General features: G+C 60.2%; 54 protein-coding genes and 2 pseudogenes (1 of these 56 running past the window's edge). 49 read left to right on the forward strand and 7 right to left on the reverse strand.

Going from position 1 to position 57,245, the window contains the following annotated elements; all coding sequences use genetic code 11:
- A pseudogene (locus E0F99_RS11355) lies at positions 1–1,003 on the forward strand (RQC domain-containing protein); the annotation flags it as partial.
- A gap of 121 nt (positions 1,004–1,124) precedes the next feature.
- Positions 1,125–1,559: a MarR family transcriptional regulator gene (locus tag E0F99_RS11360; RefSeq protein ID WP_083357468.1), complete on the forward strand. Its 435-nt coding sequence runs from the start codon at positions 1,125–1,127 to the stop codon at positions 1,557–1,559.
- A gap of 66 nt (positions 1,560–1,625) precedes the next feature.
- On the opposite strand, the gene E0F99_RS11365 is transcribed toward E0F99_RS11360, so the two are convergent.
- Positions 1,626–3,815: a patatin-like phospholipase family protein gene (locus E0F99_RS11365; RefSeq protein ID WP_083357469.1), complete on the reverse strand. Its 2,190-nt coding sequence runs from the start codon at positions 3,813–3,815 to the stop codon at positions 1,626–1,628.
- 84 nt (positions 3,816–3,899) lie between these two features.
- Between E0F99_RS11365 and E0F99_RS11370 the strand changes: the two genes are divergently transcribed.
- Positions 3,900–4,187: an Rdx family protein gene (locus tag E0F99_RS11370; RefSeq protein WP_083357470.1), complete on the forward strand. Its 288-nt coding sequence runs from the start codon at positions 3,900–3,902 to the stop codon at positions 4,185–4,187.
- Positions 4,188–4,190: 3 nt separating this feature from the next.
- Here the strand turns inward: E0F99_RS11370 and E0F99_RS11375 are convergent, their stop codons facing one another.
- Complete coding sequence (locus E0F99_RS11375) at positions 4,191–5,075, reverse strand: DMT family transporter (protein WP_083357471.1); 885 nt, start codon at positions 5,073–5,075, stop codon at positions 4,191–4,193.
- A gap of 108 nt (positions 5,076–5,183) precedes the next feature.
- Positions 5,184–5,933 (reverse strand): helix-turn-helix transcriptional regulator, encoded by a 750-nt coding sequence (locus E0F99_RS11380; RefSeq protein ID WP_130908768.1) that lies wholly within the window; start codon positions 5,931–5,933, stop codon positions 5,184–5,186.
- Between the two features lie 152 nt (positions 5,934–6,085).
- Here E0F99_RS11380 and E0F99_RS11385 point away from each other — a divergent pair, with 152 nt between their 5' ends.
- On the forward strand, positions 6,086–6,895 hold the full coding sequence (locus E0F99_RS11385; RefSeq protein WP_083357473.1) for a UDP-2,3-diacylglucosamine diphosphatase: 810 nt from the start codon (positions 6,086–6,088) through the stop codon (positions 6,893–6,895).
- A 62-nt stretch (positions 6,896–6,957) separates the two neighbouring features.
- Here E0F99_RS11385 and E0F99_RS11390 read toward each other — a convergent pair whose 3' ends face one another.
- The 3 genes from E0F99_RS11390 to phhA form a co-directional block, all read right to left on the reverse strand.
- Positions 6,958–8,151 carry an amino acid aminotransferase gene (locus E0F99_RS11390; RefSeq protein WP_083357474.1) on the reverse strand — a complete coding sequence of 398 codons (1,194 nt, stop codon included), beginning with the start codon at positions 8,149–8,151 and terminating at the stop codon, positions 6,958–6,960.
- Positions 8,151–8,507 (reverse strand): 4a-hydroxytetrahydrobiopterin dehydratase, encoded by a 357-nt coding sequence (locus E0F99_RS11395; RefSeq protein ID WP_017134918.1) that lies wholly within the window; start codon positions 8,505–8,507, stop codon positions 8,151–8,153. The genes E0F99_RS11390 and E0F99_RS11395 overlap by 1 nt, the downstream gene beginning before the upstream one ends.
- Before the next feature lie 99 nt (positions 8,508–8,606).
- A complete protein-coding gene (gene phhA, locus E0F99_RS11400) occupies positions 8,607–9,398 on the reverse strand; it encodes a phenylalanine 4-monooxygenase (protein WP_083357475.1) in 792 nt (263 codons plus the stop codon).
- A gap of 257 nt (positions 9,399–9,655) precedes the next feature.
- Between phhA and E0F99_RS11405 the strand changes: the two genes are divergently transcribed.
- The 37 genes from E0F99_RS11405 (at position 9,656) to E0F99_RS11590 (ending at position 47,313) form a co-directional block, all read left to right on the forward strand.
- Positions 9,656–11,218 carry a sigma-54-dependent transcriptional regulator gene (locus tag E0F99_RS11405; protein ID WP_130908769.1) on the forward strand — a complete coding sequence of 521 codons (1,563 nt, stop codon included), beginning with the start codon at positions 9,656–9,658 and terminating at the stop codon, positions 11,216–11,218.
- Positions 11,219–11,462: 244 nt separating this feature from the next.
- Positions 11,463–12,203 (forward strand): flagellar basal body rod protein FlgF, encoded by a 741-nt coding sequence (locus E0F99_RS11410; protein WP_083357477.1) that lies wholly within the window; start codon positions 11,463–11,465, stop codon positions 12,201–12,203.
- Between the two features lie 60 nt (positions 12,204–12,263).
- Positions 12,264–13,049 (forward strand): flagellar basal-body rod protein FlgG, encoded by a 786-nt coding sequence (gene flgG, locus E0F99_RS11415; RefSeq protein WP_005790105.1) that lies wholly within the window; start codon positions 12,264–12,266, stop codon positions 13,047–13,049.
- Between the two features lie 53 nt (positions 13,050–13,102).
- On the forward strand, positions 13,103–13,798 hold the full coding sequence (gene flgH, locus E0F99_RS11420; RefSeq protein WP_083357478.1) for a flagellar basal body L-ring protein FlgH: 696 nt from the start codon (positions 13,103–13,105) through the stop codon (positions 13,796–13,798).
- Positions 13,799–13,825: 27 nt separating this feature from the next.
- Positions 13,826–14,914, forward strand: a complete 1,089-nt coding sequence (locus E0F99_RS11425; RefSeq protein WP_083360384.1) for a flagellar basal body P-ring protein FlgI — start codon at positions 13,826–13,828, stop codon at positions 14,912–14,914.
- 4 nt (positions 14,915–14,918) lie between these two features.
- Positions 14,919–16,187 carry a flagellar assembly peptidoglycan hydrolase FlgJ gene (gene flgJ, locus E0F99_RS11430; protein ID WP_083357479.1) on the forward strand — a complete coding sequence of 423 codons (1,269 nt, stop codon included), beginning with the start codon at positions 14,919–14,921 and terminating at the stop codon, positions 16,185–16,187.
- A 10-nt stretch (positions 16,188–16,197) separates the two neighbouring features.
- Positions 16,198–18,243, forward strand: coding sequence for a flagellar hook-associated protein FlgK (gene flgK, locus E0F99_RS11435; protein WP_083357480.1), 2,046 nt, complete (start codon positions 16,198–16,200; stop codon positions 18,241–18,243).
- A 14-nt stretch (positions 18,244–18,257) separates the two neighbouring features.
- Positions 18,258–19,859: a flagellar hook-associated protein 3 gene (locus tag E0F99_RS11440; RefSeq protein WP_083357481.1), complete on the forward strand. Its 1,602-nt coding sequence runs from the start codon at positions 18,258–18,260 to the stop codon at positions 19,857–19,859.
- Between the two features lie 280 nt (positions 19,860–20,139).
- Positions 20,140–21,069: a ketoacyl-ACP synthase III gene (locus tag E0F99_RS11445; protein ID WP_083357482.1), complete on the forward strand. Its 930-nt coding sequence runs from the start codon at positions 20,140–20,142 to the stop codon at positions 21,067–21,069.
- A 284-nt stretch (positions 21,070–21,353) separates the two neighbouring features.
- The gene (locus E0F99_RS11450; protein ID WP_083357483.1) at positions 21,354–22,769 is read left to right on the forward strand and encodes a flagellin N-terminal helical domain-containing protein; all 1,416 of its coding nucleotides are present in this window, start codon (positions 21,354–21,356) and stop codon (positions 22,767–22,769) included.
- Positions 22,770–22,843: 74 nt separating this feature from the next.
- Entirely contained in the window at positions 22,844–23,194 is a 351-nt protein-coding gene (locus E0F99_RS11455; protein ID WP_083357484.1) for a flagellar protein FlaG, read from the forward strand.
- Between the two features lie 81 nt (positions 23,195–23,275).
- Positions 23,276–24,685 carry a flagellar filament capping protein FliD gene (fliD, locus tag E0F99_RS11460; RefSeq protein WP_083357485.1) on the forward strand — a complete coding sequence of 470 codons (1,410 nt, stop codon included), beginning with the start codon at positions 23,276–23,278 and terminating at the stop codon, positions 24,683–24,685.
- Between the two features lie 137 nt (positions 24,686–24,822).
- Positions 24,823–25,227 (forward strand): flagellar export chaperone FliS, encoded by a 405-nt coding sequence (gene fliS / locus E0F99_RS11465; RefSeq protein WP_083357486.1) that lies wholly within the window; start codon positions 24,823–24,825, stop codon positions 25,225–25,227.
- Between the two features lie 24 nt (positions 25,228–25,251).
- Positions 25,252–25,548 (forward strand): flagellar protein FliT, encoded by a 297-nt coding sequence (gene fliT / locus E0F99_RS11470; RefSeq protein ID WP_083357487.1) that lies wholly within the window; start codon positions 25,252–25,254, stop codon positions 25,546–25,548.
- 170 nt (positions 25,549–25,718) lie between these two features.
- Positions 25,719–27,194 carry a sigma-54 dependent transcriptional regulator gene (locus tag E0F99_RS11475; RefSeq protein ID WP_083357488.1) on the forward strand — a complete coding sequence of 492 codons (1,476 nt, stop codon included), beginning with the start codon at positions 25,719–25,721 and terminating at the stop codon, positions 27,192–27,194.
- Between the two features lie 110 nt (positions 27,195–27,304).
- Positions 27,305–28,516: a sensor histidine kinase gene (locus tag E0F99_RS11480; RefSeq protein WP_083360385.1), complete on the forward strand. Its 1,212-nt coding sequence runs from the start codon at positions 27,305–27,307 to the stop codon at positions 28,514–28,516.
- Between the two features lie 7 nt (positions 28,517–28,523).
- Complete coding sequence (locus E0F99_RS11485) at positions 28,524–29,915, forward strand: sigma-54-dependent transcriptional regulator (protein ID WP_083357489.1); 1,392 nt, start codon at positions 28,524–28,526, stop codon at positions 29,913–29,915.
- A gap of 131 nt (positions 29,916–30,046) precedes the next feature.
- On the forward strand, positions 30,047–30,376 hold the full coding sequence (gene fliE, locus E0F99_RS11490) for a flagellar hook-basal body complex protein FliE (RefSeq protein WP_016972029.1): 330 nt from the start codon (positions 30,047–30,049) through the stop codon (positions 30,374–30,376).
- A 16-nt stretch (positions 30,377–30,392) separates the two neighbouring features.
- Entirely contained in the window at positions 30,393–32,168 is a 1,776-nt protein-coding gene (fliF, locus tag E0F99_RS11495; RefSeq protein WP_083357490.1) for a flagellar basal-body MS-ring/collar protein FliF, read from the forward strand.
- Positions 32,161–33,177, forward strand: a complete 1,017-nt coding sequence (fliG, locus tag E0F99_RS11500) for a flagellar motor switch protein FliG (protein WP_083357491.1) — start codon at positions 32,161–32,163, stop codon at positions 33,175–33,177. Before fliF ends, fliG begins: the two co-directional genes overlap by 8 nt.
- 10 nt (positions 33,178–33,187) lie before the next feature.
- Positions 33,188–33,952 carry a flagellar assembly protein FliH gene (gene fliH, locus E0F99_RS11505; RefSeq protein WP_083357492.1) on the forward strand — a complete coding sequence of 255 codons (765 nt, stop codon included), beginning with the start codon at positions 33,188–33,190 and terminating at the stop codon, positions 33,950–33,952.
- A complete protein-coding gene (gene fliI, locus E0F99_RS11510; RefSeq protein ID WP_053257306.1) occupies positions 33,942–35,300 on the forward strand; it encodes a flagellar protein export ATPase FliI in 1,359 nt (452 codons plus the stop codon). The genes fliH and fliI overlap by 11 nt, the downstream gene beginning before the upstream one ends.
- 3 nt (positions 35,301–35,303) lie before the next feature.
- Positions 35,304–35,753, forward strand: coding sequence for a flagellar export protein FliJ (gene fliJ, locus E0F99_RS11515; protein WP_083357493.1), 450 nt, complete (start codon positions 35,304–35,306; stop codon positions 35,751–35,753).
- 84 nt (positions 35,754–35,837) lie between these two features.
- A complete protein-coding gene (locus E0F99_RS11520; RefSeq protein WP_083357494.1) occupies positions 35,838–36,143 on the forward strand; it encodes an STAS domain-containing protein in 306 nt (101 codons plus the stop codon).
- Positions 36,140–37,858, forward strand: coding sequence for an ATP-binding SpoIIE family protein phosphatase (locus E0F99_RS11525; protein ID WP_130908771.1), 1,719 nt, complete (start codon positions 36,140–36,142; stop codon positions 37,856–37,858). The genes E0F99_RS11520 and E0F99_RS11525 overlap by 4 nt, the downstream gene beginning before the upstream one ends.
- Before the next feature lie 30 nt (positions 37,859–37,888).
- Positions 37,889–38,233: an Hpt domain-containing protein gene (locus tag E0F99_RS11530; protein ID WP_083357496.1), complete on the forward strand. Its 345-nt coding sequence runs from the start codon at positions 37,889–37,891 to the stop codon at positions 38,231–38,233.
- A gap of 134 nt (positions 38,234–38,367) precedes the next feature.
- The gene (locus E0F99_RS11535; protein WP_083357497.1) at positions 38,368–39,681 is read left to right on the forward strand and encodes a flagellar hook-length control protein FliK; all 1,314 of its coding nucleotides are present in this window, start codon (positions 38,368–38,370) and stop codon (positions 39,679–39,681) included.
- 1,238 nt (positions 39,682–40,919) lie between these two features.
- On the forward strand, positions 40,920–41,420 hold the full coding sequence (gene fliL, locus E0F99_RS11540) for a flagellar basal body-associated protein FliL (RefSeq protein WP_083357498.1): 501 nt from the start codon (positions 40,920–40,922) through the stop codon (positions 41,418–41,420).
- Positions 41,421–41,429: 9 nt separating this feature from the next.
- Complete coding sequence (gene fliM, locus E0F99_RS11545; protein WP_130908772.1) at positions 41,430–42,398, forward strand: flagellar motor switch protein FliM; 969 nt, start codon at positions 41,430–41,432, stop codon at positions 42,396–42,398.
- Positions 42,399–42,432: 34 nt separating this feature from the next.
- Positions 42,433–42,900: a flagellar motor switch protein FliN gene (gene fliN / locus E0F99_RS11550; RefSeq protein WP_083357500.1), complete on the forward strand. Its 468-nt coding sequence runs from the start codon at positions 42,433–42,435 to the stop codon at positions 42,898–42,900.
- A gap of 1 nt (position 42,901) precedes the next feature.
- On the forward strand, positions 42,902–43,342 hold the full coding sequence (gene fliO / locus E0F99_RS11555; protein ID WP_083357501.1) for a flagellar biosynthetic protein FliO: 441 nt from the start codon (positions 42,902–42,904) through the stop codon (positions 43,340–43,342).
- Entirely contained in the window at positions 43,342–44,085 is a 744-nt protein-coding gene (gene fliP / locus E0F99_RS11560) for a flagellar type III secretion system pore protein FliP (protein WP_017134948.1), read from the forward strand. The genes fliO and fliP overlap by 1 nt, the downstream gene beginning before the upstream one ends.
- A 4-nt stretch (positions 44,086–44,089) precedes the next feature.
- Positions 44,090–44,359 (forward strand): flagellar biosynthesis protein FliQ, encoded by a 270-nt coding sequence (gene fliQ / locus E0F99_RS11565; protein WP_003214552.1) that lies wholly within the window; start codon positions 44,090–44,092, stop codon positions 44,357–44,359.
- 4 nt (positions 44,360–44,363) lie between these two features.
- On the forward strand, positions 44,364–45,149 hold the full coding sequence (gene fliR, locus E0F99_RS11570; RefSeq protein WP_083357502.1) for a flagellar biosynthetic protein FliR: 786 nt from the start codon (positions 44,364–44,366) through the stop codon (positions 45,147–45,149).
- Positions 45,150–45,152: 3 nt separating this feature from the next.
- Complete coding sequence (gene flhB, locus E0F99_RS11575; RefSeq protein WP_083357503.1) at positions 45,153–46,289, forward strand: flagellar biosynthesis protein FlhB; 1,137 nt, start codon at positions 45,153–45,155, stop codon at positions 46,287–46,289.
- A gap of 198 nt (positions 46,290–46,487) precedes the next feature.
- Complete coding sequence (locus tag E0F99_RS11580; RefSeq protein WP_083357504.1) at positions 46,488–46,670, forward strand: cold-shock protein; 183 nt, start codon at positions 46,488–46,490, stop codon at positions 46,668–46,670.
- A gap of 439 nt (positions 46,671–47,109) precedes the next feature.
- Entirely contained in the window at positions 47,110–47,313 is a 204-nt protein-coding gene (locus tag E0F99_RS11590) for a cold-shock protein (RefSeq protein WP_083357505.1), read from the forward strand.
- Between the two features lie 49 nt (positions 47,314–47,362).
- Here the strand turns inward: E0F99_RS11590 and E0F99_RS30950 are convergent, their stop codons facing one another.
- Positions 47,363–47,524, reverse strand: coding sequence for a DUF6124 family protein (locus tag E0F99_RS30950; RefSeq protein ID WP_407021259.1), 162 nt, complete (start codon positions 47,522–47,524; stop codon positions 47,363–47,365).
- Positions 47,525–47,895: 371 nt separating this feature from the next.
- Between E0F99_RS30950 and flhA the strand changes: the two genes are divergently transcribed.
- From flhA to E0F99_RS11635, 8 genes and pseudogenes are all read left to right on the forward strand, one after another.
- Positions 47,896–50,010, forward strand: coding sequence for a flagellar biosynthesis protein FlhA (gene flhA / locus E0F99_RS11600; RefSeq protein ID WP_083357506.1), 2,115 nt, complete (start codon positions 47,896–47,898; stop codon positions 50,008–50,010).
- An 11-nt stretch (positions 50,011–50,021) separates the two neighbouring features.
- Positions 50,022–51,338 (forward strand): annotated as a pseudogene (gene flhF / locus E0F99_RS11605) (flagellar biosynthesis GTPase FlhF).
- A gap of 105 nt (positions 51,339–51,443) precedes the next feature.
- On the forward strand, positions 51,444–52,277 hold the full coding sequence (fleN, locus tag E0F99_RS11610; protein WP_003192912.1) for a flagellar synthesis regulator FleN: 834 nt from the start codon (positions 51,444–51,446) through the stop codon (positions 52,275–52,277).
- On the forward strand, positions 52,274–53,014 hold the full coding sequence (gene fliA / locus E0F99_RS11615; RefSeq protein ID WP_083357508.1) for an RNA polymerase sigma factor FliA: 741 nt from the start codon (positions 52,274–52,276) through the stop codon (positions 53,012–53,014). The genes fleN and fliA overlap by 4 nt, the downstream gene beginning before the upstream one ends.
- A gap of 168 nt (positions 53,015–53,182) precedes the next feature.
- Positions 53,183–53,557 carry a chemotaxis response regulator CheY gene (locus tag E0F99_RS11620; protein ID WP_005790040.1) on the forward strand — a complete coding sequence of 125 codons (375 nt, stop codon included), beginning with the start codon at positions 53,183–53,185 and terminating at the stop codon, positions 53,555–53,557.
- An 18-nt stretch (positions 53,558–53,575) separates the two neighbouring features.
- Positions 53,576–54,364 carry a protein phosphatase CheZ gene (locus E0F99_RS11625; protein WP_083357509.1) on the forward strand — a complete coding sequence of 263 codons (789 nt, stop codon included), beginning with the start codon at positions 53,576–53,578 and terminating at the stop codon, positions 54,362–54,364.
- A gap of 11 nt (positions 54,365–54,375) precedes the next feature.
- Complete coding sequence (locus tag E0F99_RS11630) at positions 54,376–56,604, forward strand: chemotaxis protein CheA (protein WP_083357510.1); 2,229 nt, start codon at positions 54,376–54,378, stop codon at positions 56,602–56,604.
- A 48-nt stretch (positions 56,605–56,652) separates the two neighbouring features.
- Positions 56,653–57,245, forward strand: the 5' portion of a protein-coding gene (locus tag E0F99_RS11635; RefSeq protein ID WP_083357511.1) for a protein-glutamate methylesterase/protein-glutamine glutaminase. It continues 529 nt past the right edge of the window; the window shows 593 of its 1,122 coding nt (coding positions 1–593); it begins with the start codon at positions 56,653–56,655; its stop codon lies off the right edge, out of view.

Consider the following 57,245-nt stretch of genomic DNA (forward strand, 5'->3'; position numbering starts at 1 on the left):
CCCAACGTTGCTGGGTCTTGTCGACTGGGACCGGCCCGCGGCCCGGGGCCAGTCGGACAACTGCGTCGACGGTGGGCAGAACTGGGAGACCACGGAGCCGGGGCGGCAGGCGTTATAGGCCATCTACCGTACTGGCCAGCGTTACGGCGTGGGCCACTTGGTGGATGTGTTGCTGGGTAAGGACAACGAAAAGGTGCGCAGCTTCGGCCACGAAAAACTCTCGGTCTACGGCGTCGGCAAGGCCCGCGCCGAGGGCGAGTGGCGTTCATTGTTCCGGCAGATGGTCGCGCGCGGCTTGGTGGACATCGACCTTGAAGGGTATGGCGGCCTGCGCCTGAACGACAGTTGCCGGCCATTGCTCAAGGGTGAAGTAAGCCTGCAGCTGCGTCGCGATCTCAAGCCGCAGACCACCGCCAAAAGCAGCACCAGCCAGGCCAGCCAGTTGGTGCGCGGCGAAGAACGCGAGCAGTGGGAAGCTTTGCGCACCCTGCGCCGCAAACTGGCGCAGGAACACAGTGTGCCGCCTTACGTTATTTTCCCTGACTCCACGTTGCTGGAGATGCTGCGTGAGCAGCCGACCACCATGGCCGAAATGGGCCGGGTCAGCGGTGTCGGCGCGCGCAAGCTGGAACGCTACGGGCAGGCCTTCCTCGAAGTGCTCGGCGGGCAGGCCGAAGCGCCGAAGGAAGTCGCCGATATTCGCCACGAATTGATCAGCCTGGCACGCGCCGGCATGACCCCGATCCAGATCGCCGGCCAACTGCAATGCTCGGAAAAAAACGTCTACACCTTGCTGGCCGAGTCCATTGGCAAGCAGCAGTTGTCGTTGGAGCAGGCCCTTGATTTGCCGGAAGATTTGCTCGGTGAAATCCAGGACGCGTTCCTTGACGGAGAAGGCGAATTGCCACCCGTTTCGGAGATCGCGTCGCTGTTTACCGGGCGTGTGCCAGAGGGGGTTTTGTACTGTGTGCGGGCCGCTTTGCAGTCTGAATTCGAAATTTAGTGTGCCAATTGCGTCAATGTAACGAATCAGTACATAGCGGTGCTTGCCTCCTGGCATGGCTCATGCTTAGCTGACTAATAATTAGCCACACTTTATTTTCAGTCTAAACCACGAGTTTTTTATGCCTTTAACCGATCAACACCGCTTTGGCATGCAGTTGGCGCAAATGTCCCGAGGTTGGCGCGCCGAGCTGGACCGCCGTTTGGCGGGGCTGGGTTTGTCCCAGGCGCGTTGGCTGGTGCTGTTGCACTTGGCCCGTTTCACAGAAGCGCCCACCCAGCGTGAGCTGGCGCAAAGCGTCGGAGTAGAAGGGCCGACGCTGGCGCGTTTGCTCGACAGCCTCGAAGGCCAAGGCCTGGTGCAACGCCAGGCCGTGCTGGAAGACCGCCGCGCCAAGCGCATTTTGCTCTGCGACACCGCCCGCCCTTTAATCGAGCAGATCGAAACCATCGCTACGGCGTTGCGCCATGAGCTATTTGTGGGCGTGGATGAAGAAGATTTGCGCGTGTGCATGCGTGTGCACGGGCATATCTTGGCGAATCTTGAAAAATCCTGATCCTAAGTACACCAGAGATCAAAATGTGGGAGAGGCTTGCTCCCACGTTGGGTTTTATGCCGAGCTTTAGAAGGTTTGGCCCAGGTTCAGGTACACCGCCTGCTGCTTATCATCATTGAACCCATAGCTGAAATTCAGCGGCCCCAGCGGCGTATCAAACCCGAGGAAAACACTCGCGGCGTTGATATATCCACTGTCGAATTGATTGTCGTTGTTCCACGCTCGGCCGCGTTCCACCGAGGCGCCCAGGTACAGCGGGAAATCCAGCGGCAGGTACGAGCGCGGCGTCAGGCGGCGGTAGTACACCGCGCGCATCAAGGCAATGTTCTGCCCCGAAATCGAATCTTCGCGAAAGCCCGACAGTTGCCGCGCACCGCCCAGCAGGAAGCTGGAAATCACCACGTCGGATTTATCCAGGGTGCGTCCGTAACGCCCGCCCAGTATCAGCGTGTCCGGGCCGTGGCTCATGGCCTTGTCCAGCTTGAACTCCCACTGGCGGTAGCGTTGGTCCGAGCCGAGGCCGGGTTCGAATTCGCGAAAGGCCAGGCCGATGTCTTCGCCGGTGTGGGGGAAGTACACGTTGTCCAGGGAGTCGAAGGAGTACTTGAGCTCATAGAAGCCCTCACTGAAGCTCACGCTCGGCAGGTCACGCTCGCCAATGCGCACGTCCGCCTTGCCCCAGGCTTCGCCGACGCCGAAGCGGATCTCGCCGCTGGTGCCGATCTGGCGCCCCACATTCAAGCCAAAACCGTAGCGCTCCAGGCGATACTCGGCGATAGGGTCGTTGTCCAGAACCAGGTCAACGTTCTGCGCTTGGGCACTGATATAGGGCGCTACGAAGTAGCGAGAGCCGACATCCAGCGGCTGGTAGAACTCGCTGTACAGCTCCTGTCTATCACCGATCTGCACCCGCGTCAGCCATTCGGCACCGAGGCGGTTGATGCCGTTCATGCGGTAACTGGCGCCAAGGTTGAAGGCGCTGTCGCCGCGCATGTCATCCGACAGGTTCAAGCCCAGGCGTAAGTAATCGGTGCCGCTGCGCTTGCCGCGTGCGCTGATCACCAAGGTGTTGTCCTTGCCCTTTTTCACCACGCGGTATTGCACCTGCTCGAAGTAGTCCAGGCCGTACAGGGTGCCCATGTCAGTTTGCAGGCGGCCCAAGTTCAGCGGTTCGCCCAGGGTTTGGCGGATGTAGTAGCGGATCACGTCATCGCTGACTTTCGAATCGTTCTCCACCTTGATCGAGGTGATCACCGGGGTGCGTTCGCCCGGTGTGCGCGCTTCGACCAGTTGCGGGTCTATCGGCTCGGCGGGGCGTAGATGCGCCAGGCGGACGTCGAGGGCACGGGTGGCGCGGTAGCCGGCGTCGATCATGTCTTTGGCGCGACCGAAGTCTGTCACGCCATAGGCGGCCAAGGGCGGTTGGATCAGCACATCCTTTGGGTGCAGGGCCTTGAGTTGTTCTTCAGAGTTGCGCCGGGTCATCAGGGTGATGGACTGGTTGAGTACGTCCACCACTGTGGCCAGTTGCTTGCGCGTGCGCAGCGGGGTGCCGATGTCGACCACGATGGCAATGTCGACGCCCATCTCGCGGGCCACATCCAGCGGGATGTTGTCGGTCATGCCGCCGTCTACCAGCAGTCGGCCGTCTATTTCCACTGGGGCGAACACCGCCGGGATCGACATGCTGGCGCGGATCACCTGGGGCAGGTGGCCTTTGTTGAACACTACTTTTTCGCCGGTGGTGATATCGGTGGCCACTGCGCGGAACGGGATCGGCAGCTTGTCGAAGTTACGCGTGTTACTGCTGTGGGCGAACATGCTTTCCAGCAGCAATGCCAGGTTCTGGCCCTGGATCACGCCGAGCGGCAGGCCGAGGCTGCCATCGTCGCGAAAGCTGAGCTTCTGTTTGACCAGGAAGTCGCGGTCATCCTGTTTGCGTCGGAACGGTACATCTTCCCGTGGCGGCGCGTCGGACAGCGCCTGTTTCCAATCAATATTCAGGGCGAGTTTTTCCAGCTCATCGATCTTGTAGCCCGACGCGTACAGCCCGCCAATCACCGCGCCCATGCTGGTGCCGGCAATGGCATCGATCTGAATGCCTTGTTCCTCCAGCGCCTTGAGCACACCAATATGCGCCAGGCCACGCGCGGCACCCCCTGACAGCACCAGGCCGATTTTAGGGCGCGGTGTTTCAACGGCGTCGGCGAGCAGAGGGAGCAGGCACAGGAACAGACAGGACAGCAGGCGGCGCATCACGAATCTCGGGGCTGGGCGATAAAGGCCGGTATTATAGCCACTCAAACCGCCGAGCCCGTCATATCAGGAACCTGTCAAATTATGTCGCTGAGCAAACCCGAGATCGTCATCACCTATTGCACCCAGTGCCAATGGCTGTTGCGCGCCGCGTGGCTGGCCCAGGAGTTATTGAGTACGTTTGCCGACGACTTGGGCCGGGTGGCGCTGGAACCGGCCACCGGCGGCGCGTTTCGGATTACCTGCGATGGCGTGCAGATCTGGGAGCGCAAGGCCGACGGCGGCTTTCCGCAAGCCAAAGTGCTTAAACAGCGCGTGCGTGATCAGATCGACCCACAGCGGGATTTGGGCCATAACGACCTTAAAGCCTGAACATCACGCCGTCGCCGCAGGCGCTTTGGCCTGGCTGGCGCTACCCATCAAGCCGGAGAGCACGATGGCGACGATGATCAGCGCGCCACCCAGCAACATGCGCAAGGTTGGGGTTTCGGCGAACAACAGCCAGGCCACGGTGATGCCGTAGACCGGCTCCATGGCAAACACCACCGAGGCGGTGCGCGCCTTGATTACCGCGAGGCTGGCGACAAACAGGCTGTGGGCCAGGCCGGTGCAGAACACCCCCAAGAGGCCGATCCATAACCAGTCGATGGCGCGCACCTCTGCCAGCCCCGGCGCCGCCACTGGCAGCAGGCAGGCCGCCACTACCACGTTCTGGCACAGCGCAGCCTGCACCGCCGGGATCCGCCCGGAACTGGCGCGATTGTTGAGCGACAACAGCGAGAACAGTAGGCCTGAGGCAATGCCCCAGAGCAGGCCGCCCGTCGCTGCGCTGGCGAGGTCGAAGTCTGGCGTCACCAGTATCAGGCCGATGCTGACCAGCACCACCAGCAGCACTTCATTGGCGCGAATGCGCTCGCGGAAGATCAGCCCTTCAAGGATCACGGTAAATGCCGGGAACGCAGTAAACCCCAGGGTGGCGACGGCGACACCGGCGACTTTCACCGCAATAAAAAAGGTCACCCAATGCGCTGCCAGCAGTACGCCGCTGATCAACAGCCGGCGCCAGTCGCGCACCTCGAGTGTTTTCCAAGTGGTGTTGCTGGCGAATCGCGCGAATACCGCCAGGGCCACCACGGCAAAAGCGGCGCGGCCAAATACGATGATGGCGGGCGAGGCGGCCGCCAGCTTGCCGAATACGCCGGTGAGGCCAAACATCAATGCGCCGATGTGCAGGGCGCCGAGGGCTGAGCGGGGAGTCATTGCGATCCTTGAACCAACGGGGTGACAGAATCGCAGTCTAGAGGGTTGCAGGCGTAGGCGTCTGTCGCGCGGCTCGCGATTTTTATCGCGAGGCTCTTCTTACGCTGCTTACGATGAGCGCCGCAATGCGCCGGGTGATGCGCCAAATTCGCGCAACATCGCAGCGGCAAACGCACTTTGTGAGCTGTAGCCTACGCGTTCGGCGATTTCACCGATGGGCAGCGAGGTTTCGCGCAGCATGCTCAAGGCCGTCTGCAGGCGACGGCTGCGGATGTAGTCCATCGGCGTATGCCCGCACTCGGTTATAAAGCGCGCATGCAAGCGCGCCACCGACAGGTCGGCGATGCGCGCAAGGTCTGCGACCTGCAATGGGTGCGCAACGTGCCGTTCGATGTGCGCATTAAACGCCGCATACGGCAGGCGCCGGCCCGGCACCGGTCGGGCGTGCGGGTGATTAAGGCTAGCCAGCAACAGCACCGCACCTTGCTGCACGATCAGCGGGTCATCCACCGGGCCTTGGGCCAGCCATTGCACCAGTTGGCTTTGCCGGGAATCCAGGGTCAGGCGCGCCGGTTGGTCGAGCAAGCGGCGGCTGGCGTCGGCGTGTTCGCCCAGCGATTGCAGTCCCCAGTGTTCGGTGGGCACATCCAGCACCAGGCACCGACTGCCATCGCGACTGCCGCAGGCATGGTGGGCAGAGAAGGGCAGCACCATCACGCTGCTTTCGCGTACCTGGCTGCCAAGGCCATCGACTTCCAAGTCCAGGTGCCCGGACAAACCGAACACCAGTTGTGCATGATCATGGCTGTGGGCGAGGGGTTCTTCGAGATAGTGGCGCAGCGTGAGGGTCGGGCTCATCGCGGTCTCCTGGGCGAGCAGGCTCCTGGCATCGTCGCGCCAGTCTACAACGCTTCAACGGCGCCAGGCGCTGTCATCGGATTGACGCACAGTTGTCATGGGCTATTAACCGCCCAGGCGCAAGCTCGCGAAAACACCGATGAGGGATGCCCATGACCCGTGCCGAGTTCGCCAAGCCCAGCCGTAAACAATGGGTTCGTACCTTGTGGATTTCCGACGTGCACTTGGGCACGCGCGATTGCCAGGCCGAACACTTGTCGCAGTTCCTCAAGGGCTATCACGCCGATAAGGTGTATCTGGTCGGTGACATTATCGACGGCTGGAAAATGCGCGGCGGCATGTATTGGCCCCAGGCCCACACCAACGTGATCCGCCGCCTGCTGACCATGGCCAAGCGCGGCACCGAGGTGATCTACGTCACCGGCAATCACGACGAATTTCTACGGCGCTATTCCAAGCTGATCCTGGGCAATATCCAACTGGTTGACGAAGCCGTGCACGTCACCGCTGATGGTCGTCACCTGCTGGTGATCCACGGCGACCAGTTTGATGTGATCACCCGTTACCACCGCTGGCTGGCGTTCCTCGGCGACTCGGCCTACGAGTTCACCCTTACGCTGAACCGCTGGCTCAACCACTGGCGTGCACGCTATGGCTATGGCTACTGGTCGTTGTCGGCGTACCTGAAGCACAAGGTAAAGACAGCGGTGAGTTTTATCAGCGATTTTGAAGAGGCAATCGCCCACGAAGTGACCAAGCGCCAGTTGCACGGTGTGGTCTGCGGGCATATTCACCACGCGGAGATTCGCAAAGTGGGCGAGGTGGATTACCTCAACTGCGGGGATTGGGTGGAGTCGTGCACGGCATTGATCGAGCACTGGGATGGGCATATCGAGTTGTATCGGTTGGCAGATGCGCAAGCCAAAGAGGCGCAGTTGAAAGCCGAGATGGTCGCAGGCTAGCCGCCAACACACTCCAAATGTGGGAGCTGGCAAACCAGCTCCCACAGTTTGATTCGGTTTCTTCAGTTGCAGACGTCAGCGATGGCTTGGGCCAACAGCGTCAAGCGCGTGGCATCAATGCCAGCCACGTTAGCCCGCCCCGAACTGACCATGTAGACGCTGTGCTTCTCGCGCAGTTGCTTGACCTGCTCGGCACTCAGGCCGGTATAGGAAAACATCCCGCGCTGCGCACCGATATGTGCAAAGCGTTCGGCTAACCCGTGTGGCGCCAACGCCTCCACCAGCCCCGAGCGCAGCTGCGCAATCCGCGAGCGCATGGCCTCCACTTCGCCGCTCCAGCGTTGTTTCAGCTCGGCGTCACCGAGGATAGTCGCGACCACCGCTGCACCATGATCCGGCGGCGTCGACCACAGGTTGCGCGCCGTATTGGCAAGTTGGCTGCGCACATCGATGAGCTTCTCGGCATCCGCCGCGCACACGATCAACGCACCGACACGATCGCTGTAAAGGCCGAAATTTTTTGAGCAGGAGCTGGTGATCAGTACTTCCGGCAGTTCGGCTGCGAACAGCCGCACTGCCCAGGCGTCCTGCTCCAGGCCGTCGCCAAAGCCTTGGTAGGCGAAGTCGATCAGCGGCAGCAGTTGGCGCTCGCGCACGATCTGCAGCACGTGGCGCCAGTCGTCCTGGGACAGGTCAAAACCGGTCGGGTTGTGGCAGCACGCATGCAGCAACACCACGTCGCCCTTGGGCACGCTGGCGAGTGTTGCCAGCATCGCGGCCACATCCAGGCGGTTATCAGCACCCACGTAGGGGTAGTGACTGACCGTGAGCCCTGCCTTGGCGAAGAGGGTTTCGTGGATCGGCCAGGTTGGGTTGCTCAGCCACACGCCACGGCCGGGCAGGTTGTGGGCGATAAAGTCGGCGCTCAGGCGCAGGGCGCCGGTGCCGCCTGGGGTTTGGGTGGCGCCGGCACGGCGGTCGCGGATCAACGCTGAATCGGCGCCGAGTACCAGCTCGCTGATCAGCGTACCGAAGGCCGCATTGCCGTGGCCGCCGATGTAGGTCTTGGTGGTCTGTGTGTCCACCAGGCGTTGCTCGGCCAGCTTCACCGAATGCGGAATCGGCGTCAGGCCTTGGTTGTCCTTATAGACGCCCACCCCCAGGTCGAACTTGTTCGGGTTGCTGTCCTGGGCGTACAGGTCCATCAGCCCGAGGATCGGGTCGCCGGGCACGCGGCCAATCGCGTCGAAATGCATTACTTGCGGCCCTCGGCGTCCTTGGCCACTTCGTCGGTGCGCGCGGCCATGATGAAGTCGTTGCGGTGCAGGCCTTTGATCGAGTGGCTCCACCAAGTCACGGTGACTTTGCCCCATTCGGTGAGCAGGCCTGGGTGATGGCCTTCGGCTTCGGAGATTTCACCCATGGCGTTGGTAAAGGCCAAGGCGAATTTGAAATTCTTGAACAGGAAAACCTTTTCCAGCTGCATCACGCCGTCGCGTACTTCGATGTTCCAGTCCGGAATCTGCTTGATCAGTACCGGTAGCTCTTCGTCGCTGACTTGCGGGGCGTCGGCGCGGCAGGCTTCGCAATGGGCTTGGTTCAAGGTGGTCATGTGGGGTGTCCTGAATTCGAATGATTGAAGATCAGTGGGCGTTACCCTAAAGCAACGCGCGGCCAGGGAACAGACTCACCTGGCCTCAAATCGTAAGTGTCACGCGGCTTTGGGTTTGGGTGGGAACTTCGGCGCGTGCAGGCCCAGCTGCATACCGCGCTCGACCATGCCCATGATGTCTTCCTGCGCCACGTCGAACAGGCGCTTGAGCTCGGGCAAGACGAAATACAGCGGCTGCAGGATGTCGATGCGATACGGCGTGCGCATTGCTTCCAGCGGGTCGAAGGTTTGGTGCTCGGGCTCGTCCGACAGGCAGTACACGCTCTCCTTGGGCGACGACAGAATGCCGCCACCGTAGATGCGTCGACCTTGCGGCGTGTCCACCAAGCCAAACTCGATGGTCATCCAGTACAGGCGCGCCAAGTACACGCGCTGTTCCTTGGTCGCGGCCAGGCCGAGCTTGCCATAGGTGTGGGTGAATTCGGCGAACCACGGGTTGGTCAGCAGCGGGCAATGGCCGAAGATCTCGTGGAAAATATCCGGCTCTTGCAGGTAGTCCAATTCTTCGCGGGTACGAATAAAAGTCGCCACCGGAAACTGTTTGCTGGCGAGCAATTCGAAGAAGGTCTGGAAGGGGATCAGTGCGGGTACACGGGCGACTTGCCAGCCGGTGGTCTCGGCCAACACCTGGTTGATTTCGCCCAGTTGTGGAATGCGGTCCAGGGGCAGACCAAGCTTGTCGATGCCGTCCAGGTATTCCTGGCAGGCGCGACCTTCGATCACTTTCAACTGGCGCGTGATCAGGGTGTTCCATACCGCGTGTTCTTGCGGCGGGTAGTGGATAAAACCTTGCGCATCGGGCTCGCGGGCCACGTAGTGCGTCTGCTTCATACGGCTCTCCTGCTAGGCATTCGTTCTTGTTATGTCCTGCGATGAACCTATTGATAACCCGGAAGGCGGCGGATTCCATCGGGCGTTGGCTTAGATTTGTAGGAAAACTTACTGAGATTTGTAAAGTATTCGTTACGTTCGTGCGCCTCATCGGCGTCTTGGGCTGTGAAAAGCTCTCGCACTGTCACATAATCTTGACGACTATCTGCGCCCAGCGGCAAAAAGACGCGGCGCCTCCCCACTTATTGGGCCTTTTCATGCGTATTAAAGTGCACTGCCAGAACCGCATCGGCATCCTGCGGGACATTCTCAACCTGTTGGTGGAGTACGGCGTCAACGTCGCCAAGGGCGAGGTCGGCGGCGAGCATGGCAACGCGATTTACCTGTTTTGCCCGAACCTGGTGAACATGCAGTTTCAAGCGCTGCGTCCGCAATTCGAAGCGATTGCCGGGGTGTTTGGCGTTAAAAGGGTAGGGCTAATGCCCAGTGAGCGGCGGCATATGGAACTCAATGCGCTGCTTGGAGCCCTGGAGTTTCCGGTGCTGTCCATCGACATGGGCGGCTCCATCGTCGCCGCCAACCGTGCGGCGGCGCAGTTGCTCGGGGTGCGCGTGGACGAGGTGCCGGGCATTCCGTTGTCACGTTATGCCGAGGACTTTGATTTGCCGGAGCTGGTGCGCGCGAGCAAGTCGCGGATCAACGGCTTGCGGGTCAAGGTCAAGGGCGACGTATTCCTGGCGGATATCGCGCCGCTGCAATCCTCCGAGCACGATGACAGCGAAGCCATGGCCGGCGCCGTGTTGACCCTGCACCGCGCCGACCGCGTGGGGGAGCGCATCTACAATGTGCGCAAGCAGGAACTGCGCGGCTTCGACAGTATCTTCCAGAGTTCCAAGGTGATGGCGGCGGTGGTACGCGAGGCGCGACGCATGGCGCCGTTGGATGCGCCTTTATTAATAGAAGGCGAAACCGGCACTGGCAAGGAGCTGTTGGCGCGTGCTTGTCACCTGGCCAGCCCGCGTGGGCAGTCGCCGCTGATGGCGCTCAATTGTGCAGGTTTACCCGAGTCGATGGCCGAGACTGAGTTGTTTGGCTATGGCCCCGGCGCATTTGAGGGCGCGCGGGCGGAAGGCAAATTGGGGCTGCTGGAGCTGACGGCGGGCGGTACGTTGTTTCTCGACGGTGTCGGGGAAATGAGCGCGCGCTTGCAGGTGAAATTGCTGCGCTTTCTGCAGGACGGGTGCTTTCGTCGGGTCGGCAGCGACGAAGAGGTGTATCTGGATGTGCGGGTGATCTGCGCAACGCAGGTGGATTTGTCGGAGCTGTGCGCCCGTGGTGAGTTTCGCCAGGACCTTTATCACCGGCTCAATGTGCTGTCGCTGCATATACCACCGCTGCGCGAATGCCTGGATGGGTTGGGGCCGTTGGTTGAGCACTTTCTGGATCAGGCCAGTCGGCAGATTGGCTGCCCGCTGCCCACGTTGGCACCGGCGGCGATGGAGCGGCTCAGCCACTATCACGGGCCGGGTAATGTGCGGCAGTTGGAAAACGTGCTGTTCCAGGCGGTGTCGTTGTGCGAGGGCGGCACGGTCAAGGCTGAGCATATTCGGTTGCCGGATTATGGCGTGCGTCAGCCGCTTGGCGATTTTTCCCTGGAAGGTGGCTTGGAAGCGATCGTCGGTCGGTTCGAAAAGGCGGTGTTGGAGAGTCTGTATGCCGGGCACCCGAGCAGTCGGCAGTTAGGCAAGCGCCTAGGTGTGTCGCATACCACCATCGCGAATAAGCTGCGTGATTACGAAATTCTCAAGACCGATAAATAATCACAGACACACGGTTAAAACGCTCCCACCTTTGATCTTTGTCGCCCCTCAGACCACGGCTTGCCGCAGGCGGCAGTAGTCCGCCGTTTTTTCGACTCTCTTCTAAATTTGAAATCCCCCTGTCTGACCGCAAACCCCCGCCGCGCTTGGACTTTGTCCTCATTTAAAAAGTTGGTTCGCAAATTGCTTAAGCCTCATCAGTACAGCGGTGGGCGGCAAGCGTCCGTCAGAAAGAGGATAGAGCGTGGACAAGTACCTTTATGTGGCAATGACCGGCGCCAGCCAGAATGCACTGGCGCAGAAGGCCCATGCCAACAATCTGGCGAACATTTCCACCAACGGCTTCCAGCGTGACCTGGAGCAGGCGCGGTCGATGCCGGTGTTTGGTGACAGCTTTCCGGCGCGGGCATTTGCCATGACCGAACGGCCGGCCACCGACTTCTCCCCGGGCGCCATGATCGAAACCGGTCGTGACCTCGATGTGGCCGTCAACGGCAACGGCTGGATCGCCGTGCAAACCCCTGATGGCAGCGAAGCCTACGTGCGCAGCGCCAGCATGAATGTCGACGCGCTGGGTGTGTTGCGCGCGGGCAACGGCATGCCCGTGATGGGCAACGGTGGCCCGATTGCCGTGCCGCCCCAGCAAAAAATCGAAGTGGGCTCCGACGGCACCATCAGCATTCGCGCCATGGGCGAAGGCCCAAGGGTGATGGCTGAAGTGGACCGCATCAAGATGGTCCAGCCAGACCTCAAGAACATGAATAAAGGCCTCGACGGCACCATCCACACCAAGGATGGCAAACCGGCGCAGGCGGACGCGAGCGTCACGCTGACGTCGGGCTTCCTGCAGGCGAGCAACGTCAACGCCGTGGAAGAAATGACCGCGGTGCTGTCGCTCTCCAAACAGTTCGAGCTGCACATCAAGATGATGAACAGCGCCAAAGAAGACGATCAGGCCATGACTCGCGTCATGCAGATGAGCTGATTGACCAAAGACTAATTTTGCAGCACAGCGCCAACAAACAGGCGCACGAAGGAGAACACTATGCTTCCGGCTCTATGGGTTGCCAAAACAGGTTTGTCCGCCCAGGACACCAACCTGACCACCATTTCCAACAACTTGGCGAACGTATCGACCACGGGTTTCAAACGTGACCGTGCCGAGTTCCAGGACTTGCTCTATCAGATCAAGAAGCAGCCGGGCGCCCAGTCGACCCAGGACAGCGAACTGCCGTCGGGCCTGCAATTGGGTACCGGTGTGCAGATCGTCGGCACCCAGAAGAACTTCAGCGCCGGTAACCTTCAGCAAACCGGCCAGCCGTTGGACATGGCCATCAACGGCCGTGGTTTCTTCCAGATCCTGCAGCCGGATGGGACCACGTCCTACACCCGCGACGGTACGTTTCACCTCGACTCCAACGGCCAGATCGTCACAGCCAACGGTTTCGCCCTGGAGCCAGCTGTCGTCGTGCCTGCGGATGCCAAGACCTTCACCGTCGGTAACGACGGCACCGTGTCGATCACCGTGGCCGGCAACCCGGCGTCGCAAGTGATCGGCAACCTGCAAACCGCCGACTTCATCAACCCGGCCGGCTTGCAGGCCATGGGTAACAACCTGTTCCTGGAAACCGCCTCCAGCGGCGCGCCGCAAATCGGCACCCCTGGCCTGAACGGTTTCGGCACTACCCTGCAAAGCACCCTGGAAACCTCCAACGTGAGCACCGTGGAGGAGATGGTCAACATGATCACCACCCAGCGCGCCTACGAGATGAACTCCAAGGTGATTTCCACCGCCGACCAGATGCTTTCGTTCGTAACGCAGAATCTGTAATCAAGTCTATGGGGCGCCGTTGACGGCGCCTGCAACACCGTGAGGTAAGGGTCATGAATCGCTATGTTTCTGTTCTGGCATTGAGTGGGATCGCCGTGCTCGCGGGCTGTGTCGCCCCGACGCCAAAACCCAATGACCCGTACTACGCGCCGGTGTTGCCACGCACGCCGCTGCCGGCGGCAGCCAACAATGGCTCGATCTACCAGGCTGGTTTCGAACAGAACCTGTACAGCGACCGCAAGGCGTTCCGCGTGGGTGACATCATCACCATCACCCTGAACGAGAAGACCCAGGCCAGCAAAAACGCCAACTCGCAGGTGGGCAAAACCAGCACCAACAGCATTGGTCTGACCTCGTTGTTTGGTGCCGTGCCGAACACCAATAACCCGCTGGGCAATGGCGATCTGAGCCTTAACGCCGGGTACAGCGGTAACCGCGCCACCAACGGCAAAAGCGCCGCGGGGCAGGGCAACAGCCTCACCGGTTCGATCACCGTGACCGTCGCAGATGTGTTGCCAAACGGCATCATCGCCATCCGTGGCGAAAAGTGGATGACCCTCAACACCGGTGACGAGTTGGTGCGAATTGCCGGGATGGTGCGTGCCGATGACATTGCCACAGACAACACGGTGTCTTCGACGCGGATTGCCGATGCACGCATTACCTACTCGGGTACGGGTTCGTTTGCTGATGCGAGTCAGCCGGGCTGGTTCGACCGTTTCTTCCTTAGCCCGCTGTTCCCTTTCTAGGTGACCACTTTGAAACTCAAACAGCTGATGGCTGCCGCGTTATTGCTGGCCTTGAGTGCAGGGGCTCACGCCGAGCGGTTGAAAGACATCGCCAGTATTTCCGGCGTGCGCTCCAACCAGTTGATCGGCTACGGCTTGGTGGTGGGGCTCAACGGTACGGGTGACCAGACCACCCAGACCCCGTTCACCCTGCAGACCTTCAACAACATGCTCTCTCAGTTTGGCATCAAGGTGCCGGCGGGTTCGGGCAACGTGCAGCTGAAAAACGTTGCCGCCGTGTCGATCAGTGCCGACCTGCCAGCGTTCGCCAAGCCGGGGCAGGTGGTTGATATCACCGTCTCGTCCATTGGCAACTCGAAAAGCCTGCGCGGCGGTACCTTGCTGATGACGCCGCTCAAAGGTATCGACGGTAACGTCTACGCCATTGCCCAGGGCAACCTGGTGGTGGGTGGTTTTGATGCTGAGGGCCGTGATGGTTCGAAGATCACCGTCAACGTGCCATCGGCCGGCCGGATTCCCGGTGGTGCCTCGGTGGAGCGCACGGTGCCCAGCGGCTTCAACCAGGGCAACAGCCTGACCCTGAACCTCAACCGTTCGGACTTCACCACCGCCAAGCGCGTGGTCGACAAGATCAATGAGCTGCTCGGCCCGGGCGTGGCCCAGGCCATTGATGGCGGTTCGGTTCGCGTCACAGCACCGCTGGACCCAAGCCAGCGTGTCGACTACCTGTCGTTGCTCGAAAACCTTGAGGTCGACCCGGGCCAGGCGGTGGCCAAGGTCATTATCAATTCGCGTACCGGCACCATCGTGATCGGTCAGAACGTCAAGGTGTCGCCGGCGGCAGTGACCCACGGCAGCCTGACCGTGACCATCACCGAAGACCCGATCGTCAGCCAGCCTGGGCCGTTGTCCAATGGCCAGACCGCCGTGGTGCCGCGTTCGCGGGTGAATGCCCAGCAAGAAGCCAAGCCGATGTTCAAGTTCGGCCCCGGCACCACCCTGGACGAGATTGTCCGCGCGGTGAACCAGGTGGGCGCAGCGCCCGGCGACTTGATGGCGATCCTTGAAGCTCTGAAACAGGCCGGCGCCTTGCAAGCCGACCTGATCGTGATCTGAGGTCATGGCCATGGATATGCGCAAGAGCGGGATCAGCAGCACAGCGGACTCGGGCTCTTACTCCGACCTGAACCGGCTTAACCAGCTCAAGGTCGGCGCCGACAAGAACAGTGACGGCAACATGCGCAAAGTGGCGCAGGAGTTCGAGTCGCTGTTTTTGAGCGAGATGCTCAAGTCCATGCGCTCGGCCACCGAAGCGCTGGGCAAGGACAACCCGCTGAATACCCCGGCCGCCAAGCAGTACCAGGAAATGTATGACCAGCAGCTCGCGGTCTCGATGTCCCGCGAGGGCGGCGGTATCGGCCTGGCTGACGTGCTGATGCGCCAGATGCAAAAGAACAAACCGGTGGACGCCCAGGCGGCCACGTTGCAGGGCCCGGAGGCGGCGCAAGCGCCCGCGAAGAAAGTCGATGTGCCGACTGAAATTGCAGCGGGCACTAAAGCAGAAGGGCCGTTGGGCCGCTCCAATGGTCAGCGCCCGCTGTGGGCTTACCGCGTGGCGGTGCCTGAAGGCGCCAGTGCCCACACCAACGATATGGAGCTGATGAACCAGCGCCGTATCGCGTTACCGAGCAAGCTGACGGACCGTCTGTTGGCCGGCATCGTGCCCAACGCACCGGTTGCCATCGATGCCAAAAACGCGCCGTTGCGCAATAGCGCCGCCGCCGACAACGTGATCAGCAGCGCCGCGCGTAGCTTCGCCGTGCCCAGTGGGCGCATGCAGGTGTATGGCCGCGCCATCGCCCAGCCACCGCTGGCGCCGGCGAAGAAAGCCTTCAGCTCGCAGGATGAATTTGTCGCCACCATGCTGCCGATGGCCAAGGCCGCCGCCGCGCGTATCGGCGTCGACCCCAAGTACCTGGTGGCCCAGGCCGCCCTGGAAACCGGTTGGGGTAAATCGGTGATGCGCGCCGAAGACGGCAGCAGCAGCCACAACCTGTTCGGCATCAAGGCCGGGCAGAGTTGGCAAGGCGGCCAGGCGCGCGCGATCACCAGCGAGTTTCGTGATGGGGCGATGGTCAAGGAGACGGCACACTTCCGCTCCTATAACTCCTATCAGGACAGCTTCCACGACCTCGTGACATTGCTGCAAAGCAATGATCGCTATAAAGAAGTTGTGAAATCAGCCGACAACCCGGAACAGTTTGTACGCGAGTTGCAAAAAGCCGGATATGCAACCGACCCGGACTACGCCAGCAAGATTTCGCAGATCGCCAAAACGATGAACAGTTACCAGAACTACGCTGCCGCGGGCGCATCCACTCATTTATAAGGTTTGAATCATGAGTTTGCTCAATATCGGGATGTCGGGGCTTAACGCCGCTCAAGGATCGTTGTCGGTCCTGAGTAACAACATCGCCAACGCCAACACCCAGGGGTACTCGCGCCAGCAGACGACTCAGAATGCCAGCGCTTCGAACCCGTACGGAGGCGTATTTATTGGCAGCGGCACAACCCTGGCGGATGTGCGCCGGGTGTATAACGAGTTCCTGGATGCGGCCTACCAGAACAGCACCTCGCTCAATAACGATGCCAAGGCTTACTCAAGCCAGGCGAGTGCGATTGATAAGACCCTGTCGGACAAGACCACCGGCATGTCCTCGGTGTTAAGTGCGTTCTTCGCCGCTGTACAGACCTCGGCGGCCAACCCCAGTGACGTGTCCGCCCGGCAAGTGCTGTTGACCAGTGCGCAGACCCTGAGCAACCGTTTCAACTCGATCTCCAACCAATTGAACCAGCAAAAAGAGTCGATCAACGGCCAGTTGAGCACCATGAGCGATCAGGTCAACAAACTGACCTCCTCGATTGCCTTGCTCAACAAGCAGATCACTCAGGCCCAGGGTTCAAGCAACAGCGCCCCGGCCAACCTGCTGGATGCCCGTAACGAAGCCGTGCGCTCGCTCAATGAGTTGGTCGGCGTTACCGCCAGCGAAAAGAATGGCGTATTCAGCGTCAGTACCGGCAGTGGCCAGTCGCTGGTGCTGGGTGATCAGTCCAACACTATTTCGGCAGTGCCGAGCGCCAGCGACCCGAGCCAGTACACCATCCAGCTCAACGCTGGCGGCGGTACGTCGATCGATCTGGGTAACGTCATCAGTGGCGGCAGCATCGGCGGTCTGCTGCGTTATCGCAGTGACGCGTTGATGCCGGCCATCAATGACCTGGGGCGTATCGCGATTGCCACTGCCGACACCGTCAACAGTCAACTGGGTCAGGGCCTGGACTTGAACGGTGACTTCGGCTCGTCGTTGTTCAAGGACATCAACAGCGCGGCGGCGATTGCCCAGCGTAGCGTGGGTGCAGCGGGCAACAGCAGCGGTTCCGGCAACCTGAACGTGAGCATCCAAGACAGCAGCAAGCTGTCGACCTACGACTATAAAGTCACCTTCACCAGTGGCAACAATTACACCGTGATGCGTTCCGACGGTAAAGCCATGGGCGCGTTCGACACGACCACCACGCCGCCGCCAGTGATTGACGGATTCACCTTGGCCTTAGACGGCAAGGGACCGATCGCCGCCGGCGACAGCTTCAAAGTCAGCCCGACCGCCAACGGTGCGGCCAACATCGGTACCGACCTGAAGGACGCAAATAAAATCGCATTCGCCGGGCCGTTGCTGGGCGAGGGCAGCAAGACCAACCAAGGCACTGGCACCTTTACGCCGCCGACCTTGAGCGTGCCTATCGACATTCACGGTGGCGCGGATACCGCTCAATTGCGTACTGGGATTGAACACTCGATGCCAGTGAAGATGGTGTTCGGTAAGCCAGCCGCTGATGGCACCCAGGCTTACACGCTCAATGACTCCCAGGGCAACCCGATTGGCAACGGCACTATCGTGCCGGGCCAGAGCAACAAAATCACCGTCGACGTGCCAATGCGCGACGCCAACGGCGCACTGCTGGTGCCGGCCAAGAGCTTCAAGTTTGATACGACCGTGGGCGGCTCGCCGGCCGATGGCGACAGCACCACGTTCTCTTTCAACGCTTCGGGCAAGTCGGACAACCGCAATGCTCAAGCGCTGCTGGACTTGCAGACCAAAGCCACAGTTGGTCTGTCGGACGGCAGCGGCGGCGGTGTGAGCTTGGTCGCGGCCAACAGCCGCCTGGTCTCCACGGTGGGTGCCAAGGCCGCGTCGGCGATTACCGACACCACTGCCACCGGTGCGCTGCTCAAGGCCAACCAGGACGCGCGTAACTCGGTGTCCCAGGTCAACCTGGATGAAGAGGCGGGCGACATGATCAAGTTCCAGCAGTACTACACCGCGTCGTCGCAGATCATCAAGGCTGCGCAAGAAACCTTCAGCACGCTGATCAATAGTCTTTAAGGGAGCCTGGGACGATGCGTATTTCTACTGCTCAATATTACGAAACCAGCGCCACCAAGTACTCGGACAACTACTCCAGTGTGGTGAAGGCCCAGGAACAGGCCAGCTCCGGTGTGCGTGTGCAAACCGCCGCGGATGATCCGGTCGCGGCGGCGCGCCTGTTGTTGCTGCAACAGCAGAAAGACATGCTGGGCCAGTTCAGCGGTAACGTCACCAGCCTGAAGAACTCCCTGACCAACGAAGAAAGCGTGCTGAGTTCGATCGACGATGCGATGCAGCGCGCCAGTCAGTTGGCGCTGCGTGCCGGTGGTTCGATCAGCGACGCTGATCGCCGGTCTATCGCCAGCGAGATCGGCGCGATTGAAAATCAGGTACTGGGGCTGCTCAACAGCAAAGACTCGTCCGGCAACTATATGTTCTCCGGCTCCAAGTCCCAGACCCCGCCGTATTCGCGTAACAGCGACGGCACCTACAGCTATCAGGGCGATGAAACGCCGCTGAGCCTGCAGGTTTCCAATACGCTGAACGTCAGCGCCGGTGATACCGGCAAGACCATTCTGGAAGGCGCAGCCAATTCGGGGCGTACCCAGGCCACGTGGCTGCCGCCGGTGCCGCAGACGGTGCCGCCTACGGTCAACGATAATAAGGTCGCGCTGTCGGCCGGGTTGGTCACCTCGGGTATCGACTACACCAAGAAATTCGCCGATGGCCAGCCCTACAAGCTGACCTTTACCAGCAGCACGCAATACAAGGTGGCCGACAAGGACGGCAATGACGTAACGTCCGAGATTGCCGGCAACGGCACGTTTGATGCCACCAAAGAGGGCAATAACAGCGTGGCGTTGCGCGGTGTGAAGTTCGACATCACGTTGAACCTGGGCGATGTCGCGCCCGGCGCCAACTCTGATGCACTGGTCAAGGATCGTTCGTTCAGCCTGGAAGCCAAGCCGGATACCTTCAGCGTCTCGCGCACGCCAAGCAATGCCTCCACGGCACAATTGACCGGTGCCAGTGTGTCCAATCAGGCGGACTACGCCAGCACATTCCCGGCAAACAGCGGGGCGGTTATCAAGTTCACCAGCGCTACGGCTTATGAGGTGTACGCCCAACCTTACTCGACCGACAGCAAGGCGATTGCCACCGGTGATACCGGGGGCGGTACCACGGTCACGGCGGCTGGGGTGACGTTTGATGTAAATGCCGGGCCACCGCAGGCGGGTGACCAGTTTTCGGTCGGTGCCAGCACTCAGAAAACCCAGAATGCGCTGGATACCCTCAGCCAATTGCGTCAGGCGCTGGAGCAACCTGCCGACGGCAATCCGGCAGCGACGATCAAGCTCAAGGATGTCCTGGATGCGTCGATCAGCAACCTGGCCAATTCACGTACCCAGCTCGATAACGTGCGCGGCTCCATCGGTGCGCGGCAGAATGCCCTGGATATCCAGGCCAGTGAAAACACCAGTGTTGGCCTGGCCAATACCAGCACCATGAGCGATCTGGCCAACATCGACATGGGCGAGGCGGCGATCAACCTGACGTTGCAGCAAACCATGCTGCAGGCGTCGCAACTGGCTTTCGTGAAAATCTCCCAGTTGACCCTGTTCAGCCGAATGTAATCTCATCGCGGTTACGCAACGGCCCAGCCTGGTAACAGGCTGGGCCGTTGTCGTTTCTGCGACTTAATTGTTTGAAGGTTTTGCACAAAGCACACAAAATTGAGTGACCTGTGAGTCATAAAGCGCATCTTCACTGTATCGTGTGAAAAGGATAAGTCGTCGCCAGGTCGTTGCGCGCGGGCTTTCAGCGAGATTTTTGCGGGGTTATCCCCTTTATTGTCAGCGCCCCCCGAGGCAGTTCGCGGGGTGTTCTCCAGTTATTTAGTATTGGGAAGCCACAATGATTGGCATAAAAAGCATCGCCAGTTACGTGCCGGCAGACGGGATCGATAACTACGCCCAGGGTGCCAAATTCGCCAAGGATGAAGAGTTCATCATTGGCAAGATCGGCTCGGCGTTCCTGCCGCGTAAGGAAGCGGCGCAGGAGACCTCTGACCTGTGTGTCGAGGCGGTCAACGCTTTGTTTGCCAACAACCCGGATTTGAAGCGCGAGTCGATTGACGCGCTGATCGTCGTGACCCAGAACGGCGACGAAGAGGGTTTGCCGCACACCGCCGCCATTGTTCAGGACAAGCTTGGGTTGCCGACTCATGTGGCCGCCTTCGATGTTTCCTTGGGCTGCTCCGGCTACGTCTACGGCATTTACGTGATGAAGGGCTTCATGGAAGCCGCCGGCCTGAAAAACGGCCTGCTGATCACCGCCGACCCGTATTCGAAGATCGTGGACCCGGAAGATCGCAACACCACCATGTTGTTCGGTGATGCCGCCACCGCTACCTGGATGGGCGAAGGCGCGCCATGGTTGCTGGGCAAGTCCAAGTTCGGCACCGATGGTTCCGGCGCACCGCACCTGAAGGTCAGTGATGGGGTGTTTTTCATGAACGGCCGCCAGGTGTTCAACTTCGCCTTGCTCAAGGTGCCGGCGCATTTGCACGAACTGCTCAATGAATCGGACCTCAAGGCTGACGACATCGATGCGTTCTGCATTCACCAGGGCAGTGCGGCAATCGTCGATGCCGTGGCACGGCGGTTTGAAGATGCGCCGGTGGACAAGTTCATTAAGGACATGGTCGAGACCGGTAACACCGTGTCGTCGAGTATTCCACTGTTGCTTGAAAAGCACGTGATGAACGCGACCTGGAAGCGCGTGGCGATCAGTGGCTTTGGTGTGGGCCTGTCCTGGGGCTCGGCAATTCTCTATCGCCCGTGACGCTTTAATAGCCTGAACGCTCTCCACGAGGGTTTCAGAAAAAACGCCGATGATCGACCGATCATCGGCGTTTTTTATTTGGCGCCAGAAAAGCCAATGAATCCGGGGTTTCGAGCTTTCGTAAAGCCTTGAAATGCAAGGGGTGGCACAGGGCTAGTAAAAAATTTCAAAAAAAGCCTCAAGCAACCGGCTCCCACGACGATAACTATTACGTAGGTTCTCAGGCCACACCCGGCGGTTGCCAGGGCCGGAAGCCGCAGTATCCATCCAACGAGGATTTCGTCATGGCTTTAACAGTAAACACCAACATTGCTTCGATCACTACTCAGGGCAACCTGAACAAAGCTGGCGGCGCCCTGGCCCAATCGATGCAGCGCCTGTCTTCCGGCCTGCGTATCAACAGCGCTAAAGACGACGCCGCCGGCCTGGGTATCGCCAACCGTATGACCAGCCAGATCAACGGCCTGGGTCAAGCTGTAAAGAACGCCAACGATGGTATCTCCATCGCGCAGACCGCTGAAGGCGCAATGCAGGCTTCGACCGACATTCTGCAAAAAATGCGTACCCTGGCTCTGTCCTCGGCTACTGGCTCCCTGAGCACCGACGACCGTAAGTCGAACAACGACGAATACCAGGCTCTGACTTCGGAACTGACCCGTATCGCCCAGACCACTACTTTCGGTGGCCAGAAGCTGCTGGACGGTTCGTACGGTACCAAGTCGATCCAGGTTGGCGCCAACGCTAACGAAACCATCAACCTGTCCCTGGACAACGTTGCTGCCAACAACATCGGTTCGCAGCAAATCAAGAGCATCGGCATCACTCCAGGCGCTGGTGTTGTAGGCGGCGCAATCGCAGTGACCGGTAACGGCCAGACTGCCAGCGTTACCGTAGCCGGTGCAGCTTCTGCCAAAACCATCGCTGCCCAGCTGAACGGCGCCATCGGTGGCCTGAGCGCTACCGCCAGCACTGAAGCTGAGTTCGTAGTCGGTGCCGGTGCTGCTACCGCTCCAGCTTCGTTCACCATGACCGTTGGCGGCCAAGCCACCACGTTCGTTGGCGTAAAAGACACTGCCAGCCTGGCTGACCAGCTGAAGTCGAACTCCGCCAAACTGGGTATCAGCGTTAACTACGACGAGACCAAAGGCACTCTGTCGGTTAAATCCGACACCGGTGAAAACCTGTCCTTCAGCGCTTCGACCGCTGCCGGCACCATCACTGTTGCCACCAAAGACGGTTCGGGCGCTTACGGTACTGCTACTGCCCTGGCTGACGGCATCATCGCTACCGGTGCTGTGAACATGGACTCCGCCAAGGGCTACTCCCTGGAAGGCGCTGGCGTGACCGGTATCTTCGGTGCCGCTACTTCGGCTGCTTCGACCAAGACCGCCGTATCGCAAACTGACGTGACTGACGCCACCAAGGCCCAGAACGCTGTGTCCGTGATCGACCAGGCTATCGCTACCATCTCCAGCTCCCGTTCGGGCCTGGGCGCTGTTCAGAACCGTCTGACCAGCACTGTGGACAACCTGTCCAACATCCAGAAAAACAGCACCGCTGCTCGTTCCACCATCCAGGACGTCGACTTCGCTTCCGAAGCCGCTGAACTGACCAAGCAGCAAACCCTGCAGTCGGCTTCCACCGCGATCCTGTCGCAGGCTAACCAGCTGCCATCCGCTGTACTGAAGCTGCTTCAGTAATTACAGCACTTGGTGACTGACGGAAGGGCGCGTTTACGTGCCCTTTCGTCTTTTCCAGTCAGAGGAGATTGGGCATGGACATGAATGTAAAGTTGAACTTGTCTTATTCGCCGCTGGCCCCCCAAGGCGCTGCGGCACCTGTGGTTGCTGACAAAGACAAGAACAAGGTTGAGCCGGCCGCGCCAACCGCAGGTACGTCCCAAAAGGGCGATCTGGAAAAAGCGGTCACCGATATTAAAGAATTCGTACAAGCGGCCCAGCGCAATCTGGATTTTTCTATTGATGATTCCACCCATAGGGTTGTGGTTAAGGTCATTGCCACCGACACCGGTGAAGTGATCCGCCAGATTCCCTCGGAAACTGCCTTGAAGCTGGCGCAAAGCTTGTCCAGCGCCAGTCACGTGCTGTTTGACGACAAGGCTTAAGCTGGCATGAAATTTGTTGCTGCTACGACTTGAAGCGTTGTTCGTCAAGATAACGGCAGCCACCGGAACAGGAGAAAGATGATGGCGGGTACAACGATTACGGGCGTGGGATCGGGCTTCGATACCCAGGCGATTGTGAAGTCCCTGGTGGATGCCGAGCGAGCGCCGAAGCAGGCGCAGATCAACACCCAATCGCAAAAGGCAACTACCCAGCTGTCGTCGATCGGCAAGATCCAGGCTGCCCTGGACGCCTTCCGTGGTGCGCTGACCAGCATGGGCACCGATAACAGCTTCAGTGGCTTGACCGGTACGTCTTCGGATGAAAAGGTCGCAACCATGACGGCTAACCAGGGGGCTGCGAACGGTAGCTTCGCGCTGATCGTCAACCAGCTGGCGAAGCCCTCCAAGCTGTCCACCACCAGCTACGCGGGCGGCCAGTCGACGGTTGTCAACGCGACCAACAAAGCGACGACGTTGACCATCTCTCAGTCGGGCAAGAACTTCGACCTGAGTGTTCCGGCGGGCTCGACGCTGCAGCAAGTGCGCGATTCGATCAACTCGCAATTCGGCACCGCAGGCTTGAGTGCCAACATCCTCACCGACTCCAACGGTTCGCGTCTGATTCTGACATCCACCAATGGTGGTGTGGGCTCCGACCTGACGATGTCGGGCAATTCCGGGATTGATACTGGCTACAAGGTGGTCGACGTCCCGCAGAATGCCAAGTACACCATCGATAATATTCCGGCTGAATCGAAGACCAACAACATTACGGATGCCGTGAGTGGGGTGAGCATTAAATTGCTGTCACTTTCGCCTACGGTCACTCCCAATGATCCGAATACAGATAATCCGCCGCGTACGGCCATGACCATTTCGGTCACCACCAGCACCACCGCCCTCAAGTCCGGGGTCAAAGGCTTCGTCGACACCTACAACGCGTTGCTCAAGGCCATGAACGCCGAGACCAAGGTCACCAAGGATGCTGCCGGTAACTCCATCGCTGCGACCTTGACCGGCGACTCCACCATGCGCACCTTGCAGGCGGCGATTCGCAACGAGTTCAACTCGCTCTCCGGTAATGGCACCTTGAAGTCCCTGGCGCAATTCGGCGTTACCACTGACCAGAACACCGGCGCGCTGAGCATCGACAGTAAGCAGTGGGATAAGGCGGTGCTGACCAATGCCGCCGATATCAACAGTATTTTCAGCGGCAAGACCGGTCTGCTGGCGCGCTTGACGGCCGCGACCGACGCCTACGCCAAGCCCACCACCGGGATTCTGGCGACGCGCACGACATCGTTGGCCGACAGCCTGAAAGACTTGACCGCGCAGCAGACCGACTTGGATGAGCGTCTGACGACGATGCAGGACGCCTTGACCCGCAAGTACACGGCCATGGATACCCTGGTGGCGCAGCTGCGCCAGCAGAGCAACAGCATCCTCGGCACGCTCAATGCGATCAGTAATTCGAAAAGCAACAGCAACTGATTGATCGCATAAAAAGCCCGGGTCCGTTGACCTGGGCTTTGTTCTTTCTAAGACCGTCGGGTTAAAGTTTTTTGCGACCCAGTCGACATAATGGTTACTGAAAACCTTCTCGCTGTTGCCTGTCACGAGGTAGAAACATGAATCCCATGAGAGCCCTTCGCCAATACCAGAAGGTCAATTCCCATGCCCAGATCTCTGAAGCCAACCCGCATCGCCTGGTGCAGATGCTGATGGAGGGTGGCCTTGACCGTATGGCCCAAGCCAAAGGCGCGCTGGCGCGTGGCGACATCGCTCAGAAGGGCCTGATGCTGGGGAAAGCCACCGATATTCTGATCGGCCTACGTGATGGTTTGGATGCGGAAAAAAGCGACAACAAGGATTACGTCCAGCAATTGGAAGGCCTGTATGTCTACATGTCCAACCGTTTGATGGAAGCTAACCTGCACAACGATGCCGACATGATCGACGAAGTCGCCCGTTTGCTGATTACCGTGAAAGAAGGCTGGGACGCCATCGCTGAGCCACAAGGTGCTGCACAATAAGGCCACTGGCCTTGAGGACACGTCATGAGCCACGCACTGCAACGCATTGATGAAACCCGTGAAGCCTTGATCGGCGCGCTGGCGGAACGTAACTGGGACGCCATCGGCGAATTGGACATGGGCTGTCGCAGCGTGATCGACGACGTGCTCAGCGAAGCGCCGGTTGATGAAGATGCGCTGCGGGAAAAGCTGGAAAGCCTGCTGGCGGTTTATCAGCAGTTGCTTGAGGTGACGACCGGCGAGCGCCAGGCGATTTTCGAAGAGATGTCGCAGATCAACCAAGCTAAAAATGCGTCAAAGGTTTACCATCTGTTCGGCTGAATGGGCTCAGTTAATCCGAACGGCGCGTCATATATTTGACTGTGCCAGCATTTTTGACTTAACTAGTGCTGTTTTCAGATTTCAGACGTCTAGTAAGGTAATAAGTCTTACAGGCGTCTTGATTGCCCTCACTCTGGGGCAGGAAGTTTTACTAGGGAAGTTGCTATTGCATGTGGCGTGAAACCAAAATTCTGCTGATCGATGACGATAGCGTCCGCCGCCGCGATTTGGCGGTGATTTTAAATTTTCTGGGTGAAGAAAATTTGCCCTGCGGTAGCCATGATTGGCAGCAGGCGGTCAGCTCTTTGTCATCGAGCCGTGAAGTCATTTGTGTGCTGATCGGGACGGTAAACGCTCCTGGTGCGGTTCAAGGCTTGTTAAAGACACTGGCGACCTGGGATGAGTTCCTTCCGGTGTTGCTGATGGGCGATATTTCTTCCGTGGACCTGCCGGAAGATCAGCGCCGCCGCGTGCTTTCGACCCTGGAAATGCCGCCCAGCTACAGCAAATTGCTCGACTCCCTGCATCGCGCTCAGGTTTACCGCGAGATGTACGACCAGGCCCGCGAGCGCGGCCGCCACCGCGAACCCAATCTGTTCCGCAGCCTCGTCGGCACCAGCCGTGCGATTCAGCACGTGCGCCAGATGATGCAGCAAGTGGCCGACACCGACGCCAGCGTGCTGATTCTCGGTGAGTCCGGCTCCGGCAAGGAAGTGGTTGCGCGCAACTTGCACTATCACTCCAAGCGCCGCGACGGGCCCTTCGTGCCGGTCAACTGCGGGGCGATCCCGGCAGAGCTGCTCGAAAGCGAATTGTTCGGCCACGAGAAGGGCGCCTTTACCGGGGCGATCACTAGCCGTGCCGGGCGTTTCGAGCTGGCCAACGGCGGCACCCTGTTCCTCGACGAAATCGGCGATATGCCGCTGCCGATGCAGGTCAAGCTGTTGCGCGTATTGCAGGAGCGCACCTTCGAGCGCGTGGGCAGCAACAAGACCCAGAGCGTCGACGTGCGCATCATCGCGGCCACGCACAAGAACCTCGAAAGCATGATCGAGGTCGGTAGCTTTCGCGAAGACCTGTACTACCGCCTCAACGTATTCCCGATCGAGATGGCCCCACTGCGTGAGCGCGTGGAAGACATCCCGCTGCTGATGAACGAACTGATCTCGCGCATGGAGCACGAAAAGCGCGGCTCGATTCGCTTTAATTCCGCCGCGATCATGTCGCTGTGCCGCCACGGCTGGCCGGGCAACGTCCGCGAGCTGGCCAACCTTGTCGAGCGCATGGCGATCATGCACCCGTACGGTGTGATTGGCGTGGTCGAACTGCCGAAAAAATTCCGTTACGTCGATGACGAAGACGAGCAACTGGTAGACAGCCTGCGCAGTGACCTGGAAGAACGCGTGGCTATCAACGGCCATACGCCGGACTTCGGTTCCACCGCCATGCTGCCGCCCGAAGGCCTGGACTTGAAGGACTATCTCGGTAGCCTGGAACAGGGCCTGATCCAGCAAGCGCTGGACGATGCCAACGGCATTGTTGCCCGCGCCGCTGAGCGCTTGCGCATTCGCCGAACCACCTTGGTTGAGAAGATGCGCAAGTACGGCATGAGCCGTCGAGAAGGTGATGAACAGGCAGATGATTGACGCCTGTTTTTTAAGTCACTGAAATCCAGGTAGTTTTTTTTCGGCACGGGTATTGCTACAGCCCTCGCAACGTTCCGTTTAACTGACGGTCAGCCAAGCGAGAGAGCATGATGCCCCACGCCGCCCAACTTTCTTCAGGCCCTGCTATCCCAGGGCTCGTTCCGTGCGCAGAGCCGCTTACCCGGCAAGGGCTTGAACAGGCGTTTTCGCTGTTCAGCCAGATGTCGAACCAGCTCACCGACTCTTACAGCTTGCTGGAAGCCCGGGTTTCCGAGCTTAAAGGCGAGCTGGCGGTGGTCAGTGCCCAGCGCATGGAAGAGCTGGCCGAGAAAGAGCGCCTGGCCAACCGTCTGCAAAACCTCCTCGACCTATTGCCCGGTGGCGTGATCGTCATCGACGAAATGGGCCATGTCCGCGAAGCCAACCCGGCCGCGCGCGACTTGCTCGGCGAGCCGCTCGAAGGCGAGCTGTGGCGCCACGTCATCACGCGCTGCTTTTCGCCTCGTGAAGATGACGGCCATGAAATTTCCCTCAAGGACGGGCGCCGCTTGTCCATCGCCACCCGTTCCCTGGACGCTGAGCCTGGGCAGTTGGTGTTGCTCAACGACCTGACTGAAACCCGTCACTTGCAAGACCAACTGGCGCGCCATGAAAGATTGTCGTCGCTGGGGCGCATGGTCGCTTCGTTGGCGCATCAGATCCGCACGCCGTTATCGGCGGCACTGATCTACGCCAGTCATTTGACTGATGAACAATTGCCAGCCGCCACCCACCAACGATTTGCCGGTCGCCTCAAGGAGCGCCTGCATGAATTGGAGCATCAGGTGCGCGACATGTTGGTGTTTGCCCGCGGCGAATTGCCGCTGACCGATCGAATCACGCCGCCCGAGCTGATGCAGTCGCTGCAAGCGGCGGCGGCCACGCATATCCAGGATGTCAGCGTGCGCTGGCAGTGCGACAGCCACCTCGGCGAGTTGCTGTGCAACCGCGACACGCTGGTCGGCGCCTTGCTTAACTTGATCGAAAACGCCACCCAGGCCAGCGGCCCGTGTGCACGGCTCAAAGTGCACCTGTACAGCCGCGAGCAAACCCTGCGCCTGTGCATCAGCGACAGCGGCAGCGGCATCGATCCGGTGGTGCTGAAACGCCTGGGCGAACCCTTTTTTACCACCAAGACCAATGGTACGGGCCTGGGCCTGACCGTGGTCAAGGCAGTGGCGCGTGCGCATCAGGGAGAATTGCAACTGCACTCCCGGTTGGGGCGTGGTACGTGTGCATTGATGACCTTGCCGCTGTTTTTTAGCGCGGCAAGCGCGGAGTAAAAGGACTATGGCTATCAAGGTTTTATTGGTCGAAGACGATCGCGCCCTGCGTGAAGCATTGGCTGACACGCTGCTGTTGGCGGGCCATGACTACCGGGCGGTCGGCTCTGCCGAGGACGCCTTGGAGGCCGTTGAGCAGGAGTCCTTCAGCCTCGTAGTCAGTGACGTGAATATGCCTGGCATGGACGGTCACCAATTGCTCGGCCTGTTGCGTGCGCGTCAGCCGCAACTGCCGGTGTTGCTGATGACCGCCCATGGCGCCGTGGAGCGCGCAGTGGACGCCATGCGCCAAGGCGCGGCGGATTACTTGGTCAAACCGTTCGAGCCCAAAGCCTTGATCGAGCTGGTCGCCCGCCACGCCCTCGGGGTGATTTCGAGCGTCGAAGGTGAAGGCCCGATTGCCTTCGAACCGGCCAGCGCGCAACTGCTGGAGCTGGCCGCCCGTGTGGCGCGCAGCGATTCCACGGTGTTGATCTCCGGCGAGTCCGGCACCGGTAAAGAAGTGCTGGCGCGTTATATCCACCAGCAATCCGGCCGCGCCAAACAACCGTTTATCGCGATCAACTGCGCGGCTATCCCTGACAACATGCTTGAAGCCACGTTGTTCGGCCACGAGAAGGGTTCGTTCACGGGCGCCATTGCGGCCCAGGCGGGCAAGTTCGAACAGGCCGACGGCGGCACTATTCTGCTCGACGAAATCTCGGAAATGCCCCTGGGTTTGCAAGCCAAGCTGCTGCGCGTACTGCAGGAGCGCGAAGTTGAGCGCGTCGGCGCGCGTAAACCGATCCAGCTGGATATCCGCGTGGTCGCCACCACTAACCGCGACCTGGCGGGCGAAGTGGCGGCGGGGCGCTTCCGTGAAGACTTGTTCTACCGACTTTCGGTGTTCCCGCTGGCCTGGCGCCCACTGCGCGAGCGCCCGGCGGACATCATCCCGCTGGCCGAGCGCTTGTTGAACAACCACGTCAAAAAAATGAAGCACGCCCAGGCGCGGCTGTCGGCTGAAGCTCAGGCTTGCCTGATCAGCTACCCATGGCCCGGCAACGTGCGGGAATTGGACAACGCTATCCAGCGCGCGCTGATTTTGCAGCAGGGTGGACTTATCCAGCCGCAAGACTTCTGCCTGACCCTTGGCGGTAGCCTAAGCAGTGGCGCGGCACCGTTGCCCAGCCTGGCGCCGGCGCCGGTAGTGGTGGCCGAAGTCGAGCCCGGCGGCGCCTTGGGCGACGACCTGCGTCGCCGCGAATTCCAGATGATCATCGACACCCTGCGCGCCGAGCGCGGCCGCCGCAAAGAGGCCGCCGAACGCTTAGGCATCAGCCCGCGCACCTTGCGCTACAAATTGGCGCAGATGCGTGACGCGGGAATGGATGTGGAAGCCTACCTCTTCGCCACCTGATAAATGCATAGGCCGACAGGGTTTGTCGCCTTTTCTTACGAATCGCCACGGAGCTGGCACCCTTGTTGCTACCACCCCTAGTAACCGCTACGTAGTGTCAAAAAATTGCGGGTCGTCGGAGAGAGAAGGTCATGAGCCAGGGTATTGAGTTCAATCGGTTGATGTTGGATATGCGCTCCATGCAAATGGATGCCATGGCTCAACCGAAATCCGTCGCGCCAGCGCCGGAATTGGGCCAAAGCAGTTTTGCCGACATGCTCGGTCAGGCAATTAACAAAGTCAGTGATACCCAGCAAGCCTCGAATCAGTTGGCCACGGCCTTTGAGATTGGCAAAAGCGGCGTGGACCTTACCGATGTGATGGTGGCCTCGCAAAAGGCCAGCGTTTCCTTTCAGGCCTTAACCCAAGTGCGTAACAAGTTGGTTCAGGCTTATCAAGACATCATGCAGATGCCGGTTTAAGGACGAGATTTAAGTCATGGCAGAAGCAGTCGTGGACAACGTACCCGCCAAGGCAGACGGCAAGTCGCCGCTGTTTGGCCTGTCGTTCCTGGAAAACCTCTCCGAAATGACCATGTTGCGTCAGGTGGGCCTGATGGTCGGCCTGGCTGCCAGCGTGGCGATTGGTTTTGCCGTGGTGCTGTGGTCGCAGCAACCTGATTACCGCCCGTTGTACGGCAGCCTGGCCGGGATGGATTCCAAGCAGATCATGGAAACCCTGGCCGCCGCCGACATCCCCTACACCGTGGAGCCCAACTCCGGCGCCCTGCTGGTCAAGGCTGACGACGTGGCGCGTGCGCGGATGAAGTTGGCAGCGGCTGGCGTAACGCCGTCCGATAGCAACATCGGTTTTGAAATCCTCGACAAGGACCAAGGCCTGGGCACCAGCCAGTTCATGGAAGCCACACGCTACCGTCGTGGCCTGGAAGGCGAACTGGCGCGTACCATCTCGAGCCTCAATAACGTCAAAGGCGCCCGGGTGCACCTGGCGATTCCTAAGAGCTCGGTGTTTGTACGCGATGAACGCAAGCCAAGCGCCTCGGTATTGGTCGAACTGTTTTCCGGTCGCTCGCTGGAGCCAGGCCAAGTATTGGCGATCATCAACTTGGTGGCCACCAGCGTTCCCGAATTGAGCAAGTCGCAAATCACCGTGGTCGACCAGAAGGGCAACCTGCTGTCCGACCTGGCGGAAAACTCTGCGCTGACCCAGGCCGGCAAACAGTTCGACTACAGCCGTCGTATGGAAAGCATGCTCACCCAGCGTGTGCACAACATTCTGCAACCGGTGTTGGGCAACGACCGCTACAAGGCTGAAGTGTCGGCCGACGTTGATTTCAGTGCGGTCGAGTCGACCTCCGAGCAATTCAACCCGGACCAGCCGGCGCTGCGCAGCGAGCAGTCCACCAGCGAACAACGCACTGCCAGCAACGGCCCGCAAGGTGTTCCAGGTGCGCTGAGCAACCAGCCGCCGGCCCCGGCCTCGGCACCGCAAACCACCGGTGGCGCCGCCGCAACCGCCGGTGCGATCCAGCCTGGCCAGCCTTTGTTGGACGCCAACGGTCAACAGATCATGGACCCGGCCACCGGCCAGCCGATGCTCGCGCCCTACCCGGCGGACAAGCGTAACCAGTCGACCAAGAACTTCGAACTCGACCGTTCCATCAGCCACACCAAGCAGCAACAGGGCAAAATCAATCGCCTGTCGGTGTCGGTGGTGGTCGATGACCAGGTCAAGGTCAATGCTGCTGACGGTGCTGTGACCCGTGCGCCATGGAGCGCCGACGAATTGGCGCGCTTCACGCGCCTGGTGCAAGACGCCGTCGGTTTCGACGCCAGCCGTGGTGACAGCGTCAGCGTGATCAACATGCCGTTCTCCGCCGAGCGTGGCGAAGTGATCGCCGACCCGTCGTTCTACACGCAGCCGTGGTTCTGGGACATCGTCAAGCAAGTGCTGGGTGTGTTGTTCATCCTGGTGCTGGTGTTCGGCGTACTGCGCCCGGTGCTCAACAACATCACCGGCCACGGCAAAAAACAGCTGGCGCTTGCAGGAAGCGACGTCGAGTTGGGTGGCATGGGCGGCCTGGACGGCGAGTTGGCCAACGACCGTGTCAGCCTCGGCGGCCCGCAAAGCATCCTGTTGCCAAGCCCGAGCGAAGGCTATGACGCTCAGTTGAACGCAATCAAGAGTCTGGTGGCAGAAGACCCGGGCCGTGTGGCCCAGGTCGTGAAAGAGTGGATTAACGCAGATGAATGATCGAGCCGCTGTTGCCAAGCTCACCAAAGTCGACAAAGCCGCCGTGTTGCTGCTGTCTTTGGGTGAGACCGACGCCGCACAAGTGCTGCGCCACATGGGCCCCAAAGAGGTTCAGCGTGTAGGCGTGGCCATGGCGCAAATGCGCAATGTGCACCGTGAGCAAGTCGAGCAGGTGATGAGCGAGTTCGTCGAGATCGTCGGCGACCAGACCAGCCTGGGCGTCGGTTCCGACAGCTACATCCGCAAGATGCTCACCTCGGCCTTGGGCGAAGATAAGGCCAACGGCCTGATCGACCGCATCTTGCTGGGCGGCAACACCAGCGGCCTCGACAGCCTGAAATGGATGGAGCCGCGCGCCGTTGCCGACGTGATTCGCTACGAGCACCCGCAGATCCAGGCCATCGTCGTTGCTTATCTGGACCCGGACCAGGCCGGTGAAGTGCTTGGCCATTTCGACCATAAAGTGCGCCTGGACATTATCCTGCGCGTGTCTTCGCTGAACACCGTGCAGCCGGCAGCCCTGAAAGAGCTCAACACGATTCTCGAGAAGCAGTTCTCGGGTAATTCGAATGCCTCGCGCACCACCTTGGGCGGTATCAAGCGCGCGGCCGACATCATGAACTTCCTCGACAGCTCGGTCGAAGGCCAGTTGATGGACTCGATCCGCGAGATCGACGACACCCTGTCCGGCCAGATCGAAGACCTCATGTTCGTGTTCAACAACCTCTCCGATGTCGACGACCGTGGCATCCAGGCGTTGCTGCGTGAAGTGTCGTCTGATGTGCTGGTACTGGCCCTCAAAGGTTCGGACGAAGGCGTTCAAGAGAAGATCTTCAAGAACATGTCCAAGCGCGCCTCTGAACTGTTGCGCGACGACCTGGAAGCCAAAGGCCCGGTGCGCGTCAGCGACGTGGAAACCGCCCAGAAGGAAATCCTCACCATTGCCCGCCGTATGGCCGAAGCCGGAGAAATCGTTCTCGGCGGGAAGGGCGGCGAAGAAATGATTTAAGGCGCTTCCCATGTCGAACAAAGATGAGACGCCCAGCGATCTGATTCGCGCACGGGATGTCGGCGGGTTCGACATCTGGTCGTTGCCCAGCTTCGACCCGCATGTGCCGGAGCCCGAGCCCGAACCGGTTGAAGAAACACCGGCGCAAATGGAAGAAGTGCCGCTGGAGGAAGTCCAGCCACTGACCCTCGAAGAATTGGAAGCGATCCGCCAGGAGGCCTACAACGAGGGCTTCGCCGCGGGTGAAAAAGACGGTTTTCGCAGCACCACCCTGAAAGTTCGCCAAGAGGCCGAGGAGGCGCTGAGCGTCAAGCTGGCCAGCCTTGAACGCTTGATGGGCAGCCTGTTTGACCCGATTGCCGAGCAGGATGCGCAGTTGGAAAAATCCATGATCGGCCTGGTCGAGCATATCGCCCGCCAGGTGATCCAGCGCGAACTGGTGCTAGACTCCAGCCATATCGAAAGCGTGATGCGCGAAGCCCTCAAGCTGTTGCCTTTGGGCGTTGGCAATGTGCGGCTGTACATCAACCCGCAGGATTTCGAACAGATCAAAGCCCTGCGCGAGCGCCACGAAGAAACCTGGCGCATCGGCGAAGACGCGGCGCTGCTGCCCGGTGGTTGCCGCGTTGAAACCGAACACAGCCGTATTGATGCCACCGTAGAAACCCGGATCAGCCAAATCATGGCCAAGCTCTTCGACCAGTTGCATGAACAAGTCCTGCACCCGGCCGAACCTGACCTGAGCGTGGACCTGGACGCCGCCGATGCGCCTTGACCGTACCAGCTTCGCCAAGCGCCTGAGCGGCTACGCTGAGGCCACCGAGTTGCCTGGCCAGCCCGTTCTCGAAGGGCGCCTGCTGCGCATGGTCGGCCTGACCCTCGAAGCCGAAGGCCTGCGCGCCGCCATGGGCAGCCGCTGCCTGGTGATCAATGACGACAGCTACCACCCGGTGCAGGTCGAAGCCGAAGTGATGGGCTTTTCTGGCAGCAAGATTTTCCTGATGCCGGTCGGCAGCCTGGCGGGCATTGCTCCCGGCGCCCGCGTGGTGCCGCTGGCCGATACTGGCCGCCTGCCGATGGGCATGAGCATGCTCGGTCGTGTGCTGGACGGTGCCGGTCGCGCGCTGGACGGCAAAGGCGGCATGAAGGCCGAAGACTGGGTGCCAATGGACGGCCCGACCATCAACCCGCTCAACCGCAACCCAATCAGCGTGCCGCTGGACGTGGGTATTCGCAGCATCAACGGTTTATTGACGGTCGGTCGCGGCCAGCGTCTGGGCTTGTTTGCCGGTACCGGCGTGGGTAAGTCGGTGCTGCTCGGCATGATGACGCGCTTTACCGAGGCCGACATCATTGTGGTTGGGCTGATCGGCGAGCGGGGCCGTGAAGTCAAGGAATTTATCGAGCACAGCCTCGGTGAAGAAGGTCTCAAGCGCTCGGTGGTGGTTGCGTCCCCGGCGGACGATGCGCCGCTGATGCGTTTGCGCGCTGCCATGTACTGCACGCGCATTGCCGAATATTTTCGCGACAAGGGCAAGAATGTCCTGTTGCTGATGGACTCCCTCACGCGTTTCGCCCAGGCCCAGCGGGAAATCGCCCTGGCCATTGGTGAACCGCCCGCCACCAAAGGCTATCCGCCGTCGGTATTCGCCAAGCTGCCTAAGTTGGTGGAGCGTGCCGGTAATGCTGAAGCCGGCGGCGGTTCGATCACCGCGTTTTACACGGTGTTGTCCGAAGGCGATGACCAGCAAGACCCGATTGCCGACTCGGCGCGGGGTGTGCTCGACGGCCACATCGTGCTGTCGCGGCGCCTGGCGGAAGAAGGGCACTACCCGGCCATCGACATCGAAGCGTCGATCAGCCGGGTGATGCCGGCGGTGGTCACTCCCGAGCACATGGCCCGCGCGCAGCATTTCAAGCAACTGTGGTCGCGCTATCAGCAGAGCCGCGACCTGATCAGTGTCGGCGCCTACGTGGCCGGTGGTGATCGCGAAACCGACCTGGCGATTGCCCTGCAGCCGCAACTGGTGACCTACCTGCGCCAAGGCCTCAACGACAAGATCAGCATGGGCGAAAGCGAAGCGCACCTGGGCTCGATCTTCGCGCCAGCGCCAGGCGGATAAGCCATGGCCAGCACGCGTTCTTCACGCCTGGCGCCAGTGGTGGACATGGCCGAAAAGGCCGAGAAAACGGCGGTCCAGCGCCTGGGTTATTTCCAGGGCCAGGTGCGTCTGGCGGAAAGTAAGCTCGGCGACCTGGAGCGCTTTCGTGGCGAATACCAACAGCAATGGATCGAGCGCGGTAGCAAGGGCGTGTCCGGCCAATGGCTGATGGGCTACCAGGGCTTTCTCAACCAGCTTGAGACGGCCGTTGGCCAGCAGCGCCAGAGCTTGGCCTGGCACCAGAACAACCTCGATAAGGCGCGTGAAAGCTGGCAAGCAGCGTTTGCCCGAGTCGAAGGCTTGCGCAAGCTGGTGCAGCGCTATATCGACGAAGCGCGGGCGCTTGAAGATAAGCGTGAGCAAAAGCTGCTCGACGAATTATCACAGCGCCTTCCACGCCAATCACAGTACTAAGTGTCATTTGGTCCTCTGTGTTGCTCATCGCCGGTTCACCTGCTAAACCTTGTTGCATATTGCCAATGACAAGGAAGCAGTCGCATGTCAGTTGAGTCAGAAGTATCCCTGGATGGGACGAAGTTGATGATCACGGTCAAGGGCCGATTCGATTTCGGTAGCCACCAGGCCTTTCGTGATGCCTACGAGCGGTTCTACAAGGTGCCCGAGCTCTACGTGGTGGACTTGAAAGACACTACCTACATGGACAGCTCCGCCCTGGGCATGCTCCTGTTGTTGCGCGACCATGCCGGTGGCGATAATGCCGAGGTGCAGGTGATCAACAGTAATCCCGACGTGCGCAAGATCCTCGCCATCTCCAACTTCGACAAACTGTTCGACATCAGTTGAGCAACCTGGCCCCCGTCCTTGAACCGCTGACGATCCTGATTGCCGAAGACAGCGCCGCCGATTTGCTGTTGCTGTCGACCATCATTCGGCGCCAGGGCCATCAGGTGCTCACCGCCACCCATGGCGCGCAGGCCGTCGAGGTGTTCACCCGCGAGCGCCCGCAACTGGTGTTGATGGACGCGCTGATGCCGGTGATGGACGGCTTTGAAGCCGCGCGGCGCATCAAGCAGCTTGCCGGGGAAGCGCTGGTGCCGATCATCTTCCTCACCTCCTTGCGCGAGAGCGAAGCCCTGGCCCAATGCCTGGATGCCGGCGGCGATGACTTCCTGCCCAAGCCCTACAACCCACTGATCCTGGCGGCGAAAATCAACGCCATGGACCGCCTGCGTCGTCTGCAGGCCACGGTGTTGCAGCAGCGCGACCTGATCGCCAAGCACCACAATTACCTGTTGCATGAGCAGCGCGCGGCCAAGGCGGTGTTCGACAAGGTGGCGCATTCGGGGTGCATCAATGCGGCGCCAAATATTCGTTACCTGCAATCGCCCTATGCGCTGTTCAACGGCGACCTGCTGTTGGCGGCGTACACGCCCTCCGGTGACATGCACGTGCTGCTCGGCGATTTCACCGGCCATGGTTTGCCGGCGGCCGTGGGAGCCATGCCGCTGGCAGAGGTGTTTTACGGCATGACGGCGAAGGGCTACGGCCTGGCGCAGACCCTGCGCGAGATGAACGCCAAGCTCAAACGTATCCTGCCGGTGGACATGTTCTGCTGCGCCACCCTGATGTGCCTGAGTGCCGAGCGGCGGGTGGTGGAGGTGTGGAACGGCGGCATGCCCGAAGGTTATGTGCATGAAGTCGCCACGGGCAAGCGTACGCCGTTAGTGTCGCGGCACTTGCCGTTAGGCGTGCTCTCGGCCGAGAGGTTTAATGACAGCACCGAAGTCTGGCCCATGGCCTTGGGCGACCGTGTGTTTTTGCTCTCCGATGGCGTGCTGGACACCGCCGACGTCAATGACCAGCTGTTCGGCGCCGAGCGCTTGCAGCAGGTGTTTGCGGCCAATCGCGAACCTGATCGGCTGTTCGAAGACATCGAGCAGGCCCTGGCGGCGTTTCGTGGCCAGGCGCGGGATGACGTCAGCATGGTCGAGATCACCTTGCAGGCCGGCGAGCCGTTGCGTGCGGCCGAGCCGATGTATGCCGACAGCGGGCAGTCATGCCCGCTGGATTGGTCGGTGGGTTTTGAGTTTCGTGCGCAGACGCTTAAAAGCTACAACCCGTTGCCGTATTTGCTGCAATTGCTGCTGGAGATCCATGGCCTGCGCAAGCAGAGCGGGGCGCTTTACAGTGTGATGGCTGAGTTGTATTCCAACGCGCTGGAGCATGGGGTGTTGGGCTTGGATTCGGGGCTCAAGCTTGATGCGCGGGGGTTCGCCGAGTATTACCATCAGCGCAATGAGCGCCTTGCGCAATTGAGCAGTGGTTATGTGCGTGTGCACGTGCAGGTGGTGCCGACGCCCACGGGCGGCAAAATGACGCTACGCATCGACGACAGCGGTCCTGGATTTGACGTGGAGCAGGTGCTGGCGCGCCCGCTGGACGTCAACCGTCTGTCTGGCCGCGGTTTGAGTCTGGTCCGGCAGTTGAGCAGCGATGTGCGCTGGTTGGATGGCGGGCGCAGTGTGTGCGTGGAGTTTTACTGGGAGGCTCTGGCATAATCCGCCGATTCTTGATCAAGGAGCGAGCAAGTGGCTGAGATTCATTTGGACCCTGACGTGTTGTCGGGTTTGCAGGAGGTTATGGAGAGCGAGTATCCCAAGCTGCTCGATACCTTCCTCGACGATTCGCAGAAGCGTGTCGAGGCGTTGCGCAAATCGCGCGATGATGCCAAGGCGCTTGGGCGTATAGCGCATAGCTTCAAGGGCAGCAGTGGGAACCTCGGGGCGGTTCGGTTGGCGCAGTTGTGTCAGCGGTTGGAGGTGGAGTCTGTTGGGTCGACGGCGGACTTGGGCGCCCTGGTTGATCAGATTGATCATGAGTTTGCGTTGGTTCGGCCGATGTATGAGTCGGAACGGGAGCGGTTTCAGCTTTAGGTATGGTGAGTACATATCCGTTGCTGCCGTCACCCAATCAACGGATATACACGCGAAACCAGAAACCTGGCCCAACTCTTGCTTTACCTCCATGACTGCATCCCCGATCCCCTATGCAGTGGAGACCTTTACCTATGCCAGTCGCCCCGAATTCGCTTCTTCAGGCTGCCCCCGTGGCCAAGCCTCAAGCGCCTGCCGTCACCCCCCAGGTCGCGGCTGCGGACCCACGGGGCAATGGCCCTGGCTTCGCTCAGGTGTTCGCCGGGCAAGGCGCGAAACCCACGGTAAAAGCCGACGATACCTCAGCCAAACCCGCGCGTGACAAGCCTTCCGACGCCAGCGACAAGCCTGCCGCCAGCACGCCAGCGGTTGCCGATAGCGGCAATCCCTTGCCTGCCAAGCCACCAGCCAAGTCCGACAGCAGCGCCAGCAGTGACGACGACAAACCCACCGACTCGTCCTTGGTGCAGCAACCCCCGGTTGACCCGGTCGTTGACCCGGCCTTGATTGTCACCGTCACGCCGGTGGCTGTGCCCGTGGAAACGCCAGCGCCTGTTGCGGCCAAGGACGACAGGGCCCAGCAGGTCGTGGCGGCACCGGTCGCCGCTACGGATGAGGTCAAGCAGCCCGCGTTCGATCCTGAAGCCGACCCACTGGACTCAATGCCGGCCGTGCGCCTGGCGATGGAGCAGGGCGGTCACGTGTCGGCCAGCAGCCAGGCGCTGCAGAAGGCCGCGCCGACTACGACTCAGGATCAGCCGACCGCTGCGCAGAACTTCGCTGCGGGCCTGGCCAATATGGTCGACCAGCAAGCCACCAAGGACAGCACTGATCAAGGCGGCGATAAAGCCTTCAGCGGGTTGATCGAAGGCGGCCTCAAGGACCTGAAAGACGCCAGCAGCGACACCCGCGTCGATGACTTCGCCAACCGCCTGGCCGCTCTGACCCAGGCCGCCACGCCGAAAACCGCGAATGCGTTGCCACCGGTAGCGAATGCGCCGTTGGCCATGCATCAGGGCGGCTGGACCGAAGAAGTGGTCAACCGCGTGATGTACCTGTCCAGCGCCAACCTCAAGTCAGCAGAGATCCAGTTGCAGCCGGCAGAGCTGGGGCGCTTGGATATCAAGGTCAACATGACCGCGGACCAACAAGCCCAGGTCACCTTCATGAGTGGTCACGCGGTGGTGCGCGAAGCGCTGGAAAGCCAGTCCGGCCGCCTGCGCGAGATGTTTGCCCAGCAGGGCATGGGGCAGGTGGACGTTAACGTCTCCGACCAGTCCCGTGGTTGGCAGGGGCAGGGCCAGGAGCAACAGCAGCAGAACCAGGCCCGCAGTGTGAGCGGTAGCGGTGGGCGGGGTGATGGCGGTGATCACGCTGAGGTGGCAGCGGCCGTCGCGCCGGTGAGCCAGACCGTGATCGGCTCCAGCGCCGTTGATTACTACGCCTGATTTCAGCCTTATGAAGATCAAAATGTGGGAGTTGGTTTGCCTGCGATGGCCATAGGTATCTACACATCTTTTTATGGGTTGAATTCTTTTGTGGTCGCGGGGGCGCTGGGTACATATCCGTTATTTGGGTAACGGCTGCTATGGGTTCCGCTCTTACAGCGGGTCACTTTTGAAAGAGCGCAAAAGTAACCAAAACGCTCTTGCCCCACCACTCGGCACCTCGCTTAGGCTCGGTGTGCCCTCACGCAGGCTTTGGACCGTGGGCCGCCGCCATGGGCCATCCTTGGCCCATCGCGGCTAAACCGGCGTCCTGCCGGTTTACCCACGCTCCAAAGCCTGTGTTCGGCCAGCGTGGTTAACGGGGCGCCTAAGATCAAGATCAAAAGCAAGAGCACGGCGGCCTAGTAGCCGACCTGAGTGGTTAGATCAAGAGCAGAGCCGAGGCGGCCTGACAGCCGACCTGATCTTTGAAACTGAACTCAATCTAATGTGGGAGCTGGCTTGCCTGCGATGGCATCAACTCGGTGGACTTGATGGACCGAGGTGTCTGCATCGCAGCGGTGCGGCGATCCGACAAGCCAGCTCCCACAGAAAAGCAGAGCACTGCGGTGCTGGCAGCTAAACTCGGTCAAAATTGTGGGAGCGGGCCTGCTCGCGAAGGCGGTGTGGCAGTTACACATGAGCTGACTGACCCACCGCCTTCGCGAGCAAGCCCGCTCCCACATTGGGATCTCATTACATCAGCTAAATAGGGTGGTGCTCTGCTTCTGCTTCTACCACTCAGGTCGGCTACTAGGCCGCCGTGCTCTTGCTTTTGATCTTGATCTTAGGCGCCCCGTTAAACCACGATGGCCGAACGCAGGCATGCCGAGCCTAGGCGAGGCACCGAGTGGTGGGGCAAAGACCTTTTGCTTGCTTTTGGGTCTTTCCAAAAGTGAGCCGCTGTAAGAGCGGAACCCTACGAAGCCGTTACCGCAGCAACGGATATGTACTCATATCTACCTAAAAAACTCGTCATCGGCCCAGCACGACACAAAAAATTGTGTAGAGACCTATGCTGCGATAGCGGTGTATCAGTCACAGAAATTCCAACTGACCCACCGCTATCGCAGGCAAGCCAGCTCCCACATTTGTTTTGTAGTGTTCGCTCTTCCCGAATTACCAGACAACTCTGGCATAACACTTGCTCTTGCCTTTCCGTAGATCTATGAATTCCCGAATAGTGACGGATTATTGGCATGGCGAAGAGCGACGACGCAGCAACTCCCCCCGCAGGCAAAGGCAAGCTCAAGCTTATCCTGTTGATCGTGCTGGGCCTGCTCCTGGCCATCGGCGCCTCAGTGGGCGGCACTTGGTACATCATGCACAGCAGCGCGAGCAAACCAGCACCCGCCGCCGAAACCGCCAGTAACGTCAAGCAACCGGCAATCTTCGAGCCGATGCTTCCGGCCTTTGTCGCCAACTTCAATCAGAACGGTCGTCAACGCTACCTGCAGGTGAGTATCACCTTGCTGGCGCGTAACCAGGCGGACCTGGATGCGCTCAAAGTGCACATGCCGGTGATTCGCAACAACCTGGTGATGCTGTTTTCCGGGCAGAGCTTCGACAGCTTGGCCACCCCGGTCGGCCAGGAAATGCTGCGCCAGAAGGTCACTGCCAGCGTGCAGGAAGTGGCCCAGAAAGAGCTCGGCAAAGTCGTGGTCGAGCAGGCGCTCTTCACTAACTTCGTATTGCAGTAGGATCACGACATGGCCGTGCAAGACCTGCTGTCCCAGGATGAAATCGACGCGCTGTTGCATGGCGTCGACGATGGTCTGGTACAGACCGAAATGGCTGCCGAGCCCGGCAGCGTCAAAAGTTATGACCTGACCAGCCAGGATCGCATCGTCCGTGGACGCATGCCGACGCTGGAGATGATCAACGAACGTTTTGCCCGCTACACCCGTATCAGCATGTTCAACATGCTGCGCCGCTCGGCGGACGTGGCGGTGGGTGGTGTGCAGGTGATGAAGTTCGGCGAGTACGTGCACGCGCTGTACGTGCCCACCAGCCTCAACCTGGTCAAGATCAAGCCGCTGCGCGGCACCGCGCTGTTCATCCTTGACGCCAAGTTGGTGTTCAAGCTGGTGGACAACTTTTTCGGTGGCGATGGCCGTCACGCCAAGATCGAAGGTCGTGAATTCACCCCCACCGAGTTGCGGGTGGTGCGCATGGTGCTGGAGCAGGCCTTCATCGACTTGAAGGAAGCCTGGCAGGCGATCATGGAAGTCAATTTTGAGTACATCAACTCGGAAGTGAACCCGGCCATGGCCAACATCGTTGGCCCCAGCGAAGCCATTGTGGTCTCCACCTTCCACATCGAGCTCGATGGCGGTGGCGGCGACCTGCACGTGACCATGCCGTACTCAATGATCGAGCCGGTGCGCGAGATGCTCGACGCCGGTTTCCAGTCCGACCTGGACGATCAGGACGAGCGCTGGGTCAAGGCCCTGCGCGAAGACCTGCTCGACGTCGACGTTCCCTTGAGCGCCACCGTGGCCCGTCGCCAGCTGCGTTTACGCGATATTTTGCACATGCAGCCGGGGGACGTGATTCCCGTGGAGTTACCCGAAGAACTGATCATGCGTGCCAGCGGCGTGCCGTCGTTCAAGGTCAAGCTGGGTTCCCACAAAGGCAACCTGGCGTTGCAAGTGATCGAACCGATCAACCGCCGCTGATCAACAATTATTTTTGCTTCGCCGAGGACATGTAATGGCTACCGAACACGAAAACACTTCCGCCGAAGACCAAGCCCTGGCTGACGAGTGGGCTGCGGCCCTGGAAGAAACCGGCGATGTCGGCCAGGACGATATCGACGCGCTGCTGGCTGCCGACGCCGCCACCGCGCCGGCCGGCAACCGCCTGCAGATGGAAGAGTTCGGCAGCGTGCCGAAGAATAACGACCCAGTGAGTCTCGACGGCCCGAACCTGGATGTGATCCTCGACATTCCGGTGTCGATTTCTATGGAAGTGGGCAGCACCGACATCAACATCCGCAACCTGTTGCAGCTCAACCAAGGCTCGGTGATCGAGCTGGATCGCCTGGCCGGTGAGCCGCTGGACGTGCTGGTCAACGGTACGCTGATCGCCCATGGCGAGGTGGTGGTGGTCAACGAGAAGTTCGGCATCCGCCTGACGGACGTGATCAGCCCGAGCGAACGCATCAAGAAGTTGCGCTGATATGAAGTATTCGATGGCGGGACTGTTTCTGGCGCTGCCATTGAGCGCCCTGGCGGCCGAGCCGATTGCGCAAGCGGCGGCTGCGGCGCCCGTAGTCAGCAGTGGCATCGGCGGGCAATTGACCCAACTGGTGCTGGGCCTGTTGCTGGTGGTCGGGTTGATTTTCGTGCTGGCCTGGTTGATGCGCCGCGTGCAGCGCATCGGCCCGGGCAATGGCCAGGTCATTGAGATGATCGGCTCGCGTGTCCTCGGCCCGCGTGATCGATTGGTACTGGTGCAAGTCGGTGAGGAACAGATTCTGCTCGGCATCACGCCGGGTCGTATCACCCCGCTGCACGTGCTCAAGTCGCCGGTTGAGGTGGCTAAGACCGAGGCCGCTACGCCAGAATTCGCCCAGCGCCTGATGGAGTTGCTGGGCAAGGATCAGAAGGATAAGAAGTAATGCGCGTTTTATTGACGCTCATGCTGTTGCTGGCAGCGCCTCTGGCGTTGGCGGCCGACCCGTTGTCGATCCCGGCGATCACGCTGGGCACCAACGCCGCCGGCGCCCAGGAATACTCGGTCAGCCTGCAGATCCTACTGATCATGACCGCGCTGAGTTTTATCCCGGCGTTTGTCATGCTGATGACCAGCTTTACGCGGATCATCATCGTGTTCTCGATTTTGCGTCAGGCCCTGGGCCTGCAGCAGACGCCGTCGAACCAGATCCTCACCGGTATGGCGCTGTTTTTGACGCTGTTCATCATGGCGCCGGTGTTCGACAAGGTGAACCAGCAAGCCCTGCAACCCTACCTGGCGGAAAAACTCACCGCCCAGGACGCGATCGACAAGGCCCAAGGCCCGATCAAGGACTTCATGCTGTCGCAAACCCGCTCCAGCGACCTCGAGCTGTTCATGCGTTTGTCCAAGCGCACCGACATCGCCACGCCGGATCAGGCGCCACTGACCATCCTGGTGCCGGCCTTTGTCACCTCCGAATTGAAGACTGCGTTCCAGATCGGCTTCATGATCTTTATCCCGTTCCTGATCATCGACCTGGTGGTGGCGAGCGTGCTGATGGCCATGGGTATGATGATGCTGTCGCCGCTGATTATTTCGTTGCCATTTAAGATCATGCTGTTTGTGCTGGTGGACGGCTGGGCGCTGATTATCGGCACGCTGGCCAGCAGTTTCGGCGGAGTGTAGCGGCATGACCCCAGAAGTAGCGGTCGACCTGTTTCGTGAAGCGCTGTGGCTGACCACCATGATGGTCGCTGTGCTGGTGGTGCCGAGCCTGTTGGTCGGCCTGCTGGTGGCGATGTTCCAGGCCGCGACCCAGATCAACGAACAAACCTTGAGCTTCCTCCCGCGCTTGCTGGTGATGTTGATCACCTTGATCGTCGCCGGCCCGTGGCTGGTGCAAACTTTCATGGAATACATCCTGCAGCTGTACGGCAGTATTCCGCAGTTGATCGGCTGACCGCATGCAATCCGTGCTGGCCTTGACCGACACCCAGATCAGCACCTGGGTGGCGTCTTTCATCCTGCCGATGTTTCGCGTCACGGCGGTGCTGATGACCATGCCGGTGTTCGGCACCACCTTGGTTCCGCGGCGTATTCGCCTGTATTTCGCCTTCGCGATCACCGTGGTGATCGTGCCCGGTTTGCCGCCGATGCCGCCGGTGAATGCCCTGGACCTCAGCGCGCTGTTGCTGATTGCCGAACAAATCCTGATCGGCGCGATGCTGGGGTTCTCGCTGACGTTGTTCTTCCAGGCGTTTGTGATTGCCGGGCAAATCATCTCGGTGCAGATGGGCATGGGCTTTGCGTCCATGGTCGACCCCACCAACGGCGTGTCGGTGGCGGTGATCGGGCAGTTCCTGACCATGCTGGTGACCTTGCTGTTCCTGGCCATGAACGGCCACCTGGTGGTGTTTGAGGTCATGACCGAAAGCTTCACCACCTTGCCGGTGGGTTCGGGGCTGGTGGTCAACCACTTTTGGGAACTGGTGGGGCGCCTCAGTTGGGTGTTGGGCGCCTCGTTGTTGCTGGTGTTGCCGGCGATCACCGCGCTGCTGGTGGTTAACATCGCTTTCGGCGTAATGACCCGCGCGGCGCCGCAACTCAACATTTTCTCGATTGGTTTCCCGTTGACCCTGGTGTTGGGCATGGGGATTTTCTGGGTCGGCATGGCCGACATTCTCAATCAGTATCAACCGCTGGCGACCGAAGCCTTGCAGTTCTTACGTGATTTGGCACGGGCGCGTTGAGCCATGGCCGAGAGCGAGAGTGGTCAGGACAAAACAGAAGACCCCACGGAGAAACGTAAAAAGGACTCCAGGGAAAAGGGCGAGATTGCGCGCTCCAAAGAACTCAATACCCTCGCCGTCATGCTCGCCGGTTCCGGTGGTCTGTTGATTTACGGCGGTGGTTTGGCGCTGGACATGATGGAGTTGATGAAACTCAACTTCTCACTGCCCCGCGAAGTGCTGCTCAGCCCCGGCGCCATGGGCCAGTACCTGCTGCACTCGGGCAAAATTGCGATTCTGGCGGTGCAGCCAGTGCTCATCACCTTGTTGCTGGCGGCGTTGATCGGGCCGGTGTCGCTCGGCGGCTGGCTGTTTGCTGCCGGCAGCATGGCGCCCAAGTTCAGCCGGATGAACCCTGGGGCTGGGCTCAAGCGCATGTTTTCCACCAAGGCGCTGGTGGAATTGCTCAAGGCGCTGGCGAAATTCATCCTGATTCTGTTTGTGGCGCTGACGGTGTTGTCGTCGGATATCGACGATTTGCTGCGCATCGCCCATGAACCGCTGGAGTCGGCGATTATTCACAGCGTGCAGGTGGTGGGCTGGAGTGCGCTGTGGATGGCCTGCGGGCTGATCATCATCGCTGCTGTGGATGCGCCGATCCAGCTGTGGGAAAGCCACAAGAAGCTGCTGATGACCAAGCAGGAAGTGCGCGACGAGCACAAGGACCAGGAAGGTCGCCCTGAGGTCAAGCAACGCATTCGCCAACTGCAGCGGGAAATGTCCCAACGCAAGATGATGGCTGCCGTGCCCGATGCCGACGTGGTCATCACCAACCCGACCCACTACGCCGTGGCCCTCAAGTACGACCCGGAGAAGGGCGGCGCGCCGATGTTGCTGGCCAAGGGCAGCGACTTTACCGCCTTGAAAATCCGCGAAATCGCCGTGGCCAACGACATCCTCTTGCTGGAGTCGCCGGAGCTGGCGCGCTCGATCTTCTACTCCACCGACCTCGACCAGGAAATCCCCGCCGGGTTGTACTTGGCGGTGGCGCAGGTGTTGGCGTACGTCTATCAGATCCGCCAATACCGAGCTGGCAAGGGCAAGCGGCCTGATCCGCTCAAGGATCTGCCGATTCCACCCGACTTGCGTCGCGATTCGTGAGTTGTCCTCCGGCTCCCGCCCTTGAGCGCATTCCCCTGTGGGGGCCAGCCTTGCCCGCGATGGCGGCGTAACAGCCAATTCCTGCCACCTGCCTGAAGTCCAGCCTTACCTGTCAACTTTGACAGTACCCATTGCACCGCCTTCACTGTTTGATAGGGCGGCTAGGCGCGCCTTTATGCGCGGCTCGGGAGAGCGGTCATGGACAGGGGTACGGTCAGGTGGTTCGACGCAGTCAAGGGCATTGGTTTTATCGCCCGGGACCGCGATGGCAAGGCGGTGCCCGTCGAGTCGGCGGGCAATAAATGCAGCGCAGTCGATGAGTGGCCGGCGCCGCCCAAGGCGCGAAAATCCCGGCAGCGAAAAAAATCATCCGAAGCCTGATCCGGCAACGCTCAAAACCCCGAGGGCACTTCCTGTGGCGAGCGGGCCTGTTGTGGCTCGCCACAGGAAGCCTCTACCACCCGCCGCTAATGCCCGTCTACCTGTCAACTTTGACAGTAGCCAGCGACGCCTACCTGCGGTTCCATTACCGCACACACTGCGCACACGTAGTTGCGAGATGCAGGGGAGCGGTGATGGAGGCAGTGACGGGCACGATCACATCGTATAGCCAAAAAACCGGGGAAGGTTGGATTGCACTCGATAGCGGTGAAGAACCGGTGCGTGTGGACCTCAGGAGTTCGGGTGAGCGCTTGCTGGAAAACGGCCAGCGGGTGCAATTCTCGAGGATTCATCGGCCCACGGGCATCTTTGCGTCCTACATCAAGACTATTTATTGACGTCCGTGCGGGGTTTCCAGCGTGATGTCAGGAGAACGGTAATGGCAACAGGCAAAGTTAAGTGGTTTAACGCAGAAAAAGGGTTTGGTTTTATTACGCCTGAAGATGGGAGCCCGGATGTTTTCGTCCATTATTCGGCAATCACAACGGCTGGGTTCAAAACGTTGGAAGAGCACCAAAAGGTAGAGTTCGACACGGCACAGGGGCCAAAAGGGCCGCAGGCTGAGAATGTGAGGGCTCTATGATGACCGTTCCCATGCTCCCGCGTGGGAACGGTCAGTCCGTTGATCCTGCCTAGATTGTGCCCGGTCCAGGTTCGGCTGACGGCGCCCTGTCATCCAGTGTTCGCTCAGCCCACAACCGCCCCACCTCAATCAACTGCGCAATGCCCGGCGCGCCTTCTCGCTGCGCGCCTTCCAGGTCAAAGGCGAAGTTGCAGGTCAGGCGTGGGCGCAAGCCAGGGTTTCGGTGAGGTTGACCAGCAGGTCTTAGGTGCCCGCCCGCTGCGGTTGCAGCGGTGGACGGAGACTGGCGAGCGCCGTACCTCGGTGGCAGCAGATGTACACCCCTCCAACTGTGGAAGCTGGCTTGCCTGCGATGACTGAATCACAGCTAGCCCATCAGGTGACTGGCACACCGCAATCGCAGGCAAGCCGGCTCCCACAGTTGAATCGATTTACACCCAGTAGGCCCGGTCGCTTGTGAGGTCATCTGAGCCTCAAAGCAAAAGTTGGAAGGCTTCTTGCAATACCGCTTCCAGGACGCTCCCCAGCGTCAAAACTTTGCTTCAAGGAACACGAGGAATACCGGTGGTAGATCGCTCTCAAATGCTCAACACGGCCCGTGGCACCCTGACTGACTTGTCGCGGGGCAACCTGGGTGTGCCGTTGTTGTTGCTGGTGATGCTGGCAATGATGATGTTGCCCATGCCACCGTTTCTGCTCGACGTGTTCTTCACCTTCAACATTGCCCTGTCCGTCGTGGTACTGCTGGTCTGCGTCTACGCCCTGCGGCCGCTGGATTTCGCGGTGTTCCCCACCATCCTGTTGATTGCGACCCTGCTGCGCCTGGCGCTGAACGTGGCGTCCACGCGGGTGGTGATGCTCCACGGCCAGGACGGCCACGCCGCTGCCGGTAAAGTGATCCAGGCCTTCGGTGAGGTGGTGATCGGCGGTAACTACGTGGTCGGTATCGTGGTGTTTGCGATCCTGATGATCATCAACTTCGTGGTGGTGACCAAGGGCGCCGGGCGGATTTCCGAGGTGAGCGCGCGGTTTACCCTCGACGCCATGCCGGGCAAACAGATGGCAATCGACGCCGACCTCAACGCCGGCCTGATTGACCAGAACCAAGCCAAATCACGTCGCCTGGAAGTGGCCCAGGAAGCCGAGTTCTACGGCTCCATGGACGGCGCGAGCAAATTCGTGCGCGGTGACGCCATCGCGGGCCTGTTGATTCTGTTCATCAACTTGATCGGCGGGATAGCCGTCGGCATCTTCCAGCACGGCATGACCTTCGGCGATGCGGGCAAGGTCTACGCCTTGCTGACCATCGGTGACGGTTTAGTGGCGCAATTGCCATCACTGTTGTTATCCACAGCGGCGGCCATCATGGTCACCCGTGCTTCGGGCTCCGAAGACATGGGCAAGCAGATCAGCCGCCAGATGTTCGCCTCGCCCAAGGCGCTGGCCGTGGCGGCAGGCATTATGGCGATCATGGGCATCGTGCCGGGCATGCCGCATGTGTCGTTCCTCAGCATGGCGGCCATGGCCGCGGGAGGGGCCTACCTGTTCTGGCGCAAGCAGAACTTGGTCAAGGTCAATGCTCAACAGGAAATCGCCCGTCAACAGGAACTGCTGCCATCGCCGGCCCGCGCTCAGGAAACCAAGGAATTGGGCTGGGATGACGTGACCCCGATTGACATGATCGGCCTGGAAGTCGGCTACCGCCTGATTCCGCTGGTGGACCGCAACCAGGGCGGGCAATTGCTCGCGCGGATCAAGGGCGTGCGTAAGAAGCTGTCCCAAGACTTGGGCTTCCTGATGCCCACCGTGCATATCCGCGACAACCTCGACTTGGCGCCCAGCGCCTACCGTCTGACGCTGATGGGTGTGATCCTCGCCGAAGCCGAGATTTTCCCCGACCGCGAACTGGCGATCAACCCTGGCCAGGTCTTCGGCTCGCTCAACGGCATTACCGCCAAAGATCCGGCTTTTGGCCTTGAAGCGGTGTGGATCGAAGTCAGCCAGCGCAGCCAGGCACAATCGCTGGGTTACACCGTGGTAGACGCCAGTACCGTGGTTGCCACGCACCTCAACCAGATTCTCTACAAACACTCCCACGAGCTGATCGGTCACGAGGAAGTCCAGCAATTGATGGGGTTGCTGGCCAAAGCCTCGCCAAAGTTGGCCGAAGAGCTGGTGCCGGGCGTGTTGTCGCTGTCGCAACTGCTCAAGGTGTTGCAGGCGTTACTCGCCGAACAGGTGCCGGTACGCGACATTCGCAGCATTGCCGAGGCCATCGCCAACAATGCCGCCAAGAGTCAAGATACTGCCGCGCTGGTGGCGGCGGTGCGCGTCGGATTGTCCCGCGCAATCGTGCAAAGCATTGTAGGGGTTGAGTCCGAGCTGCCTGTGATCACCTTGGAACCCAGGTTGGAACAAATATTGCTCAACAGTATTCAGAAGGCCGGACAAGGCCAGGAAGAAGGCGTTCTGCTGGAGCCAAGCATGGCGGAAAAACTGCAGCGCTCGTTGATCGAAGCTGCACAGCGCCAGGAAATGGCGGGCCACCCGGTGATTCTGCTGGTAGCAGGCCCGGTCCGCGCGATGTTGTCGCGGTTTGGACGCCTGGCAGTGCCGAATTTGCACGTTTTGGCTTATCAGGAAATTCCTGACAACAAGCAAGTGACTATCGTCGCGACAGTAGGGCCCAATGGCTGAGGTAGTGGGTTATGCAAGTTAAGCGTTTTTTCGCCGCCGATATGCGTCAGGCCATGAAACTGGTACGTGATGAGCTGGGCGCCGATGCCGCGATTATCGGTAACCGTCGTATTGCCGGCGGTGTCGAGCTGACGGCTGCGCTGGATTACACGCCCTCGGCGCTGGCGCCGCGCGTGCCGAACATGGAGCTCGAAGACGAGCTGCGTAAGACTGCCTCGCGCATTGTTTCGGCCCAGGCTGAGCTGAGCATGCGTGGCGACAGCGATGCCTCCACCAATCGCCAGTTGTTCGCCGGCCTGCCACTGACCGCCGCCGAGCCGCTGGTTGAACCAACATTCAAAGAACCGCCGCGTCCTGCAGCGCCTGCCCCGGCTGGCGCAGTTGACCAGCGCGCGTTTGATTCGATGCGCTTTGAACTCAATGGCCTGCGTGAGCTGCTCGAAGTGCAGTTGGGCTCGTTGGCGTGGAACCAGTTGCAAGGCAGCAAGCCGCAACAGGCTAACCTGTGGCGTCGCTTGCAACGCATCGGCCTGTCCGGCCCGTTGTCCCGTGACTTGCTGACGCTCACCGCCGAAGTCGAAGAACCTCGTTAAGCCTGGCGCATGTTGCTGGCGCACTTGGCACGCATGATCGCCACTCCGCAAATCGAACCCCTGGAAGAGGGGGGTGTGATTGCCATGGTCGGCCCTGCCGGCATGGGCAAGACCACCACCCTGGCCAAGCTGGCGGCGCGTTATGTGCTCAAGTACGGCGCGCAAAACATCGCGCTGGTGAGCATGGACAGCTACCGCATCGGCGCCCAGGAGCAGCTCAAGACCCTGGGGCGCATCCTCAATGTGTCGGTGACCCACGTCGACCCGGGCCAGTCTCTGGCCAACGCCCTCGACCCGCTGCTGCGCAAGCGCGTGGTGTTGATCGACACCGCCGGCCTGCAAGCCAGCGACCCGGCGCTGCGCATGCAGCTCGAAAGCCTGGCCGGGCGTGGCATCAAGTCGAAAAATTACCTGGTGCTTGCAACCACCAGCCAGAAACAGGTTCTTACCGCTGCCTACCACAGCTACAAGCGCTGCGGCTTGGCCGGTTGCATCCTCACCAAACTCGATGAAACCGCGAGCCTGGGCGAAGTGCTGAGCCTGGCCATCAGTCATGAATTACCGGTTGCTTACCTGACCGACGGGCCGCGGATTCCGGATGATTTGCATCTGCCGCGCCGTCATCAGTTGGTCAGCCGTGCTGTCAGCGTGCAAATGCAAGAAGAGCCTAGCGAGGAAGCGATGGCCGATATGTTCGCCGACCTTTACCACCACCCGGCAAAGCGGGTGGGGTGAGGCAGGATGAACGCCGTGAAATGTACCTACATCGATGGTCTGCAAGCGATTCACGCGGCCAAGCCATGTAGCCTGCGTCTAAGCAAGACAAGGTAAAGAAATAAAATGGGCAGCATGCATCCCGTACAGGTGATCGCGGTGACCGGCGGCAAAGGTGGCGTCGGGAAAACTAACGTGTCAGTGAATTTGTCCCTGGCCCTGGCAGAGCTTGGCCGTCGTGTCATGCTGCTGGATGCTGACCTGGGCCTGGCGAACGTCGACGTTCTGCTGGGGCTGACACCCAAACATACCCTTGCTGATGTGATTGAAGGCCGCTGCGAGCTGCGCGATGTGCTGCTGCAGGGCCCCGGTGGCATTCGTATCGTGCCGGCCGCCTCGGGCACCCAGAGCATGGTGCACCTGAGCCCGGCGCAGCATGCCGGCCTGATCCAGGCGTTCAGTGATATCGGCGACAACCTCGACGTGCTGGTGATCGACACCGCCGCCGGGATCGGCGAGTCGGTGGTCAGCTTCGTCCGCGCAGCGCAGGAAGTATTGCTGGTGGTTTGCGATGAGCCCACTTCGATCACCGATGCCTACGCCCTGATCAAACTGCTTAACCGTGACTACGGCATGAATCGCTTTCGCGTGTTGGCCAACATGGCCCAAAGCCCGCAAGAGGGGCGAAACCTGTTCGCCAAGTTGACCAAGGTCACGGATCGCTTCCTCGATGTTGCCCTACAATACGTGGGCGCAGTTCCCTATGACGAGTGTGTGCGCAAGGCTGTGCAAAAGCAGCGTGCAGTCTACGAAGCGTTCCCTCGTTCCAAATGCGCATTGGCGTTCAAGGCTATTGCCCAGAAGGTCGATACTTGGCCGTTGCCCGCCAACCCTAGGGGGCATCTGGAGTTTTTCGTCGAGCGATTGGTGCATCAGACGAGCGCAGGACCGGTGCTATGACAGCCAGCGGCTACAACCTTTACAAAAAGTCGGCACGTGACAGCCAAGGCGAGTTGATCGAGCGCTATGCGCCCTTGGTCAAGCGCATTGCCTACCATTTGTTGGCACGCCTGCCCGCCAGTGTGCAGGTCGAAGACCTGATTCAGGCCGGTATGATCGGTTTGCTTGAAGTCTCGACCAAATACGACGCGAGCAAAGGTGCGAGTTTTGAGACGTACGCGGGTATCCGTATCCGTGGCGCGATGCTCGATGAGGTGCGTAAAGGGGATTGGGCGCCGCGTTCGGTACACCGCAATACGCGCATGGTCAGTGACGCAATTCGCGCAATTGAAGCAAAAACCGGTCGTGACGCTAAAGATCATGAAGTTGCGGCCGAACTCCAATTGAGTCTCGACGATTATTACGGGATTTTGAACGATACCTTGGGCAGCCGCCTGTTCAGTTTCGACGACCTGTTGCAGGACGGCGAACACGAAGGGCTGCACGAGGACGGCGCGAGCGCTCATCTCGAGCCGTCGCGCGATCTGGAAGACGAACGTTTCCAGAGTGCGTTGGCGGAAGCGATTGCCAATTTGCCGGAGCGTGAGCGGCTGGTGTTGTCGCTGTACTACGACGAAGAGCTGAACCTCAAGGAAATCGGTGAGGTCCTGGGGGTCAGCGAATCGCGTGTCAGCCAGTTGCACAGCCAGTGCGCAGCCCGCTTGCGGGGGCGATTGGGAGAGTGGCGCGCGCGCTGACAGGCAGTGTGGGGACACTGCAGACGCTACCGCGAACGCTTCAGGTTTTCGCGGGTTCGTACCGTGGTGCCCCGGGCAGTCCTTTTTGTGTAACGCCTGTTGATTGAAATGGCGCGTCCAGGTGCTGGGCGCGTTTAAGACTGCTTGGAGGTCGAATTGGACAAGAACATGAAAATCCTCATCGTTGATGACTTCTCAACGATGCGGCGGATCATAAAAAACCTGTTGCGTGACCTTGGGTTCACAAACACGGTCGAGGCGGATGACGGCATTACGGCGATTCCGATCCTCAACAGCGGGAGCATCGACTTTCTGGTAACCGACTGGAACATGCCTGGCATGACCGGTATCGACTTGCTGCGTCACGTGCGCGCCGATGAAAAACTGCGCAGCTTGCCTGTGCTGATGGTGACCGCCGAAGCCAAGCGTGAACAGATCATCGAAGCCGCCCAAGCCGGGGTAAACGGTTACGTGGTCAAGCCATTCACTGCACTGGCCTTGAAAGAGAAGATCGAAAAAATCTTCGAACGCATCGGTCATTGATGCTGCCACGGGGGAGCTATGGAGCATAAAGAATCATCGCAGGCCGATTTTGAGTCGACCCTGAAAAAGCATGCTCACCAGTTGGTCGAAAGCCTTGAAAAAGGCCAGTTCGGCGACGCGGTGCAGTTAATCCATGAGCTTAACCAGACCCGTGACCGCGGCCTGTATCAGGAAGTGGGCAAGCTCACACGCGAGCTGCACAGTGCGATCGTCAATTTCCAGATTGACCCGCATATGCCCCAGGCCGAAGAAATTTCGCAGATCACCGATGCCACCGAACGCCTGTCCTACGTGGTCAGGCTGACTGAGGCGGCGGCCAACCGCACCATGGACCTGGTGGAAAACGCCACGCCCTTGGTCAATGGCATGGCCACCGAAGCACAAGCCCTGAGCGTTGACTGGGGCCGCTTCATGCGTCGCGAAGTGGGGGCTGAAGAGTTTCGTGAGTTGGCGCGTCGGGTCGACGGCTTTTTGTCGCGCAGCGAACAGGAAAATCGCACGGTTGCCAGCAACCTCAATGACATTCTGCTCGCCCAGGATTACCAGGACCTCACTGGTCAGGTGATCAAGCGCGTGACCCAACTGGTCACTGAAGTGGAAAGCAACCTGCTCAAACTGGTGCTCATGGCCGGCCAAGTTGATCGTTTTGCAGGCATCGAACATGACCGTGAGGCGATCCTCTCGGAAAAAGATCCACAAAAACATCTCGCCAAGGGTGAAGGTCCGCAGATTCATGCCGATAAACGTGAAGACGTTATGTCAGGTCAGGATGACGTAGATGACCTGTTATCCAGTTTAGGCTTCTAAGGAGCACCCACATGAGCTTCGGCGCCGATGAAGAAATCCTTCAGGATTTCCTTGTAGAGGCCGGCGAAATTTTAGAGCAACTGTCCGAACAACTGGTCGAGCTGGAAAGCCGACCGGATGATGCGAACCTGCTCAATGCAATTTTTCGCGGTTTTCACACTGTAAAAGGGGGCGCCGGCTTCCTCCAGCTCCATGAGCTGGTGGAGTGCTGTCACATCGCCGAGAACGTGTTCGACATCCTGCGTAAGGGTGAGCGCCACGTCGACTCGGAACTGATGGACGTGATTCTCGAAGCACTGGATGCGGTCAACGGCATGTTCAGTGAAGTGCGCGAACGTGCACCGATCACTGCCGCCACTCCGGAACTGCTGGCTGCCTTGGCGCGCCTGGCGGAACCTGCGGACACCGCGGCTGCGCCGGTGGTGGAAGCGGCTCCGGTGGCCGAACCGGAAGCGGACGTGACCGACAGCGAGTTCGAACAGCTGCTCAACTCACTCAGCGCGGTCAAGGCCGAGGCTGAAGCGCCGCCAGCGGCAGTTGCGCCTGCGACGCCGACCAGCGAAGACATTACCGACGATGAGTTCGAGTCCTTGCTCGACCAGTTGCACGGCAAAGGCCAGTTCGCTGCTGACGCGGTGGCACCTGCTGCCGCCGAGCCGCAAGCGCCTGCGGCGTCTACCAGCACCGACATTACCGACGACGAATTCGAGGCATTACTCGACCAACTGCACGGCAAAGGCACGTTTGCAGCTGATGCCTTGCCGGAAGTTGCAGCGCCCGCCGTCGCGCCAGCCGCCAGTGCAGCGCCTGCCAGTGCGGCACCGGCCGGTGACGGGCTGATCTCCGATCACGAATTCGAAGCCCTGCTCGACGAATTGCACGGCAAAGGCAAGTTCACCGAAGTGGCCCCGGCCGCTGCGGCGACCGCCACGCCTGTCGCGGCGAAACCCGCGCCGGTCGAAGCCGCTGCACCTGTTGCCGCCAAACCCGCTCCTGCTCCCGCTCCCGCAGCCGCCCCGGCGCCCGCGCGTGCTGCAGCGGCGCCGGCGGCCGAGAAGCCTGCCAGTGAAGCCGAAACCACCGTGCGGGTTGATACCGCACGCCTGGACGACATCATGAACATGGTCGGCGAACTGGTACTGGTGCGTAACCGCCTGGTGCGCCTGGGCCTGAGCAGTGGTGATGAAGCCATGCAAAAGGCCGTGTCGAACCTCGACGTGGTCACCGCAGACTTGCAGACCGCCGTGATGAAAACGCGGATGCAGCCGATCAAGAAAGTCTTCGGCCGCTTCCCGCGCCTGGTCCGCGACCTGGCGCGCCAGCTCAAGAAAGAGATCAACCTGGAACTGGTGGGTGAAGAAACCGACCTCGACAAAAACCTTGTCGAGGCCTTGGCCGACCCGCTGGTCCACTTGGTGCGCAACGCCGTCGACCATGGCGTCGAAACCCCGGAAGAACGCGAAGCCTCGGGCAAGTCCCGCAACGGCAAGGTGATTCTGGCGGCCGAGCAAGAAGGCGACCATATCCTGCTGTCGATCACCGATGACGGCAAAGGCATGGACCCGGCGATTCTGCGCAATATCGCGGTCAAGCGTGGCGTGATGGACAAGGACGCCGCCGACCGCCTGACCGACACCGAGTGCTACAACCTGATCTTCGCCCCGGGCTTCTCGACCAAAACCGAGATCTCCGACGTGTCCGGCCGTGGTGTGGGCATGGACGTGGTGAAAACCAAGATCAGCCAGCTCAACGGCTCGATCAATATTTACTCGACCAAGGGCCAGGGCTCCAAGATCGTGATCAAGGTGCCGTTGACCTTGGCGATCATGCCGACCCTGATGGTGATGCTGGGCAACCAGGCGTTCGCTTTCCCGCTGGTCAACGTCAACGAGATCTTCCACCTCGATTTGTCGCGCACCAACGTGGTGGACGGCCAGGAAGTGGTGATCGTGCGCGACAAGGCGTTGCCCCTGTTCTACCTCAAGCGCTGGCTAGTGGCATCGGCCAAGCATGAAGAGCAGCACGAAGGCCACGTGGTGATTCTCTCCGTGGGCACTCAGCGGATCGGCTTTGTCGTCGATCAGTTGGTGGGCCAGGAAGAGGTGGTTATCAAGCCTTTGGGCAAAATGCTGCAGGGAACCCCGGGCATGTCGGGTGCGACCATCACCGGTGACGGTCGGATCGCGCTGATTCTCGATGTTCCGAGCATGCTCAAGCGTTACGCCGCACGGCGTATTTGATTCTGGCGGGGCAGGGCGGTATTGCCCGCCCCGCCTAACGGAGTGTTTATGGCAGTCAAGGTCCTGGTGGTGGACGATTCGGGTTTCTTCCGCCGCCGCGTCTCGGAAATTCTTTCCGCCGATCCAACGATTCAGGTGGTCGGCACGGCCACTAACGGCAAAGAGGCGATTGATCAGGCCATTGCGTTGAAGCCGGACGTAATCACCATGGACTACGAGATGCCGATGATGGATGGCATCACGGCAGTTCGGCACATCATGCAGCGCTGCCCGACGCCGGTATTGATGTTCTCATCGCTCACTCACGAAGGCGCCCGGGTTACCCTGGATGCGTTGGACGCGGGTGCGGTGGACTTCCTGCCGAAGAATTTCGAAGACATCTCGCGCAACCCCGAGAAGGTCAAGCAGATGCTGTGCGAGAAGGTGCACAGCATTTCGCGCAGTAACCGTCGCAGCTTGTTCAGTGCGCCGGCGCCTGCACCGGTTGCAGCACCGGCTGCGCCGAGTTCCTCGTTTGCACGCCCGGCACCTGCACCCGTGGCACGCCCTGTGGCGTCGCCGGTTCGTGCGTCTGCGTCGAGCGCGCATTCGCCGGCACCCAAGCGCAAAGCCTACAAGCTGGTCGCGATTGGCACGTCCAC

Origin of the sequence: Pseudomonas antarctica (assembly GCF_900624995.1) — a bacterium.
Classification (GTDB): domain Bacteria; phylum Pseudomonadota; class Gammaproteobacteria; order Pseudomonadales; family Pseudomonadaceae; genus Aquipseudomonas; species Aquipseudomonas antarctica.

Bases quoted from the DNA above. Each gene is read 5' to 3' on its own strand.
- E0F99_RS11360 (WP_083357468.1), top strand. From the start codon at position 1,125: ATGCCTTTAACCGATCAACACCGCTTTGGCATGCAGTTGGCGCAAATG.
- E0F99_RS11365 (WP_083357469.1), bottom strand. From the start codon at position 3,815: ATGCGCCGCCTGCTGTCCTGTCTGTTCCTGTGCCTGCTCCCTCTGCTC.
- E0F99_RS11370 (WP_083357470.1), top strand. From the start codon at position 3,900: ATGTCGCTGAGCAAACCCGAGATCGTCATCACCTATTGCACCCAGTGC.
- E0F99_RS11375 (WP_083357471.1), bottom strand. From the start codon at position 5,075: ATGACTCCCCGCTCAGCCCTCGGCGCCCTGCACATCGGCGCATTGATG.
- E0F99_RS11380 (WP_130908768.1), bottom strand. From the start codon at position 5,933: ATGAGCCCGACCCTCACGCTGCGCCACTATCTCGAAGAACCCCTCGCC.
- E0F99_RS11385 (WP_083357473.1), top strand. From the start codon at position 6,086: ATGACCCGTGCCGAGTTCGCCAAGCCCAGCCGTAAACAATGGGTTCGT.
- E0F99_RS11390 (WP_083357474.1), bottom strand. From the start codon at position 8,151: ATGCATTTCGACGCGATTGGCCGCGTGCCCGGCGACCCGATCCTCGGG.
- E0F99_RS11395 (WP_017134918.1), bottom strand. From the start codon at position 8,507: ATGACCACCTTGAACCAAGCCCATTGCGAAGCCTGCCGCGCCGACGCC.
- phhA (WP_083357475.1), bottom strand. From the start codon at position 9,398: ATGAAGCAGACGCACTACGTGGCCCGCGAGCCCGATGCGCAAGGTTTT.
- E0F99_RS11405 (WP_130908769.1), top strand. From the start codon at position 9,656: ATGCGTATTAAAGTGCACTGCCAGAACCGCATCGGCATCCTGCGGGAC.
- flgG (WP_005790105.1), top strand. From the start codon at position 12,264: ATGCTTCCGGCTCTATGGGTTGCCAAAACAGGTTTGTCCGCCCAGGAC.
- flgH (WP_083357478.1), top strand. From the start codon at position 13,103: ATGAATCGCTATGTTTCTGTTCTGGCATTGAGTGGGATCGCCGTGCTC.
- E0F99_RS11425 (WP_083360384.1), top strand. From the start codon at position 13,826: ATGGCTGCCGCGTTATTGCTGGCCTTGAGTGCAGGGGCTCACGCCGAG.
- flgJ (WP_083357479.1), top strand. From the start codon at position 14,919: ATGGCCATGGATATGCGCAAGAGCGGGATCAGCAGCACAGCGGACTCG.
- flgK (WP_083357480.1), top strand. From the start codon at position 16,198: ATGAGTTTGCTCAATATCGGGATGTCGGGGCTTAACGCCGCTCAAGGA.
- E0F99_RS11440 (WP_083357481.1), top strand. From the start codon at position 18,258: ATGCGTATTTCTACTGCTCAATATTACGAAACCAGCGCCACCAAGTAC.
- E0F99_RS11445 (WP_083357482.1), top strand. From the start codon at position 20,140: ATGATTGGCATAAAAAGCATCGCCAGTTACGTGCCGGCAGACGGGATC.
- E0F99_RS11450 (WP_083357483.1), top strand. From the start codon at position 21,354: ATGGCTTTAACAGTAAACACCAACATTGCTTCGATCACTACTCAGGGC.
- E0F99_RS11455 (WP_083357484.1), top strand. From the start codon at position 22,844: ATGGACATGAATGTAAAGTTGAACTTGTCTTATTCGCCGCTGGCCCCC.
- fliD (WP_083357485.1), top strand. From the start codon at position 23,276: ATGGCGGGTACAACGATTACGGGCGTGGGATCGGGCTTCGATACCCAG.
- fliS (WP_083357486.1), top strand. From the start codon at position 24,823: ATGAATCCCATGAGAGCCCTTCGCCAATACCAGAAGGTCAATTCCCAT.
- fliT (WP_083357487.1), top strand. From the start codon at position 25,252: ATGAGCCACGCACTGCAACGCATTGATGAAACCCGTGAAGCCTTGATC.
- E0F99_RS11475 (WP_083357488.1), top strand. From the start codon at position 25,719: ATGTGGCGTGAAACCAAAATTCTGCTGATCGATGACGATAGCGTCCGC.
- E0F99_RS11480 (WP_083360385.1), top strand. From the start codon at position 27,305: ATGCCCCACGCCGCCCAACTTTCTTCAGGCCCTGCTATCCCAGGGCTC.
- E0F99_RS11485 (WP_083357489.1), top strand. From the start codon at position 28,524: ATGGCTATCAAGGTTTTATTGGTCGAAGACGATCGCGCCCTGCGTGAA.
- fliE (WP_016972029.1), top strand. From the start codon at position 30,047: ATGAGCCAGGGTATTGAGTTCAATCGGTTGATGTTGGATATGCGCTCC.
- fliF (WP_083357490.1), top strand. From the start codon at position 30,393: ATGGCAGAAGCAGTCGTGGACAACGTACCCGCCAAGGCAGACGGCAAG.
- fliG (WP_083357491.1), top strand. From the start codon at position 32,161: ATGAATGATCGAGCCGCTGTTGCCAAGCTCACCAAAGTCGACAAAGCC.
- fliH (WP_083357492.1), top strand. From the start codon at position 33,188: ATGTCGAACAAAGATGAGACGCCCAGCGATCTGATTCGCGCACGGGAT.
- fliI (WP_053257306.1), top strand. From the start codon at position 33,942: ATGCGCCTTGACCGTACCAGCTTCGCCAAGCGCCTGAGCGGCTACGCT.
- fliJ (WP_083357493.1), top strand. From the start codon at position 35,304: ATGGCCAGCACGCGTTCTTCACGCCTGGCGCCAGTGGTGGACATGGCC.
- E0F99_RS11520 (WP_083357494.1), top strand. From the start codon at position 35,838: ATGTCAGTTGAGTCAGAAGTATCCCTGGATGGGACGAAGTTGATGATC.
- E0F99_RS11535 (WP_083357497.1), top strand. From the start codon at position 38,368: ATGCCAGTCGCCCCGAATTCGCTTCTTCAGGCTGCCCCCGTGGCCAAG.
- fliL (WP_083357498.1), top strand. From the start codon at position 40,920: ATGGCGAAGAGCGACGACGCAGCAACTCCCCCCGCAGGCAAAGGCAAG.
- fliM (WP_130908772.1), top strand. From the start codon at position 41,430: ATGGCCGTGCAAGACCTGCTGTCCCAGGATGAAATCGACGCGCTGTTG.
- fliN (WP_083357500.1), top strand. From the start codon at position 42,433: ATGGCTACCGAACACGAAAACACTTCCGCCGAAGACCAAGCCCTGGCT.
- fliO (WP_083357501.1), top strand. From the start codon at position 42,902: ATGAAGTATTCGATGGCGGGACTGTTTCTGGCGCTGCCATTGAGCGCC.
- fliP (WP_017134948.1), top strand. From the start codon at position 43,342: ATGCGCGTTTTATTGACGCTCATGCTGTTGCTGGCAGCGCCTCTGGCG.
- fliQ (WP_003214552.1), top strand. From the start codon at position 44,090: ATGACCCCAGAAGTAGCGGTCGACCTGTTTCGTGAAGCGCTGTGGCTG.
- fliR (WP_083357502.1), top strand. From the start codon at position 44,364: ATGCAATCCGTGCTGGCCTTGACCGACACCCAGATCAGCACCTGGGTG.
- flhB (WP_083357503.1), top strand. From the start codon at position 45,153: ATGGCCGAGAGCGAGAGTGGTCAGGACAAAACAGAAGACCCCACGGAG.
- E0F99_RS11580 (WP_083357504.1), top strand. From the start codon at position 46,488: ATGGACAGGGGTACGGTCAGGTGGTTCGACGCAGTCAAGGGCATTGGT.
- E0F99_RS11590 (WP_083357505.1), top strand. From the start codon at position 47,110: ATGGCAACAGGCAAAGTTAAGTGGTTTAACGCAGAAAAAGGGTTTGGT.
- flhA (WP_083357506.1), top strand. From the start codon at position 47,896: ATGCTCAACACGGCCCGTGGCACCCTGACTGACTTGTCGCGGGGCAAC.
- fleN (WP_003192912.1), top strand. From the start codon at position 51,444: ATGGGCAGCATGCATCCCGTACAGGTGATCGCGGTGACCGGCGGCAAA.
- fliA (WP_083357508.1), top strand. From the start codon at position 52,274: ATGACAGCCAGCGGCTACAACCTTTACAAAAAGTCGGCACGTGACAGC.
- E0F99_RS11620 (WP_005790040.1), top strand. From the start codon at position 53,183: ATGAAAATCCTCATCGTTGATGACTTCTCAACGATGCGGCGGATCATA.
- E0F99_RS11625 (WP_083357509.1), top strand. From the start codon at position 53,576: ATGGAGCATAAAGAATCATCGCAGGCCGATTTTGAGTCGACCCTGAAA.
- E0F99_RS11630 (WP_083357510.1), top strand. From the start codon at position 54,376: ATGAGCTTCGGCGCCGATGAAGAAATCCTTCAGGATTTCCTTGTAGAG.